This window comes from Pseudomonas gozinkensis, from assembly GCF_014863585.1.
Taxonomy (GTDB): domain Bacteria; phylum Pseudomonadota; class Gammaproteobacteria; order Pseudomonadales; family Pseudomonadaceae; genus Aquipseudomonas; species Aquipseudomonas gozinkensis.
Map to the genome: position 1 here is coordinate 6335201 of NZ_CP062253.1, position 56858 is coordinate 6392058.

The 56858-nt window shown below is 61.5% G+C and carries 52 protein-coding genes and 2 pseudogenes (1 of these 54 cut by a window edge); 26 read left to right on the plus strand and 28 right to left on the minus strand.

Features of this window, described 5'->3' with window-relative positions:
- The first annotated feature begins 527 nt into the window (after window positions 1–527).
- Window positions 528–1208, plus strand: coding sequence for an ATP-binding protein (locus tag IHQ43_RS28405; protein WP_341829668.1), 681 nt, complete (start codon window positions 528–530; stop codon window positions 1206–1208).
- Between the two features lie 105 nt (window positions 1209–1313).
- Here IHQ43_RS28405 and IHQ43_RS28410 read toward each other — a convergent pair whose 3' ends face one another.
- Together IHQ43_RS28410 and IHQ43_RS28415 are read right to left on the minus strand one after the other, a co-directional pair.
- Window positions 1314–3290: a methyl-accepting chemotaxis protein gene (locus IHQ43_RS28410; RefSeq protein ID WP_192562827.1), complete on the minus strand. Its 1977-nt coding sequence runs from the start codon at window positions 3288–3290 to the stop codon at window positions 1314–1316.
- Window positions 3291–3473: 183 nt separating this feature from the next.
- Window positions 3474–4394 (minus strand): LysR substrate-binding domain-containing protein, encoded by a 921-nt coding sequence (locus IHQ43_RS28415; protein WP_192562828.1) that lies wholly within the window; start codon window positions 4392–4394, stop codon window positions 3474–3476.
- Between the two features lie 157 nt (window positions 4395–4551).
- Here IHQ43_RS28415 and IHQ43_RS28420 point away from each other — a divergent pair, with 157 nt between their 5' ends.
- Window positions 4552–5946, plus strand: coding sequence for a NorM family multidrug efflux MATE transporter (locus tag IHQ43_RS28420; protein WP_192562829.1), 1395 nt, complete (start codon window positions 4552–4554; stop codon window positions 5944–5946).
- A 106-nt stretch (window positions 5947–6052) separates the two neighbouring features.
- Here the strand turns inward: IHQ43_RS28420 and IHQ43_RS28425 are convergent, their stop codons facing one another.
- The gene (locus IHQ43_RS28425; RefSeq protein WP_192562830.1) at window positions 6053–7723 is read right to left on the minus strand and encodes a putative bifunctional diguanylate cyclase/phosphodiesterase; all 1671 of its coding nucleotides are present in this window, start codon (window positions 7721–7723) and stop codon (window positions 6053–6055) included.
- Window positions 7724–7987: 264 nt separating this feature from the next.
- On the opposite strand from IHQ43_RS28425, the pseudogene rep reads away from it, so the two are divergent.
- A pseudogene (gene rep / locus IHQ43_RS28430) lies at window positions 7988–9998 on the plus strand (DNA helicase Rep).
- Window positions 9999–10056: 58 nt separating this feature from the next.
- Window positions 10057–10629, plus strand: a complete 573-nt coding sequence (locus tag IHQ43_RS28435) for a xanthine phosphoribosyltransferase (protein ID WP_007954497.1) — start codon at window positions 10057–10059, stop codon at window positions 10627–10629.
- Window positions 10630–10765: 136 nt separating this feature from the next.
- Here the strand turns inward: IHQ43_RS28435 and IHQ43_RS28440 are convergent, their stop codons facing one another.
- From IHQ43_RS28440 to dadA, 6 genes are all read right to left on the minus strand, one after another.
- Entirely contained in the window at window positions 10766–12688 is a 1923-nt protein-coding gene (locus tag IHQ43_RS28440) for an acetyl-CoA hydrolase/transferase family protein (RefSeq protein ID WP_192562831.1), read from the minus strand.
- Window positions 12689–12824: 136 nt separating this feature from the next.
- Entirely contained in the window at window positions 12825–13241 is a 417-nt protein-coding gene (locus IHQ43_RS28445; protein WP_064600380.1) for a c-type cytochrome, read from the minus strand.
- A 182-nt stretch (window positions 13242–13423) separates the two neighbouring features.
- On the minus strand, window positions 13424–13972 hold the full coding sequence (locus IHQ43_RS28450; protein WP_192562832.1) for a cupin domain-containing protein: 549 nt from the start codon (window positions 13970–13972) through the stop codon (window positions 13424–13426).
- Between the two features lie 89 nt (window positions 13973–14061).
- Window positions 14062–15135 carry an alanine racemase gene (gene alr / locus IHQ43_RS28455; RefSeq protein WP_192565071.1) on the minus strand — a complete coding sequence of 358 codons (1074 nt, stop codon included), beginning with the start codon at window positions 15133–15135 and terminating at the stop codon, window positions 14062–14064.
- Between the two features lie 95 nt (window positions 15136–15230).
- Window positions 15231–15584, minus strand: a complete 354-nt coding sequence (locus tag IHQ43_RS28460) for a RidA family protein (RefSeq protein ID WP_039765240.1) — start codon at window positions 15582–15584, stop codon at window positions 15231–15233.
- Window positions 15556–16860 carry a D-amino acid dehydrogenase gene (gene dadA / locus IHQ43_RS28465; protein WP_192562833.1) on the minus strand — a complete coding sequence of 435 codons (1305 nt, stop codon included), beginning with the start codon at window positions 16858–16860 and terminating at the stop codon, window positions 15556–15558. The genes IHQ43_RS28460 and dadA overlap by 29 nt, the downstream gene beginning before the upstream one ends.
- Window positions 16861–17015: 155 nt before the next feature.
- Between dadA and IHQ43_RS28470 the strand changes: the two genes are divergently transcribed.
- Window positions 17016–17504, plus strand: a complete 489-nt coding sequence (locus IHQ43_RS28470) for an Lrp/AsnC ligand binding domain-containing protein (RefSeq protein ID WP_003177284.1) — start codon at window positions 17016–17018, stop codon at window positions 17502–17504.
- Between the two features lie 153 nt (window positions 17505–17657).
- Here the strand turns inward: IHQ43_RS28470 and IHQ43_RS28475 are convergent, their stop codons facing one another.
- Window positions 17658–18011, minus strand: coding sequence for a YkgJ family cysteine cluster protein (locus IHQ43_RS28475; RefSeq protein ID WP_192562834.1), 354 nt, complete (start codon window positions 18009–18011; stop codon window positions 17658–17660).
- A 145-nt stretch (window positions 18012–18156) separates the two neighbouring features.
- Here IHQ43_RS28475 and IHQ43_RS28480 point away from each other — a divergent pair, with 145 nt between their 5' ends.
- Window positions 18157–19467 (plus strand): NAD(P)/FAD-dependent oxidoreductase, encoded by a 1311-nt coding sequence (locus IHQ43_RS28480; RefSeq protein WP_192562835.1) that lies wholly within the window; start codon window positions 18157–18159, stop codon window positions 19465–19467.
- Between the two features lie 141 nt (window positions 19468–19608).
- On the opposite strand, the gene IHQ43_RS28485 is transcribed toward IHQ43_RS28480, so the two are convergent.
- Entirely contained in the window at window positions 19609–19854 is a 246-nt protein-coding gene (locus IHQ43_RS28485; protein ID WP_192562836.1) for a DUF1127 domain-containing protein, read from the minus strand.
- A gap of 179 nt (window positions 19855–20033) precedes the next feature.
- On the opposite strand from IHQ43_RS28485, the gene IHQ43_RS28490 reads away from it, so the two are divergent.
- The gene (locus IHQ43_RS28490; protein ID WP_192562837.1) at window positions 20034–21455 is read left to right on the plus strand and encodes an aminotransferase-like domain-containing protein; all 1422 of its coding nucleotides are present in this window, start codon (window positions 20034–20036) and stop codon (window positions 21453–21455) included.
- On the opposite strand, the gene IHQ43_RS28495 is transcribed toward IHQ43_RS28490, so the two are convergent.
- From IHQ43_RS28495 to IHQ43_RS28530, 8 genes are all read right to left on the minus strand, one after another.
- The gene (locus tag IHQ43_RS28495; RefSeq protein WP_192562838.1) at window positions 21452–21979 is read right to left on the minus strand and encodes a DUF1120 domain-containing protein; all 528 of its coding nucleotides are present in this window, start codon (window positions 21977–21979) and stop codon (window positions 21452–21454) included. The genes IHQ43_RS28490 and IHQ43_RS28495 overlap by 4 nt on opposite strands.
- Before the next feature lie 13 nt (window positions 21980–21992).
- Entirely contained in the window at window positions 21993–24416 is a 2424-nt protein-coding gene (locus tag IHQ43_RS28500) for a fimbria/pilus outer membrane usher protein (RefSeq protein ID WP_192562839.1), read from the minus strand.
- Window positions 24416–25126, minus strand: a complete 711-nt coding sequence (locus IHQ43_RS28505; RefSeq protein ID WP_192562840.1) for a fimbria/pilus chaperone family protein — start codon at window positions 25124–25126, stop codon at window positions 24416–24418. Before IHQ43_RS28505 ends, IHQ43_RS28500 begins: the two co-directional genes overlap by 1 nt.
- Before the next feature lie 102 nt (window positions 25127–25228).
- Entirely contained in the window at window positions 25229–25879 is a 651-nt protein-coding gene (locus IHQ43_RS28510; protein WP_192562841.1) for a DUF1120 domain-containing protein, read from the minus strand.
- 191 nt (window positions 25880–26070) lie between these two features.
- The gene (locus tag IHQ43_RS28515; protein ID WP_192562842.1) at window positions 26071–26613 is read right to left on the minus strand and encodes a DUF1120 domain-containing protein; all 543 of its coding nucleotides are present in this window, start codon (window positions 26611–26613) and stop codon (window positions 26071–26073) included.
- A 13-nt stretch (window positions 26614–26626) separates the two neighbouring features.
- Entirely contained in the window at window positions 26627–29050 is a 2424-nt protein-coding gene (locus IHQ43_RS28520; protein ID WP_192562843.1) for a fimbria/pilus outer membrane usher protein, read from the minus strand.
- Window positions 29050–29757 (minus strand): fimbria/pilus chaperone family protein, encoded by a 708-nt coding sequence (locus tag IHQ43_RS28525; protein WP_192562844.1) that lies wholly within the window; start codon window positions 29755–29757, stop codon window positions 29050–29052. Before IHQ43_RS28525 ends, IHQ43_RS28520 begins: the two co-directional genes overlap by 1 nt.
- Before the next feature lie 147 nt (window positions 29758–29904).
- Window positions 29905–30567, minus strand: coding sequence for a DUF1120 domain-containing protein (locus IHQ43_RS28530; protein ID WP_192562845.1), 663 nt, complete (start codon window positions 30565–30567; stop codon window positions 29905–29907).
- A gap of 347 nt (window positions 30568–30914) precedes the next feature.
- Here IHQ43_RS28530 and IHQ43_RS28535 point away from each other — a divergent pair, with 347 nt between their 5' ends.
- The gene (locus IHQ43_RS28535) at window positions 30915–32483 is read left to right on the plus strand and encodes a phospholipase D family protein (protein WP_192562846.1); all 1569 of its coding nucleotides are present in this window, start codon (window positions 30915–30917) and stop codon (window positions 32481–32483) included.
- A gap of 21 nt (window positions 32484–32504) precedes the next feature.
- Here the strand turns inward: IHQ43_RS28535 and IHQ43_RS28540 are convergent, their stop codons facing one another.
- Together IHQ43_RS28540 and IHQ43_RS28545 are read right to left on the minus strand one after the other, a co-directional pair.
- Window positions 32505–33650 carry an MFS transporter gene (locus IHQ43_RS28540; RefSeq protein ID WP_192562847.1) on the minus strand — a complete coding sequence of 382 codons (1146 nt, stop codon included), beginning with the start codon at window positions 33648–33650 and terminating at the stop codon, window positions 32505–32507.
- A 184-nt stretch (window positions 33651–33834) separates the two neighbouring features.
- Window positions 33835–35328 carry an aldehyde dehydrogenase gene (locus IHQ43_RS28545; RefSeq protein ID WP_192562848.1) on the minus strand — a complete coding sequence of 498 codons (1494 nt, stop codon included), beginning with the start codon at window positions 35326–35328 and terminating at the stop codon, window positions 33835–33837.
- Window positions 35329–35563: 235 nt separating this feature from the next.
- Here IHQ43_RS28545 and IHQ43_RS28550 point away from each other — a divergent pair, with 235 nt between their 5' ends.
- The gene (locus IHQ43_RS28550) at window positions 35564–35926 is read left to right on the plus strand and encodes a cupin domain-containing protein (RefSeq protein ID WP_007954453.1); all 363 of its coding nucleotides are present in this window, start codon (window positions 35564–35566) and stop codon (window positions 35924–35926) included.
- A 205-nt stretch (window positions 35927–36131) separates the two neighbouring features.
- Here the strand turns inward: IHQ43_RS28550 and rpmG are convergent, their stop codons facing one another.
- Together rpmG and rpmB are read right to left on the minus strand one after the other, a co-directional pair.
- Window positions 36132–36287 carry a 50S ribosomal protein L33 gene (gene rpmG / locus IHQ43_RS28555; RefSeq protein WP_003177274.1) on the minus strand — a complete coding sequence of 52 codons (156 nt, stop codon included), beginning with the start codon at window positions 36285–36287 and terminating at the stop codon, window positions 36132–36134.
- Window positions 36288–36298: 11 nt separating this feature from the next.
- On the minus strand, window positions 36299–36532 hold the full coding sequence (rpmB, locus tag IHQ43_RS28560) for a 50S ribosomal protein L28 (RefSeq protein WP_003177273.1): 234 nt from the start codon (window positions 36530–36532) through the stop codon (window positions 36299–36301).
- A gap of 446 nt (window positions 36533–36978) precedes the next feature.
- Here rpmB and IHQ43_RS28565 point away from each other — a divergent pair, with 446 nt between their 5' ends.
- A complete protein-coding gene (locus IHQ43_RS28565) occupies window positions 36979–38565 on the plus strand; it encodes an ABC transporter substrate-binding protein (protein ID WP_192562849.1) in 1587 nt (528 codons plus the stop codon).
- Between the two features lie 126 nt (window positions 38566–38691).
- Here the strand turns inward: IHQ43_RS28565 and radC are convergent, their stop codons facing one another.
- Window positions 38692–39366 (minus strand): RadC family protein, encoded by a 675-nt coding sequence (gene radC, locus IHQ43_RS28570; RefSeq protein WP_127800635.1) that lies wholly within the window; start codon window positions 39364–39366, stop codon window positions 38692–38694.
- A 135-nt stretch (window positions 39367–39501) separates the two neighbouring features.
- On the opposite strand from radC, the gene coaBC reads away from it, so the two are divergent.
- The 4 genes and pseudogenes from coaBC (at window position 39502) to argB (ending at window position 43734) form a co-directional block, all read left to right on the plus strand.
- Entirely contained in the window at window positions 39502–40710 is a 1209-nt protein-coding gene (gene coaBC / locus IHQ43_RS28575) for a bifunctional phosphopantothenoylcysteine decarboxylase/phosphopantothenate--cysteine ligase CoaBC (RefSeq protein WP_085708873.1), read from the plus strand.
- A 5-nt stretch (window positions 40711–40715) separates the two neighbouring features.
- Window positions 40716–41171, plus strand: coding sequence for a dUTP diphosphatase (dut, locus tag IHQ43_RS28580; RefSeq protein WP_007954445.1), 456 nt, complete (start codon window positions 40716–40718; stop codon window positions 41169–41171).
- 256 nt (window positions 41172–41427) lie between these two features.
- Window positions 41428–42804, plus strand: a pseudogene (locus tag IHQ43_RS28585) (phosphomannomutase/phosphoglucomutase); the annotation flags it as partial.
- A 24-nt stretch (window positions 42805–42828) separates the two neighbouring features.
- Entirely contained in the window at window positions 42829–43734 is a 906-nt protein-coding gene (gene argB / locus IHQ43_RS28590) for an acetylglutamate kinase (protein WP_007954443.1), read from the plus strand.
- A gap of 70 nt (window positions 43735–43804) precedes the next feature.
- Here the strand turns inward: argB and pyrE are convergent, their stop codons facing one another.
- Window positions 43805–44449: an orotate phosphoribosyltransferase gene (pyrE, locus tag IHQ43_RS28595; RefSeq protein ID WP_007954442.1), complete on the minus strand. Its 645-nt coding sequence runs from the start codon at window positions 44447–44449 to the stop codon at window positions 43805–43807.
- A gap of 82 nt (window positions 44450–44531) precedes the next feature.
- Between pyrE and IHQ43_RS28600 the strand changes: the two genes are divergently transcribed.
- The gene (locus IHQ43_RS28600; RefSeq protein ID WP_007920349.1) at window positions 44532–45311 is read left to right on the plus strand and encodes an exodeoxyribonuclease III; all 780 of its coding nucleotides are present in this window, start codon (window positions 44532–44534) and stop codon (window positions 45309–45311) included.
- Window positions 45312–45408: 97 nt separating this feature from the next.
- On the opposite strand, the gene IHQ43_RS28605 is transcribed toward IHQ43_RS28600, so the two are convergent.
- Together IHQ43_RS28605 and rph are read right to left on the minus strand one after the other, a co-directional pair.
- Window positions 45409–45777, minus strand: coding sequence for a DUF4870 domain-containing protein (locus tag IHQ43_RS28605; protein WP_192562851.1), 369 nt, complete (start codon window positions 45775–45777; stop codon window positions 45409–45411).
- Window positions 45778–45806: 29 nt separating this feature from the next.
- Window positions 45807–46529 carry a ribonuclease PH gene (gene rph / locus IHQ43_RS28610; RefSeq protein WP_192562852.1) on the minus strand — a complete coding sequence of 241 codons (723 nt, stop codon included), beginning with the start codon at window positions 46527–46529 and terminating at the stop codon, window positions 45807–45809.
- Window positions 46530–46798: 269 nt separating this feature from the next.
- Here rph and IHQ43_RS28615 point away from each other — a divergent pair, with 269 nt between their 5' ends.
- The 6 genes from IHQ43_RS28615 to IHQ43_RS28640 all read left to right on the plus strand — a co-directional run bounded on the left by IHQ43_RS28615 (window position 46799) and on the right by IHQ43_RS28640 (window position 52108).
- Window positions 46799–47662, plus strand: coding sequence for a YicC/YloC family endoribonuclease (locus tag IHQ43_RS28615; protein ID WP_016770639.1), 864 nt, complete (start codon window positions 46799–46801; stop codon window positions 47660–47662).
- A gap of 12 nt (window positions 47663–47674) precedes the next feature.
- Window positions 47675–48295, plus strand: coding sequence for a guanylate kinase (gene gmk, locus IHQ43_RS28620; RefSeq protein ID WP_003229498.1), 621 nt, complete (start codon window positions 47675–47677; stop codon window positions 48293–48295).
- 168 nt (window positions 48296–48463) lie between these two features.
- On the plus strand, window positions 48464–48727 hold the full coding sequence (gene rpoZ, locus IHQ43_RS28625) for a DNA-directed RNA polymerase subunit omega (protein WP_003229503.1): 264 nt from the start codon (window positions 48464–48466) through the stop codon (window positions 48725–48727).
- A gap of 57 nt (window positions 48728–48784) precedes the next feature.
- Window positions 48785–50890 (plus strand): bifunctional GTP diphosphokinase/guanosine-3',5'-bis pyrophosphate 3'-pyrophosphohydrolase, encoded by a 2106-nt coding sequence (gene spoT, locus IHQ43_RS28630; RefSeq protein WP_007954439.1) that lies wholly within the window; start codon window positions 48785–48787, stop codon window positions 50888–50890.
- A 24-nt stretch (window positions 50891–50914) separates the two neighbouring features.
- Window positions 50915–51295 (plus strand): RidA family protein, encoded by a 381-nt coding sequence (locus IHQ43_RS28635; RefSeq protein WP_003229509.1) that lies wholly within the window; start codon window positions 50915–50917, stop codon window positions 51293–51295.
- Between the two features lie 72 nt (window positions 51296–51367).
- Window positions 51368–52108 carry a putative periplasmic lipoprotein gene (locus IHQ43_RS28640; protein ID WP_007954437.1) on the plus strand — a complete coding sequence of 247 codons (741 nt, stop codon included), beginning with the start codon at window positions 51368–51370 and terminating at the stop codon, window positions 52106–52108.
- Between the two features lie 139 nt (window positions 52109–52247).
- On the opposite strand, the gene IHQ43_RS28645 is transcribed toward IHQ43_RS28640, so the two are convergent.
- Window positions 52248–53105 (minus strand): SDR family oxidoreductase, encoded by an 858-nt coding sequence (locus IHQ43_RS28645; protein ID WP_192562853.1) that lies wholly within the window; start codon window positions 53103–53105, stop codon window positions 52248–52250.
- A 188-nt stretch (window positions 53106–53293) separates the two neighbouring features.
- Here IHQ43_RS28645 and exbB point away from each other — a divergent pair, with 188 nt between their 5' ends.
- The 5 genes from exbB to recG form a co-directional block, all read left to right on the plus strand.
- A complete protein-coding gene (exbB, locus tag IHQ43_RS28650; RefSeq protein WP_192562854.1) occupies window positions 53294–54247 on the plus strand; it encodes a tonB-system energizer ExbB in 954 nt (317 codons plus the stop codon).
- Window positions 54248–54253: 6 nt separating this feature from the next.
- Entirely contained in the window at window positions 54254–54682 is a 429-nt protein-coding gene (exbD, locus tag IHQ43_RS28655) for a TonB system transport protein ExbD (protein WP_007954431.1), read from the plus strand.
- Entirely contained in the window at window positions 54679–55425 is a 747-nt protein-coding gene (locus tag IHQ43_RS28660; RefSeq protein ID WP_192562855.1) for a TonB family protein, read from the plus strand. The genes exbD and IHQ43_RS28660 overlap by 4 nt, the downstream gene beginning before the upstream one ends.
- A 278-nt stretch (window positions 55426–55703) precedes the next feature.
- On the plus strand, window positions 55704–56633 hold the full coding sequence (locus IHQ43_RS28665) for a hydrogen peroxide-inducible genes activator (protein WP_007954418.1): 930 nt from the start codon (window positions 55704–55706) through the stop codon (window positions 56631–56633).
- A 9-nt stretch (window positions 56634–56642) separates the two neighbouring features.
- Window positions 56643–56858 carry the 5' end (the start) of an ATP-dependent DNA helicase RecG gene (gene recG / locus IHQ43_RS28670; protein ID WP_192562856.1) on the plus strand. 1860 nt of this gene lie beyond the right edge of the window, so the window shows 216 of its 2076 coding nt (coding positions 1–216); its start codon is at window positions 56643–56645; its stop codon lies off the right edge, out of view.

A 56858-nucleotide genomic window follows, 5' to 3' on the forward strand; every position in this document is an offset into this window, starting at 1 on the left:
GGACATAGGGCACCTATGGGCTATTTTGCCAACGATGCTACCCAGCGCTCTCTGACCTGAGGCTCGCTATTTGCCCCCATTTAAGGGCAACGGACCTGCGAAAGGTCAAGCATCACGTCCATTTGAGCGCTCCACAGAACTCTGGGTTGCTCTGACGCGAACCGAACACAATCACATTTAGAAAGAAGGGGTTTTGAGTGTAGAACAGAATGGCAAATCCACCGTTGCCCTTCATCGGCAATAAGGCTGTTGGGGTAGCATGGGGGCAGCTTGGCGAAGGTCGCTGGAGGAAGGCTTCAGTATTTGCAGTCAATGCTGAATGAGATGACGGAGGAGGGCCGGGCAAGTGTCGATCAGGACAATTATCGCTCCCAAGCATTCCGCACTGATGTGGCTGGCTCAGAAAAACTGGAATTAGGAAAGTCTCACCTATTTCCACCACTCTCGAGCTAAGTCTCACTTATTACCGCCTACTGCCTCATTTAATTCTTGGTGAAAACACGAAGGAATCAGGCCTGTAGCACTGCATATTCTCAACAAATACTTTTTGTCCCAGCAGTTCAAAACCGCAACCCGGCGAAATCACCCTCGCCCATCACGGCGTGCTGTTTCTCGATGAGCTGCCCGAGTTTGATCGCAAGGTGCTTGAGGTTCTGCGCGAACCGCTGGAATCCGGCTGCATCGTGATCGCCCGTGCCAAGGAACGCGTGCGGTTTCCCGCAAGATTCCAGCTAGTGGCAGCGATGAATCCCTGTCCCTGTGGATATCTTGGCGAACCGAGCGGCAAGTGCTCATGCACGCCGGACATGGTGCAGCGCTATCGCAACAAACTGTCGGGGCCGTTGCTGGACCGGATCGATTTGCACCTGACGGTGGCGCGAGAGGCGACAGCACTGAACCCTGCGGTAAAACCGGGAGAGGACAGCGCCAGCGCAGCCACGCGGGTCGCCGAAGCCCGCGAACGTCAGCAAAAACGCCAGGGCTGCGCCAATGCGTTTCTCGATTTGCCGGGACTGAAGAAGCACTGCAAGTTATCCACAGCTGATGAAACCTGGCTGGAAACGGCCTGCGAAAGACTGACCTTGTCGCTGCGCTCGGCGCATCGGCTGCTCAAGGTCGCGCGGACGTTGGCGGATCTGGAGAAGCGCGCGGATATCAGTCGCGAACATCTGGCTGAAGCGTTGCAGTATCGGCCGGCGACTCAATAAGTGCCGATATCAGGATTGTCCCCATCGCGAGCAGGCTCGCGCCCACAAAGTCAGCGAAACCTTTGTGAGAGCGAGCCTGCTCGCGATAGCTGTTTCAGAGAGACCTCAACGGAAGCGGTCGACCTCTTGGCGCAGGTCGGCCGCCAGGCCTTCCAGCTCCTTGGCTGTGATCGCCAGGTTCGACACCACTTCGCGCTGCTCGCTGTTGGCCATCGCGATACTCTGCAGGTTACTGCTCAACAGGGTCGCGGTGCTGCTCTGCTCCTGGGTCGCGGTGGTGATTGCGGCAAACTGCTGCCCCGCCGAACGGCTCTGCTCATCGATCCGCGCCAGCGCCGATGCCACGTTGGCGTTGCGCGACAGGCCTTCCTGCATCAGCACGTTGCCCTGCTCCATGGTGCTGATGGCGTTGCCGGTTTCCTGCTGGATGCTGTGGATCATGCCGGAGATTTCATCTGTCGCCTGACGAGTGCGCGACGCCAGATTGCGCACTTCATCGGCCACCACGGCAAAACCGCGACCTTGCTCACCCGCACGGGCCGCTTCGATGGCGGCGTTGAGCGCCAGCAGGTTGGTCTGTTCGGCAATCGAGGTGATCACACTGACGATGCCGCCGATTTCCTGGGAACGCTGACCCAAAGTGTTGATGACCGTGGCGGTGGTGTTCAAAGCGCCAGCAATTTGCTCCAGCGAGGAAGACGCCTCTTCCATCGAGGTGCGACCGATCTGGGTCTGCTGCGCGTTTTCCTGGGCCAGACGCTGGGTGTTGCCCATGTTGTCGGCAATGTTCAGCGAGGTGGCGGAGAATTCCTCTACCGCGCCGGCCATGCTGGTGATTTCCCCGGATTGTTGCTCCATGCCCTCGTAAGCGCCGCCGGACAGACCGGACAGCGCTTGAGCCCGACGGTTGACCTCTTCCGAAGCACGGCGGATATGCTCGACCATGGTCGACAGGGCCTGGCTCATCTGGTTGAACGCGCGGGCCAGTTGACCGATTTCGTCATTGCTCGACACGCTCAGACGCACGCTCAGATCACCGGCACCCAAGGCTTCGGCCTGACGAACCAGATCGCCCAGCGGCGCCAGTTTGCTACGCAGCAACCAGACCACGGAACCGACCGCCAGCAGCATCGCCAGCAGACTGCCGATGGCCAGTTGAGTGCCAACGCTCCAGGTCACCGCGCGGATCTCGGCTTTCGGCATGCTCGCCACCACCGACCACGGACCACCCTCGAACGGCACGGCGATGCTGTAGAAGTCTTCGGACTTGTCGCTCCAGAACCGGCCTTTACCCGGCGCTTTTGCCAGATCGTTGACCACAGGAACCGCCTGATCCAGTGCCTGCACGCCTGCCGGTGCGACCAGCCACTGGTTCTTTTCGTCCAGCAGCGCCAGCGAGCCGGTCTGGCCGATGCGGAAGCGCTTGAGATTGGCGAACTGGGCGTTCTGCGCGTCGGTGTAATCGAAACCGACGAACAACACCGCAATCACCTTGCCGCTGCTGTCACGCACCGGGGTGTACTGAGTCATGTAGGAGCGATCGAACAGCAAGGCGCGACCGACGTAACCCTGCCCCGCCATCAACTTCGCATAAGCCGGGTGGGCGTGGTCGAGCACGGTGCCGATGGCACGGGTGCCGTCCTGTTTGCTCAGGGAGGTGCTGACGCGAATGAAGTCTTCACCGCTGCGCACGAACAGCGTGGCGACACCCGCCGTCATCTGTTTGAACTCGTCGACTTCCTTGAAGTTGTTGTTCAACACTTCGCTACCCAGGTGCAGGCCCGGGGTCTGGGTGCCGGCGACGTTGACCGGCTCGCTCGGGTGAATGCTCAGGCCTGCGCTGAAGCGCTTCTCGAACAACCCGCTCAGGCGCTGGGTGCTTTCACGCAGCGTGCCGTGGAAAGTGCTCAACTGATCGGCGAGCAGGCGTGCCTCGCTGGCCAGGTGTTCTTCACGGGTAGCGAGGTTGGCGGTGTCCAGCGAACGCAGGGCGAACACCGTACTGCCACTGATGACAATCGCCAGTATCACGGCGAGCGCGAGGCCCAGCTGCGAGGCGATCCGAGCGCGAGGTTGAGACATGGACAGCTCCTGGCCGAGCCCCGGGATCCTCCTTGATCCTGACTCGGAAATTTTCTAATAGTGGGGGTGAATCGCGGAGACCGGCACGACGGTTCCACATGCACGTATTCGGCGGTAAAACCGAATACTTGAGCGATCAGCAGGGGTATAGCGAAAGGCCGGCATTGTGCAGGCTCGAACGTTTCAGCTCAAGCGCGTGACCGCCGGCAGCGCCATGGCGCGGACTTCGCCTTGCAGGAAGTCACTGAGACGGCGCAAACGTTCACCTCCCGGACGGTTTTTTGGCCACACCAGGTAATAATTCAGTCCACTGGCGACCGCCGTCGGCCATGGCAGGCTCAGCCGCCCTTGCGCGACATCCTCGGCCACCATCAACAAATCGCCCATGGAGACCCCGTAGCCCCGGGCCGCTGCAATCATGCCCAGTTCCAGGGTATCGAACACCTGCCCGCCCTTGAGCGACACCTGGTCCGAAAGCCCCATGTGCTCCAGCCAACTGCGCCAGTCCCGGCGATCCGGCGTCGGGTGCAGCAGTTCGGCACTGGCCAGTCGCGCAACATCCCAGGGCTGATCGTTGAGCAGGTTCGGCGCGCCGACCGGAATCAATTCCTCGGGAAACAGCAGGCTGGCTTCCCAGTCCGGCGGGAAATGCCCGTCACTGAGCAACACCGCGCAATCGAAGGGCTCGTTGTTGAAGTCCACCGAGTCCACATCCATCCACGCGCTGGTCAGTTGCACCTCGTTGCCCGGCTGCAAATGGCGGAAGCGACTGAGCCGCGCCAGCAGCCAGCGCATGGTCAGGGTCGACGGGGCCTTCATGCGCAGGATGTCATCTTCGGCGCGCAAGGTATTGCAGGCTCGCTCCAGAGCGGCAAAACCGTCGCGGATGCCCGGCAGCAGCAGGCGTGCCGACTCGGTCAGTTGCAAGTTGCGCCCGCTGCGGTGGAACAAGCGGCAGGCGAAGTGCTCTTCGAGCGTGCGGATGTGCCGGCTCACCGCACTCTGAGTGATCGACAACTCCTCCGCTGCCCGGGTGAACGAACTGTGGCGTGCCGCCGCTTCGAATGCGCGCAGGGCATACAAGGGTGGAAGACGACGGGACATGCACAGCGCTCCAATGGCGGGATTGCGCCAACTTAGCAGAATCGCGGCAGGATGAGTTTTAATCATGCCACCCATCCTTTTTATCCCTTTGTGCAACCCGCTCCAAACCCCGAGAATCAACGGTCTCTTGCTCCCTCTTTATATGGATGTGAACACCATGCAGCGTCCTGTGCGTACCGAACTCTGGGCCATCCTGCGGCTGGCGGGGCCGTTGATCGCCTCGCAGTTGGCGCACATGCTGATGGTGCTGACCGACACTCTGATGATGGCGCGCCTCAGCCCCGAAGCATTGGCCGGTGGCGGTCTGGGCGCGGCGAGCTATTCGTTCGTGTCGATTTTCTGCATTGGCGTGATTGCGGCGGTCGGCACCCTGGTGGCGATTCGTCAGGGCGCTGGCGACATCATTGGCGCCGCCAAGCTGACCCAGGCCGGATTGTGGCTGGCGTGGCTGATGGCGCTTGGTGCCGGGCTGCTGCTGTGGAATCTGAAACCGGTGCTGCTGCTGTTCGGCCAGACCGAAACCAACGTCAACGCCGCCGGGCAGTTTCTGATCGCCCTGCCCTTCGCCCTGCCCGGCTACCTGAGCTTCATGGCCCTGCGCGGTTTCACCAGCGCCATCGGCCGGGCAACGCCGGTGATGGTCATCAGCCTCGCCGGCACCGTGGCCAACTTCCTGCTCAATTACGCGTTGATCACCGGCATGTTCGGCCTGCCGAAACTCGGGCTGACAGGCATCGGTCTGGTCACGGCAATCGTCGCCAACTGCATGGCACTGGCGCTGGCCTGGCACATTCGCCGGCATCCAGCCTACGACGCCTACCCACTGCGTGAAGGCCTGTCGCGACCGAACCGCCAGCACCTGAAAGAACTCTGGCGCCTGGGCCTGCCGATAGGCGGCACCTACGCGGTGGAAGTCGGACTGTTCGCCTTCGCGGCGTTGTGCATGGGCACTATGGGCAGCACCCAACTGGCGGCGCACCAGATCGCGCTGCAAATCGTCTCGGTGGCGTTCATGGTGCCGGCGGGCATGTCATATGCGATCACCATGCGCGTCGGCCAGCATTACGGCGCCGGGCAATTGAACGATGCGCGGATGTCCGGGCGGGTCGGCATCGCGTTTGGCGCGGTGGCGATGCTGTGCTTCGCCATGGTGTTCTGGCTGCTGCCGAATCAACTGGTCGGTTTGTTCCTCGACCACAACGACCCGGCGTTTGCCGAAGTGATTCGTCTGGCGGTGAGCCTGTTGGCGGTCGCGGCATGGTTCGAACTGTTCGACGGCACGCAGACGATTGCCATGGGCTGCATCCGTGGACTCAAGGATGCCAAGACCACCTTTCTGGTCGGGCTCGGTTGCTATTGGCTGATCGGTGCGCCGGCGGCGTGGCTGATGGCGTTCCATCTGCACTGGGGGCCGACCGGCGTCTGGTGGGGCCTGGCGCTGGGGCTGGCCTGCGCGGCGGTGAGTCTGACGCTGGCGTTCGAATGGAAGATGAAGCGGATGATTCGGCTCGAACCGCAACCTCAAGGCTTCAAGATCGCTCAGGCCGAGTGATTCCCCTGTGGGAGCGAGCTTGCTCGCGATGAGGGTGTGTCAGTGACTAATAAGTCGACTGTTACTCCGCCATCGCGAGCAAGCTCGCTCCCACAGGGATTTGAGGCTAGACCACAACACCCAGCGGCGGCTGACTGGCATCAGCCACCAGGTAATCAACCAGCTCCGCCAACGGCAACGGCTTGCTGATCAGGTAACCCTGCACCTGATCGCAGCCGAATCCGCGCAACAGATCCAGTTGCTCCCGCGTTTCCACGCCTTCGGCCACCACTTCCAGGTGCAGGTTGTGCGCGAGGTTGATCATCGCGTGCACCAGTTTGCGGTTCTCTTCGCGCTGCTCCATGCCGCCGACGAAGCTCTTGTCGATCTTCAGCAAGGTGATCGGCAGGCTGTTGAGGTGCACGAACGACGAAAACCCGGTGCCGAAATCATCCAGCGAGAAACGCACGCCAAGGCGACCGAGGGCGTCCATGGTCTGCTTGACCAGATCGCTGCGGCGCATCACGGCGGTTTCGGTGAGTTCGAATTCCAGCCACTGCGCCTCGACCCCGCGCTCGACGATCAAACGGCTGAGCGTCGGCAGCAACTGGCTGTCCTGAAACTGGCGGAACGACAGGTTGATCGCCATGTGCAGCGCCGGCAGACCGCGCTCGCGCAATGCCTGCATGTCACGCAGGGCCCGGGAGATCACCCAGTAACCCAACGGCACGATCAGGCCACTCTGCTCGGCCAACGGCACGAATTCGCTCGGTGGCAGCAGGCCGCGCTCACTGTGGCGCCAGCGCACCAGCGCTTCGAGGCCGACGATCTGGCCGTCCTGCAGGTTCAGGCGCGGCTGGTAATGCAGCTCCAGCTCGTCACGACGCAATGCCCGGCGCAGCTCGCTTTCGAGGTCGGCCATGCTTCGCGCGTTGCGGTTGATTCGTTCGTTGAAGATGTGAAAGGTGCAGCCCTGAGTGCTCTTGGCCTGCTGCATGGCGATGTGCGCGTGCCACATCAGCGGATCGGCGCCGCCCTGTGCTCGGGCATGGGCGATGCCGAGGCTGGAGCCAATCAACAGGCTTTCGCCGTCGACCCAGTAAGGTTCAGCCAGAGCTTCGGTGATGCGTTCGGCCATCCATTCGGCCCGTTGCGGGGCGCGGCGGGTGTCGATCAGCAGAGCGAACTCGTCGCTGCCCAGGCGCGCCAGCTGATCGCCGACTTCCAGCTGACTTTTCAGCCGTGCGACCACTTGCAGGATCAGGCGATCGCCGGCCTGGTGGCCGAGGGCGTCGTTGGCGTGGCGGAAGTTGTCGAGATCCAGATGCCCGAGGGCCAGGCCGCGGCCGTCATTTTCGGCGAGGCGCGCCGTGAGCAGGGTCTGGAAACCCTGACGGTTGGCGATGCCGGTCAGCGGATCCTGTTCGGCCAGGCGTTGCAGGGTGTTTTCCAGCACGCCGCGTTCGCGTACATGCCGCAGGCAACGCCGGAGCATGCCGGCATCGAGGGCATCGAATACCAGCCAGTCGCTGACGCCGTCGGGCGCGGTCGCCGGTTCGTGTTCCAGAAGCAATACCGTCGGCAGGCTGCAACGGCCGGGCGCCGGCTGCAACGCGGGAACGGTCAACAACACCGCGTGGCGGTTGTCTTCGAACAGGCTGCTGACCGACTCCCAGCTGGGCGCGCTGATCAGCACCGCCGCACTCCCCAACGGAGCCAGACACTCGCGCAATAACGCTGTCCACGCTGGCTCTTCGGCCAGTAGCAGCAAACGCAAGGGTTCGACAGGCGTAGTCAAGCTGACTCCCTAGACTCTGCAATGATGTGGGCGGCGGGCATTATGCCGTTGCGGCTACCAATGACCAAACGACAACGGTTATCAAAACGTTATTTTGTGTCACGAATGAGAACATTAGCCGCAAAATCACCGCGCATCCTGCGTGAAAGTAACAAAACCGGCAAATTTGAATCGCGTGCTGCGTCACAAGTCGGAGAGAGCAGCACAAATCGCTGAGCCTGTTAAAATGCCGGCCCATTTCGTCAACGACTCCCGAATTTTCGTATGTCCCGACTCAATCCCCGGCAGCAAGAAGCCGTGAACTACGTCGGCGGCCCTCTATTGGTGCTCGCCGGCGCTGGCTCCGGCAAGACCAGCGTGATCACGCGCAAAATCGCGCACCTGATCCAGAACTGCGGCATCCGTGCCCAGTACATCGTCGCCATGACCTTCACCAACAAGGCCGCGCGCGAGATGAAGGAACGGGTCGGCACCCTGCTGCGGGCCGGCGAAGGTCGCGGCCTGACGGTCTGCACCTTCCACAACCTGGGCCTGAACATCATCCGCAAGGAACATGAACGGCTGGGCTACAAACCCGGTTTCTCGATTTTCGACGAAACCGACGTCAAGTCGCTGATGACTGACATCATGCAGAAGGAATACGCAGGCGACGACGGCGTCGACGAGATCAAGAACATGATCGGCGCCTGGAAAAAACGATCTGATCCTGCCGGCCCAGGCCCTGGAAAACGCCCGCAACCCCAAGGAGCAGACCGCCGCCATCGTCTACACCCACTACCAGCGCACGCTCAAGGCGTTCAACGCGGTGGACTTCGACGACCTGATCCTGCTGCCGGTAAAGCTCTTCGAAGAGCACGCCGACATCCTCGAAAAGTGGCAGAACAAGGTGCGTTACCTGCTGGTCGACGAATACCAGGACACCAACGCCAGCCAGTACCTGCTGGTGAAAATGCTCATCGGCAAGCGTAACCAGTTCACCGTGGTGGGCGACGACGATCAGTCGATCTACGCCTGGCGCGGTGCGCGGCCGGAAAACCTGATGCTGCTCAAGGACGACTATCCGTCCCTGAAAGTGGTGATGCTGGAGCAGAACTACCGCTCCACCAGCCGCATCCTGCGCTGCGCCAACGTGCTGATCTCGAACAATCCTCACGAATTCGAAAAGCAGCTGTGGAGTGAAATGGGCCACGGCGACGAGATCCGCGTGATCCGCTGCCGCAACGAGGACGCCGAAGCCGAGCGCGTGGCGATGGAAATCCTCAGCCTGCACTTGCGCACCGACCGTCCGTACAGCGATTTCGCGATCCTCTATCGCGGCAACTACCAGGCCAAGCTGATCGAGCTGAAACTGCAGCACCATCAGGTGCCGTACCGTCTGAGCGGCGGCAACAGTTTCTTCGGCCGCCAGGAAGTGAAAGACCTGATGGCCTACTTCCGCCTGATCGTGAACCCGGACGACGACAATGCCTTCCTGCGGGTGATCAACGTGCCGCGCCGGGAAATCGGCTCGACGACCCTGGAAAAACTTGGCAACTACGCCACCGAACGCAAGATCTCGATGTACGCCGCCACCGACGAACTCGGCCTGGGCGAGCATCTGGACAGCCGCTTCACCGATCGCCTGTCGCGCTTCAAGCGCTTCATGGACAAGGTCCGCGAGCAGTGCGCCGGCGAAGACCCGATCTCCGCCCTGCGCAGCATGGTCATGGACATCGACTACGAGAACTGGCTGCGCACCAACAGTTCCAGCGACAAGGCTGCCGATTACCGGATGAGCAACGTCTGGTTCCTGATCGAAGCCTTGAAGAACACCCTGGAAAAAGACGAAGACGGCGAAATGACCGTCGAGGACGCCATCGGCAAACTCGTTCTGCGTGACATGCTGGAACGTCAGCAGGAAGAAGAGGACGGCGCCGAAGGCGTGCAGATGATGACCCTGCATGCGTCCAAGGGCCTGGAATTCCCCTACGTGTTCATCATGGGCATGGAAGAAGAAATCCTCCCGCACCGTTCCAGCATCGAAGCCGACACCATCGAAGAAGAACGCCGCCTGGCCTACGTGGGCATCACCCGCGCGCGCCAGACCCTCGCGTTTACCTTCGCTGCCAAGCGCAAACAGTACGGCGAGATCATCGACTGCGCGCCAAGCCGCTTCCTCGATGAGCTGCCGCCGGACGACCTGGCCTGGGAAGGCAACGACGACACACCGACCGAAGTCAAAGCCGTGCGGGGCAACAGCGCATTGGCTGATATACGCGCGATGTTAAAGCGCTAGAATTGACCACTTTTTTTAAAACCTTAGGGCGCACAAGGCGCCAACAGAGGACAGCTTCATGGAAGCCCTGCACCAGAAAATCCGCGAACTAGGCATTGTGCTTTCCGACCAGGTCCTGAAGGTCGACGCCTTCCTGAACCACCAGATCGACCCGGCCCTGATGAAGCTGATCGGCGACGAATTCGCCACGCTGTTCAAGGATTCGGGCATCACCAAGATCGTCACCATCGAAGCCTCGGGCATCGCCCCGGCGATCATGACCGGTCTGAACCTCGGCGTGCCGGTGATCTTCGCCCGCAAGCAACAGTCCCTGACCCTGACTGAAAACCTGCTGTCGGCGACCGTTTACTCGTTCACCAAGAAGACCGAAAGCACCGTGGCCATCTCCCCGCGTCACCTGACCAGCAGCGACCGCGTGCTGATCATCGACGACTTCCTGGCCAACGGTAAGGCGTCCCAGGCGCTGATCTCGATCATCAAGCAGGCCGGCGCCACCGTCGCGGGCCTGGGCATCGTGATCGAGAAATCGTTCCAGGGCGGCCGCGCGGAGCTGGATTCGCAGGGTTACCGCGTCGAGTCGCTGGCTCGCGTGAAGTCGCTGAAGGATGGCGTGGTTACTTTCATCGAGTAATCACTGAAGATTTCAAACACACCGCAATACCTGTGGGAGCGAGCTTGCTCGCGATGAGGCCACTACATTCAACATCGTGTTGGCTGTCAGGCCGCCATCGCGAGCAAGCTCGCTCCCACAGTGTTTTATGTGGCTGTTACTGCGCGGTGGCCTTCAGGCCAGTTAGCAGCAACCGCTGATACAAATCCTCCTTCAGGCCTTCCGGGTTCGTAAGTTGCATCCGCTCAAGATGCTCGGGAAAAGTCGAAGCCTCTGGCGCGTCCAGCGCCGCCTTGCCCAGATCCAGAATCTCCGTCAGCTTGAATTTGCTCTTGAGCCAGTTCAGCGCCCGCAACAGATCCTTCTCGACCTCAGTGAAATCGCAGCCCAGCGGATACTCCGGAAACAGGTTTGGATGCCGTGTGGCAATCGCCTGCAAGCGTTGCGGAGTGTTGTCGGCAAAGCGCGGATCGAGACGGAAATCCTTCGGCAGTTTGCCGACCTTCTGCGCCTGTTCGATCAGGCCCTGCTGGAAGCGTGAGTCGCTGATATTGAGCAGCGCTTCGATCACCACCGCATCCGGCTTGCCGCGTAGATCGGCGATGCCGTACTCCGTTACCACGATGTCGCGCAGATGCCGTGGAATCGTGCAATGGCCGTACTCCCAGACAATGTTCGAACTGACATCTCCGCCGGATTCACGCCAGCTGCGCAGCAGCAGAATCGACCGCGCATCGTGCAGCGCATGGCCCTGGGCAACGAAGTTGTATTGCCCGCCGACGCCGCTGAGCACCCGCCCGTCTTCCAGCTGATCCGCCACCCCCGCACCCAGCAGGGTCATGGTGAACACGGTGTTGATGAACCGCGCATCGAGACGTTGCAGGCGCTTGAGCTCTTCCTGACCGTACAGCTCGTTGATGTAGCTGATGCGGGTCATGTTGAACTCAAGGCGTTTACTTAGCGGTAACTCACGCAAGCGCTCATAGAAACTGCGCGGCCCAAGGAAGAAACCACCGTGGATCGACAGACCGTCGGTTTGCGCCGCCTCGTCGAGCGTCCCGGCGTTGGCCTGCTCCTGGGTCTGTACATCCGGGTAGACCTTGCGCCGGATGATCCCGGCTTCGGCCAGCACCAGCAGGCCGTTGACGAACATTTCGCTGCAACCGTACAGGCCCTTGGCGAACGGCTCGATGCCGCCCTCGCGTTCGATCAATTGCGCCCACTGGCTGAGGTTCACATCGGCCAGCAAGTCCTGATATCCGGCGTTGTCAGCCTGACGCGCCAGCAACGCAGCGGTCAGCGCATCGCCCATCGAACCGATGCCGATCTGCAAGGTGCCGCCATCGCGCACCAGCGTACTGGCGTGCAAACCGATGAAGTGATCCTGAAACCCGACGGGCATGTTCGGCGTGGAAAACAGCGTGCTGCTGTCCTTCTCGTCAATCAGCAGGTCGAAGGTGTCGATGTCGACTTCGGCGTCGCCGGGCATATACGGCAATTCGGTGTGCACCTGACCGACCAGCAGAATGGTCTCCCCCGCCGCCCGGCGTTTGGCGATCATCGGGAACAGGTCGAGGGTGATGTCCGGGTTGCAGCTCAGGCTCAGGCGATCCGGGTGTTCGCTGCTGCTGGCGAGCAACTGCGCCACCAGGTTCAGGCCGGCGGCATTGATGTCACGGGCGGCGTGGCTGTAGTTGCTGCTGACGTAATCCTGCTGGGCCGGCGCACTGTTGAGCAGGCTGCCGGGCTGCATGAAGAATTGCTCGATACGGATATTGATGGGCAGGCTGTCGCGGTGCAGGTCGGCGAGAAATTCCAGCTCCGGGTAATCACCGAACACCCGCTCGACAAAGGGTTCGATGAAGCGCTTCTGCAAACCATCGCCCAGGGCCGGACGGCCGAGGCACAGGGCGGTGTAGATCGTCAGTTGCCGTTCGGGCAATCCGGCAACCCGCCGGTACAGCGCGTTGACGAAGGGATTGGGTTTGCCCAGCCCCAGCGGCAGGCCCATGTGGATGTGCGCCGGCAACCGCGCCAGCACGTCGTCCACTGCCTGTTCGATCGAACACAACTGCACCATCTGAAGCCTCCTGCCCGTTCCGTGAATAGAGGTACGACCGAGATTGCCGGTTGTTTGCTGCAAAGAACAGCCTCAGGCCTGGATTGCGGGCACAAAAAAACCGTCCGGAGACGGTTTTTTTCGTCAGAAGCGCGGCTTACTTCAGGCCGGACATCTTCTGAATGGCGCCCTTGAGCTCTTCATCGGAGCAATCGGCGCAGGTGCCTTTCGGCGGCATCGAGTTGATGCCGGTGATGGCCTTGGCCAGGATGCCGTCGAGGCCGCCCTGGTGATCGGCGCGCTCTTTCCAGGCTGCGGCGTCACCGATTTTCGGTGCGCCCAACAGGCCGGAGCCGTGGCAAGCGTTGCAATGTTTGGCAATCACTTCGTCCGGTGTCTTGGCGCCGCCACCGCCGCCTGCCGAAGCAGCGACTTCCATCCCCTTGCACTCTTGCCCTTGAACACACACCTGGCCGACTGGCTCGAGGCGCTTGGCAATGTCGTCATTCGTCGCAGCTTGAGCGCTGACAGCCCAGAGGGCCAGTACGGTTGCTGGTGCAGCCAGCATTTTCATAATTAGATTCACGCGTTCACCCTCAATGGTGGCTATTCACGCCTGCGGCCACGGTTCGCAGGCGGGCGCAAGTATAGCGGTTAGCCCGCCACACTGAAACAACCCCAAAGTTAAAGGGGTCTTATTGCGCATCGGTCAAACAGTTCGGACACCTTTGCCACACTGGCCTGGCGTCTCTCGGTTTAAAAATTCGCCGGCGTGGCTGCGCTGATTAGTCGCGCCGGTGCATCGAACGGATTACGGAAACGATGCGGCTTGGTACTTTCAAAATAGTAGCTGTCGCCGGCTTCGAGGATAAAAGTTTCAAGGCCCACTACCAGCTCCAGGCGGCCTTCCACCAGAATCCCGGTTTCCTCGCCGTCGTGGGTGAGCATTTCTTCGCCGGTGTCGGCGCCCGGCGGGTAGATTTCATTGAGGAACGCGATGGCCCGGCTCGGGTGCGCGCGGCCGACCAGTTTCATGGTCACGGCGCCATCGGAAATGTCGATCAGCTCGTTGGCCTTGTAGACGATCTGGGTCGGTTTTTCCTGCAGGATCTCTTCGGAAAAGAACTCGACCATGGACATGGGAATTCCGCCCAGCACCTTCCTCAGCGAACTGATCGAAGGGCTGACGCTGTTCTTTTCGATCATCGAAATAGTGCTGTTGGTGACGCCCGCACGCTTGGCGAGTTCACGCTGGGAAAGCCCTTTGAGCTTGCGGATCGATTGCAGTCGTTCACCGACGTCCAAGGCTGGAGCCTCCAGAGTGTTGTAGAAATATTGAGCGTTATCATGGCGACAGCGTTCAGTATTTACAACACTCGAGCTCCGTAGCGCCCTCAAGCCTCGGAATAGAGCCTTGGCACTCGACGCAGGTTGCAGAAGATCTGGTACGGAATGGTGTCCGCCCACTTCGCCACGTCGCTGGCGAGGATGTTCTTGCCCCACAACTCGACGGTCGAACCGAGGCCGGCTTGCGGCACGTCGGTCAGGTCGATGCACAGCATGTCCATCGACACCCGGCCAAGAATACGGCTGCGCTGGCCGGCAACCAGCACCGGAGTGCCGGTCGGCGCCTGACGCGGATAACCGTCGGCGTAACCCATGGCAACCACGCCGATGCGCATCGGTTTGTCGGTGATGAATCTGGCGCCGTAGCCCACCGGTTCGCCGGCCGGCAGTTCGCGCACGCTGATGACTTTCGACTCCAGCGTCATCACCGGTTGCAGCCGCTCGGCCACGGCGTTGGCTTCTTCGAACGGGGTAGCGCCGTAAAGCATGATGCCCGGGCGCACCCAGTCGCTGTGAATCTGCGGCCAGCCCAGCACAGCCGGCGAGTTGCGCAGGCTGACTTCGGCCGCCAGGCCCTGACGCGCGGCTTCGAACACCGCAACCTGATCGGCGCTGCTCTGCTCATGCAGCTCATCGGCCCGGGCGAAGTGGCTCATCAGCACGACTTTCGCCACTTTGCCGCTGGCCAGCAGACGCTGGTAAGCCGCCGGGTAATCCTTCGGGTGCAGGCCCACCCGGTGCATGCCCGAATCGAGCTTCAGCCACACGGTGATCGGTTTGCTCAACGCCGCCTGCTCGATCGCTTCGAGCTGCCACAGCGAATGCACCACGCACCAGAAATCGTGCTCGACGATCAGCGCCAGCTCATCAGCCTCGAAAAAGCCTTCGAGCAGCAGCACCGGCGCGCGAATCCCGGCGGCACGCAGCTCCAGGGCTTCTTCGATGCACGCCACCGCGAAGCCGTCCGCTTCAGCCTCCAGCGCCTGGGCGCAACGCACTGCGCCATGGCCGTAGGCATCGGCCTTGATCACCGCCAGTGCCTTGGCACCGGTGACTTCACGGGCGATACGGTAGTTGTGACGCAGGGCTTGAAGGTCGATCAGGGCACGGGCAGGACGCATGGCAGCAGACTTCTTGGCGGTCATGGGAATAAAAACCGGTGCTGGCTGACGGCGTGAACCACCAACAGCACCGGGAGAGGGATCTTTACAACGGGTTACGGCAACGCGGCGACGATGGAGATCTCGACCAGGATGCTCGGCTTGGCCATCTTCGCTTCGACGGTGGCACGGGCCGGCGCGGCGCCTTTGGGCAGCCACTGGTCCCACACCGAATTCATCCCGGCAAAGTGCGCCTCGATGTCGTTCAGGTAGATCGTCGCCGACAGCAGATGCTGTTTGTCGGTGCCGGCCAGATCGAGCAGGCGCTCGATATTGGCGAGTACGTCGCGGGTCTGCTGTTCGACACCGGCGTTGAAGTCATCGCCGACCTGCCCGGACAGATACACCGTACCGTTGTGGCTGACGATCTGACTCATGCGCTCATTGGTGAGCTGGCGCTGGATTGCCATGCTTTGCGGACTCCTGGGTGGTGTTGCCATAACGGGAAATATCGAGGCCTTCGGCGCTGATCTGCGGCTTTTTCTTCGCCATCAGGTCAGCCAGCAAGCGACCGGAGCCGCACGCCATGGTCCAGCCGAGGGTGCCGTGACCGGTGTTCAGGAACAGGTTCTTGAACGGCGTGGCGCCGACAATCGGCGTGCCATCCGGGGTGGTTGGACGCAGGCCGGTCCAGAAGCTCGCCTCGGCAAGATTGCCGCCCTGAGGATAAAGGTCGTTGACGATCATCTCCAGGGTTTCGCGCCGACGCGGGTTCAGCGAAAGGTCAAAACCGGCGATCTCCGCCATGCCGCCGACGCGGATGCGGTTGTCGAAACGGGTGATCGCGACCTTGTAGGTCTCGTCGAGGATGGTCGAAGTCGGAGCCATGGCCGGGTTGGTGATCGGCACGGTCAGCGAGTAGCCCTTCAACGGGTATACCGGGGCCTTGATGCCCAGCGGCTTGAGCAGTTGCGGCGAGTAGCTGCCGAGAGCCAATACGTAGCGGTCGGCGGTTTCCAGCTTGCCGTCGATCCACACGCCGTTGATGCGGTCACCGGCGAAGTCGAGACGCTGGATGTCCTGGCCGAAGCGGAATTCCACACCCAGGTTCACGGCCATTTCGGCAAGGCGGGTGGTGAAGATCTGGCAGTCGCCGGTCTGGTCGTTCGGCAGGCGCAAGGCACCAGCGAGGATGTCGGTAACGCTGGCCAGGGCCGGCTCGACGCGGGCAATGCCGGCGCGGTCGAGGACTTCGAACGGCACACCGGACTCTTTCAGGACGGCGATGTCCTTGGCGGCGCCATCAAGCTGAGCCTGAGTGCGGAACAGCTGGGTGGTGCCCAGGCTGCGGCCTTCGTAGGCGATGCCGGTTTCGGCGCGCAATTCGTCGAGACAGTCGCGGCTGTACTCGGACAGCCGGACCATGCGCTCCTTGTTCACCGCGTAACGGTTGGCGGTGCAGTTGCGCAGCATCTGCGCCATCCACAGGTACTGGTCGATGTCGGCGGTGGCCTTGATCGCCAGCGGCGCGTGGCGTTGCAGCAACCACTTGATGGCTTTGAGGGGTACGCCCGGCGCGGCCCACGGCGAGGCGTAGCCCGGCGAGACCTGGCCGGCGTTGGCGAAACTGGTCTCCATGGCCGCGGCGGGCTGCCGGTCGACCACCACCACTTCAAACCCGGCACGGGCCAGATAGTAAGCACTGGCGGTACCGATGACGCCGCTACCCAAGACCATAACGCGCATTTTTGTATCCCTCATCGCGGCGTGCCGCGCATGTGTGTTGTCAGAGCAATGATGCGCGCAGTGTAAAAAAGATTTGCCAGTGCTTTTCACTGTATAAGCGCCTATATTTGGCGACAATTCTCGGCAAAAACCCTTTTCACGGAGGCGCATCCCCTATGCGTACCAACACTCAGACCAAACGTGAGCTGGACAAGATCGACCGCAACATCTTGCGGATCCTGCAGGCGGACGGGCGGATTTCATTCACCGAACTGGGCGAGAAGGTCGGGCTCTCCACCACGCCGTGCACAGAGCGGGTGCGGCGTCTGGAGCGCGAGGGGATCATCATGGGCTACAACGCCCGCCTGAATCCGCAGCACTTGAAGGGTAGTCTGCTGGTGTTCGTCGAGATCAGTCTCGACTACAAATCCGGCGATACTTTCGAGGAGTTCCGACGTGCGGTGCTGAAACTGCCCCACGTGCTCGAATGCCACCTGGTGTCGGGGGACTTCGACTATCTGGTGAAGGCGCGGATTTCCGAGATGGCTTCGTACCGCAAGCTACTGGGCGACATCCTGCTCAAGCTGCCGCACGTGCGCGAATCCAAAAGCTACATCGTGATGGAAGAAGTGAAAGAGAGTCTGAGCCTGCCGATTCCGGACTGATCGTTCAGGCCAGCACCTGCCCACTGGATCGTTCCCACGTCGAGGCGTCGAACCGTCCGCGTGGGAATGCAGCAAGGGACGCTCTGCGTCCCAACAGCCGAACGCGGAGCGTCCGTTGAGACATTCCCACGCAGAGCGTGGGAACGATCGGGGTTAGACCAGCACCTGGCGGTTCTCGGCCATGTACTCGAATATCTGCTTCTCCACTCGCGGATGAATCAACTCTACCGGCCGCCGACCGTTGGGGCATGGCAAGGTTTGCGTCGTTCCGAACAACCGGCAGATCAGTGGCCGCTCGTCATACACCGTGCAGCCGTTCGGTCCCAGGTGCACACAGTTGAGTTCTTCCAGGGCCGCGTCCTGCTCGGCGCGGGTCTTGCGCGGCAGGCGGGACATTTCCTCGGGCGAGGTGGTCACCGGCCCGCAGCAGTCATGGCAGCCCGGCACGCACTCGAACGTGGGAATCTGCTGGCGCAGGGTGCGGATTTTCTGACTGTTGCAGCTCATTGCAGGGGTAACCGGAGCGAAATAGGCGGCAATTGTGCCGCAAAAGCCGTGATCCAGACACCACGGGCCGACCAATGTTGCCCGCCCTCGGGCCTGCGGCTTATGCTCCGTCAAATTTTCTCGACACCCGCTCAGGATGACGCCCATGAATGCCCGCGCCCAAGCCACCGCGAGCCAACCCCACGTTGCCTCTTATTACGCCGCCAGCCGCCTGCCGCAACCCGACCATCCGGTGCTGCAAGGTGAACTGATCGCGGACGTGTGCGTGGTCGGTGGCGGTTTCTCCGGGCTGAACACGGCGCTGGAATTGGCTGAACGGGGTTTGAGTGTCGTGCTGCTGGAGGCGCACCGGATCGGTTGGGGTGCCAGCGGCCGCAACGGCGGACAACTGATTCGCGGGGTCGGTCACGGCCTCGATCAGTTCGCCAACGTGATCGGCACCGACGGCGTACGTCAGATGAAACTCATGGGCCTGGAAGCGGTGGAAATCGTCCGCCAGCGCGTCGAAAAATTTCAGATCCCCTGCGACCTGACCTGGGGTTACTGCGACCTCGCCAACAAGCCTTCCGATCTTGAAGGTTTTGCCGAAGACGCCGAAGAACTGCGCGGCCTCGGTTACCGCTACGAAACCCGCCTGCTGCAAGCGAACGAGATGCACACCGTGGTCGGTTCCAAACGCTACGTCGGCGGGCTGATCGACATGGGTTCCGGTCATTTGCACCCGTTGAACCTGGCATTGGGCGAAGCCGCAGCGGCACAGCAACTGGGGGTGAAGCTGTTCGAGCAATCAGCGGTCACCCGCATCGATTACGGCCCCGAAGTCCGGGTGCACACGGCGCAAGGCTCGGTGCGGGCGAAAACCCTGGTGCTCGGCTGCAATGCCTATCTCAACGATCTGAATCCGCAACTCAGCGGCAAGGTGCTGCCGGCCGGCAGCTACATCATCGCCACCGAACCGCTGAGCGAAGAGCAGGCCCACAACCTGTTGCCACAGAACATGGCGGTCTGCGACCAGCGGGTGGCACTGGATTACTACCGGCTCTCGGCGGACCGTCGCCTGTTGTTCGGCGGCGCCTGCCATTACTCGGGGCGTGATCCGAAGGACATAGGAAAGTACATGCGGCCGAAGATGCTGGAGGTGTTCCCGCAACTGGCCTCGGTGAAGATCGATTATCAGTGGGGCGGGATGATCGGCATCGGTGCCAACCGCCTGCCGCAGATTGGCCGACTCGCCGAGCAGCCGAACGTGTATTACGCCCAGGCTTATTCTGGCCATGGCGTGAATGCCACGCACCTGGCGGGCAAATTGCTGGCCGAGGCCATCAGCGGTCAGCACAGCGGCGGCTTCGATCTGTTCGCCAAAGTGCCTCACATCACCTTCCCCGGCGGCAAGCATTTGCGCTCGCCGCTGCTGGCGTTGGGGATGTTGTGGCATCGGCTTAAAGAATTGGTTTGATGATTTTGTAGCGTCCTTGAGGCCGCCATCGCTGGCAAGCCAGCTCCCACAAGGTCGGTGGTGGACACTGACTTTGTGAACACCACCACTACTGTGGGAGCTGGCTTGCCAGCGATGAGGCCAGCAAAGACAACGAAGATTTCAGATCCGCCAGAACGGCTTCAACCCCTCCTCCAGCGCCTGCTCGCGGGTCAGCCCGATGTCCCTGAGCTGCTCGGGCGTCAGGCGCAGCAACGCCTTGCGCGTGTGCAGACGATGCCAGAACAGGCCCCAGCGACTCAGGCCGGACGGCGCGTTGCGCAGGGTCTCGTTGCGCGCGTTGTCCTGTTGCCCTGCCTCCAGTTCCTGACTGTGTAACGTCAGCCGCACATCGCTCAAACCGTTCATTTTCATTGCTCCTGTTTACTTGGGTAGCCAGAGATTCCATGATGCGCGGGCGAGCAAAAGCATTACAGATTCAACATATCTGTATTATTTCCATACAGATTTGCTGTCTCTGAGACTGAATTGTCGATTTACGCCGCATCTGTACTGGTTTAACGAATCATCTGCATCGAGGCAGTGCCATGACGCTCTATGTGAATCTCGCCGAATTGCTCGGCACCCGCATCGAACAAGGCTTCTACCGTCCTGGTGATCGCCTGCCGTCGGTGCGCGCCTTGAGCGTAGAACACGGAGTCAGCCTGAGCACGGTGCAGCAGGCCTATCGCATGCTGGAAGACAGCGGCCTGGCCACGCCGAAACCCAAGTCCGGGTATTTCGTACCGGTCGGGCGTGAGTTGCCGGAGCTACCGGCGGTCGGGCGTCCGGCGCAACGGCCGGTGGAGATTTCCCAGTGGGATCAGGTGCTGGAACTGATTCGCGCCGTGCCGCGCAAGGACGTGGTGCAACTCGGTCGCGGCATGCCGGACATCTCGTCACCCACGATGAAACCGCTGCTGCGCGGCCTGGCCCGTATCAGCCGCCGTCAGGACATGCCCGGTCTGTATTACGACAACATCCATGGCACCTTCGAACTGCGCGAACAGATCGCCCGGCTGATGCTCGATTCCGGCTGCCAGTTGAGCGCCAGCGATCTGGTGATCACCACCGGCTGCCACGAAGCGCTGTCCACCAGCGTCCACGCAATCTGCGAGCCCGGCGACATCGTTGCGGTGGACTCGCCAAGCTTTCACGGCGCCATGCAGACCCTCAAGGGGCTGGGCATGAAAGCCCTGGAAATCCCCACCGACCCGCTCACCGGCATCAGCCTCGAAGCCCTGGAACTGGCACTGGAGCAATGGCCGATCAAGGTCATCCAGCTCACGCCCAACTGCAACAACCCGCTCGGCTACATCATGCCGGAGTCGCGCAAACGCGCCCTGCTGAACCTGGCCCAGCGCTTCGACGTGGCGATCATCGAGGACGATGTGTATGGCGAACTGGCCTACACCTACCCTCGTCCGCGCACGATCAAATCCTTCGACGAAGATGGCCGCGTGCTGCTCTGCAGTTCGTTTTCCAAGACTCTCGCGCCGGGGCTGCGCATCGGCTGGGTCGCGCCGGGTCGCTATCTCGAACGCGTGCTGCACATGAAATACATCAGCACCGGTTCCACCGCACCGCAACCGCAGATCGCCATCGCCGAATTTATCAAGGCCGGACACTTCGAGCCGCATTTGCGGCGGATGCGCACGCAATACCAGCGTAATCGCGACGTGATGATCGACTGGGTGACGCGTTATTTCCCGGCCGGCACCCGCGCCAGCCGCCCGCAGGGAAGCTTCATGCTGTGGGTCGAGCTGCCGGAAGGGTTCGATACGCTGAAACTGAATCGTGCGCTGCACGATCAGGGCGTACAGATTGCCGTCGGCAGCATCTTTTCCGCCTCGGGCAAGTACCGCAATTGCCTGCGCATGAACTACGCGGCCAAACCGACAGCACTGATCGAAGAGGCGGTGCGCAAGGTCGGCGCGGCCGCGATCAAGCTGTTGGCCGAGGCCGATTAATCCACCCTAAATGCACCCTGACCTTCAAACCGCTCCGGATCGACGGGGCGGCTTGAGGCGTCATCGACCCGCGCATCGAGCTCCATCTCCACTTCCAGCAGACTGCCCCGGGCACCGGCATCCGCCCGCCATGGGACGACGTGGATGCCCGGTCGCAGCAAATCGCCTTCCACCGACTGGCCGCTGTCCAGGCGCCAGTGCACCGCCACACCGTCCAGACGCACTGCCACAATACGCAGTTGCAACGTTCCCGCCGCCCAGCGGAAACGCTGCGGATCGGCGAGGGGCGCGACAAATGCCCAGCGCATCAAGCGCACGTCGGGACACTGCACCCGCAAGTACACGCTACGCAGGTCAAAGCCCGGCCCCCGGCCATCAAGCGCCATACGTTGCAGCAGGTCGGCCCGTGTCGCCGCACCAAAATTCACGCTCGCGGGCGACAGACTCGACTGACAGGCATCGGCACCCGACACCGGTTGAAAGGCAAGGCACGATAACGCTGCCGCAATCACTGGAATTTTCATCAGATGCACTCGTTCAGGACAGCTCGCCCGGAGCGCAGGTGGCATCGACTCGCTCGATGAGCGCGCTGTCTTCGGGGGATTCGGAAAGTGGGAAACGCAGAACGCACCGAGTGTTGTCAGGGAGCTGCACATGCAGGCGCTGACCCGCTTTTGCGTCAGGCAGAAAAATCGTCCCGGCGTCCTGGACGGTTGTCAGGTAGCGACCCTGTTCGTCGTGAACACTCAGTCCCTTGGCCAGCCATTGCCGGTCGACAGTCATGGCATTGAGCAGTAACCGCCGGACCGTGACGATGGAGAAATCCAGATGTTGCACCGATCCCCGGGCCGGCTGCACTTCCTTCACCCCGTCGAGCACTTCGACGTTGCGCGACAGACTGAGCGGGTCGACTTCCAGCCGTGCCGTCGACCAGGCCGGCAGGCTCGCCGCGACTGCGTGGCCAGATCCATCAGTCCAGACCGGTCCTTGAGGCGTGTTCAGTTTCACGCCCGATCGTTCACCGGCCTTGAGTACGCCGAAGGTGTCGCGCAGGGGATAAGGCGACAACGTTGCGCCATCGCGATGCAGCGCCACGCCACCACGCAGTCCTACATCGAAATCAGTCGCGCCGGATCGCTGGGCGACGCCAACGTCCAGGCTGGTGTAGCGCGGCAGTGCATTGAGGCGCACGCCGTAACTTGCCGCTGCCTCATCCCGGTATTCGGCGTTGGCGTTATAAGCCAGGTTTTCATTCAGCACATCGCTGACCGCAACGCCCCGGCGCAGGCCGGATCGATCATCACGGCGCAAATAGCCACGCAGCCTTCGTTGGCCACCCAGCGCCATTCCCAGCGTCAGATAAGCGGAGTTGCCCAGGCGATCGGGCGCCGTGTCGCCGATAGCCCGCTCCAGGTTCAATGACAGGCTGATGCGCTCAGGCAACGTGCGAGACCACGACAGGCCAAAGCGCGACTGCGACGGTTCACCCTGGGTCGAATAGCGCGACCAGGTCGCCCCGAATGCGCCCCAATGATCCGTCGAGCCGTTGAGCGAAAACACCAGATGATCGCGACCGGGGGATTCGGCCCGGTGAAGCTCCTGGTTCCAGCCGGTGTCTGACAGCGTGCGAAAATTCCGGCTCTGGCGCACCGCGACCAGGCTCGTCGACAGGTGCTCGGACAGCGGCGCACTGAGCGTCAGTTGCGTCTGGCTGCCCCCCACGCCCCGGGAGCGTTCGTCGGACAGCACCTGTTTCACGCCCAGTGCGTAGCCGCCGGACCACTGCCGTTGCAGGCCCCAGCCTGTCGACAGGTATTCGCTGGCCGCGAGCACACCGGCAGTCAATCGGGTGGCTTGCCCCCAATCCCAGTCCTTGCTGAACGCGGTGAAAGAAGGCGTCTGTCGGTCGTCCGATCCCAGCCGTCGCACGGTGCCCAGCGCAAAGTTGAACCCGCTCGGCCCTGCCCATTGCGCTTCATGGAGACTGGCCGCCGGCACCCGCAAGCGCCGCGCCTGCCCATCCTGTTCGTGGACGGTCACCTCCAGATCAATCTGATTGCTCAGCAGCGGCAGCGCTCGCAGCGTGAACGGCCCACTGGGCACCATGGTGGTATAGATCATGACGCCGTTCTGCCGGACTTCGATGCGGGCCGGCGAATACGCGACGCCCTCCACCTGCCCGCGCGCGCCGTCCTGAGCCATTCGTAATTGCGTGAACGCCCCTTCCGGCAGGATCTGCACACCGGTGAATGGCTCACCGGCAAACAAGGTCGACGCGAGATTCAATTGTCCGACCTGCAGGCTGGCCTCGGCGTCCTCCAGAGTTCGCGCACCGTAGGCATACAGGTGCTCGAACCGCGAGTTATCGGAAGTCGACGTATAGGACTGCCGGCTGCGCAGCACCCACTCCCCGGCATTCAGACCGACTTCCGAGCCCAGGCTTTGAAACCTGTCGTGCCGGCCTTCATGCTGACTGCCAACCATCAGCGCGTCGTAGTTGAAAACGCCGGCCGTACCGCCATGAACGAAGTTATTGGGCGCACGCTCCGGCAACATCAGACTGTCGGTCGGTACCAGCAGGTCAATCAGTTCGCGCCCCGGATCCAGTTGCACGACGGCTTCGGGAAATCCCTCCACCAGCGTCATGCATTGCTCCGGTCGCAGCCTGGCCATCGAGAGTGGCGCACGCACGCCGGCGGCGCTCAGCCATTGGGGGTGCAGGCACAATTCGCCGCGCTCGTTGAACGACACCCGCACACGGCCTCTGGCCTGTCCGTTGACCTCCAGCGCCACGGAGTGCTCGCCTTGGGTGAAGCGCGGCGCCTCACGAAAGTACGCCGCCAAAGCAGGATCGATGCCGCGGTCTCTCAACACGTGGGCGTCGAACTCCAGTGACTCGGTCGCCAGCGCAGTGCCGTTGACCGCGAGCAGTAACGCGCCCCAACGAACGCACAGATTCATCAGCGAGTAACCGGCGCGTCGTAATGGTCGACCGCAAAGCCGTAGGTCGTGGCCGGGAAGATCCTGACCGCCATCGTCTGTGCGGAGTTGTGCAAGGGCAGCTCAGCGTGCAGGCGCTCGCCGGGCAAGATATAGGTCTTTGGCAGATTTACCGAACGGGTGCCCGGCAGAGGCACAATGGTTTTCGCCAGCCGAACCACATAGGGGCTTGGATTGACGACCTGCACACCTGCGGCACCCATTGACCAGGTCAGCCGTTTCCACGGCTCGCGTTCGACCGGCAATCCGGCAGGACGCAATATCACCGGCAGATTCTGGCGTACACCGAGAGTGACCCGCGCTCCGGCGGCATCACTGACCGGGCTGATTCCCTCGAAAATCACCCGCTTCAGGCGCTCGGTCTTCAACGGTTGCCGGTTTTGCAGAATGAATCGCACTTGCTGAATCCCGCCCGGCTCGACACGGGCAATGGGCGGAGTCAAGACCAGCAGCACATCGTCGCTGTCCTCGACGTTCTCAATGGTGGTGTGCAGCAATGAGGGACGCGTATCGGTATTGCGCACGTTCATCACTGCTTCACCCATGCCCTCCTCCACCAACAATACCGGTGTCTGCGGAACCATTCCGGCGGCGTGGGCCAGTGGTATTGAAAACCATGCGAACAGGCACAGCGGTGCCGTCTTGAGAGCAGACTTGAAAGATATGAGCATCGGGATAATCCGTGAAATCCTGGATGCGATCCGGCAGGGGCCAGACCGCGCTCGCATGCGCCAGCCAGTCCCGGTGCCAGAAGAGGCACCGGGCAGCAGCGGTCAGAGGTAGAACATGTCGAACGTCACGGAGCCATCCAGCGGGATGTCGTTGGCAATCGGCAGAGCGTTGCTTGGGCCGATGATCGGCAGCAGGTGCATCGGGAAACCGTGGTGGCGGGCGGCAACCGGGCCGGTCGCGGCGCTGGTGCCCCACGAGTACAACTGCGGCGCATTGCTGACCAGCGTGCTGGTCGGCACACGCCATGCCGGGGCTGCCAGCGTCCGGGTCAGCAGCGTCTGGGCATTGCCGTCGGTCTCCGGGATACCATGACGCAGGGCGAAACCACCAATACGCGTTCCACCGATTTCGCCCAGCCCGTAAAACAGTGCCGGATCACTTTGCCCGGCACCATCACTGATACCGGGCAGCTTGGTGCTGGCGCGGTTGTCGCGCACCGACACCTCGACGGGAGCCGGTGCGTCGCAATTGATGTGCAGCGACACATCGCGACCGGCCAACAGTGTCTGGGTGGTTGGGTTCAGCGTCGCTGCCGAAATCTTGCGCAGATCCACCGTGCTGCCACCGGCAAAGGCCGGAATGCAGGAGGTCGGAATGATGGTGCCGATGACATTCAGGTCAACGCTTTCTGCCATCGCCAATGTTGGCAGCAACGCTGCCGCCAGTACCGCAAGACGGGATGTCTTTTTCATAAGCCGTAATCTTCCATTTGATTGACAGTTCAGTCCCTACAAACCTGGTATGTAAGTAAGCGGGCTGATGATTGCGGCTTATGAGAGATAAATCTGTAGGAAACGGGGGCGCTTAAACAGCGAAATCACGACTGGATTAATAGGTAATTTGTGCGCGGTGGTGGGGTCCTACGCTGCCGTAGCCGAATGTTTCAGTACGCTTGAAAGCGCGCATCGATCTCGAACCGGGTCAGATCGGCAACCCGGGTCTGCACTGACCCGACCCGTCCTTCAAGCTCTAACTCGACGTCCATGCGCTGTCCCTCCAGAGCAACACCCGCCCGCGCTGGAATCAGGCTTTGCCCGGCGGGCCAGACAGCCACACCGGATGCGGCAACCGGTTCAAATCCAAGCCACTGCACAGCCTTGCCATCCACCCGGACAGCCACCACCTGAACCCTCAACGCCCCGGCGCCAAACCGATAGTCCACGGCATCCGCTGCAGGCGCCGCCAAGCCCAGTCGCAGCGGCCCTGTCCGGTCACACTGAACGGTGATCTGCACCCGCCGGCGCCCGAAACTCAACTGGTCATTTTCCAGTGGCTGTTGCAGCAACTGACCGCGCGTCATCGCTCCAAAATCGACGGTAGGCTGCCCCAGCCTGACAGCACAGTCCGATTGCGCCTGCGACTGATCGGCGATAAGCACGGTACCGAGCAATGCCAGACCGATCGTGCCGGTATTCAAACGATGCATGGTGACTGACTCCTTAAACCGCGTGACAGGTGGCTTGCGCCGTTTCGTACAGCGATTGCGTGTCGGGTTGCTCGCCGATGTCGTAGGACAGCCGGCAGCGACTGCCATCGGGCAGCACCGCATGCAAAATCGTGTCCGGCCGGACATCGGGCAAAAAGATCGTGCCGGCTTCCAGTACGTTGGTGATGTACTGCCCCTGCGCGTCGAAAACCGCTCCACCCTTGCGCAGAAGAACGTTGTCGGGGGTACGCGCCTGTAACAGCAGGCGCCGCGTGGTGACCATGTCGAATGCAAGTTTCGCTACCGCACCACGCCCGGCTTCGACTTCCTGGTAAGCGTTGTGCACATCGACATTGCGCCCCAGGCTGGCCGTGTCGAGTTCGACCCGGCCTTTGCTGTACGCCGGCAGACTCGCCGCCACGGCGTGCCCGGAATAATCGGTCCAGACAGGACCACGCGGAGTGTTCAGCTTGACGCCGGCAGCGTCGCCGGCCTTGAGCAAGGCGAAGGTTTCACGCAGGGGATAGGGCGACAGGGTCACGCCCTCACCGTGGATCAGCGCACCGCCGCGCAGGCCGATGTCATAGTTCTGGTTACCGGCCCCGCTGCGGGAATAGCCCATGTCCATCTGACTGTAGCGGGGCAACAGATTGACCCGCCCGTTGAACCCGGCACTACCGTTTTCCGGCCGTTCGGCGCCGATGCTATAGGCCAGGGTATCGCTGAGCTGTTCATTGAAACGCAGGCCGCTGCGGGTGCCGCCCACGTCGTCGTTGCGCGCATAGCCACGCAACGTCTGCCGCGCACCCAATGGCAGACTCACACTCAGATAAGCCGCTGTGCCGCGCGCATCGTCCGGCGTGCCGGCAACATCGCGCTCAACCGACAATGTCACATTGGCCCGTCGAAGGCCCTGCGACCAGGCCAGAGCGACTCTTGAAGTGGCCGTCCCGTCAAACAGGGAGAACCGTGAATAGCTGCCGGAGAGGCCGCCGTACATCGGACTGCTGGTGCTGAGGTTGGCCGTCAGTTGATTGCGTACCCGTTGAAACGGCTGATCCTTGTGCGAGTCCCAGGTGGTATCCGACAGCGTGCGGAAACCCTGGGTCTGTTGGGTCAGCGCAACACTTGCCGACAGTCGTTCATTCAAATGACCGCTGGCCGTCCACTGCAACTGAGTGCCGGATACGCCCTGATCCTGCGCCCGGGAAATCACCTGTCGGCCACCAAGTACCAGCCGATCGCCGACGCTGCCTTGCATCGCCCAACCCACCGACTCATAGCCTGTACCGAGCATGGTGCCGGCCGTGACCTGCCCGCGCGCGCCCAGCCGCCAGTCCTTGCTGGCAGCGGCGAAGGACGGCGCATCACGATCGTCACCGGCGTAGCGTCGCACCTGGCCGACCGCCAGCCCATAACCGGCCGCCCGCCCCGTCATCCCGCCACGCAGTTGCGTCGCCGGCACAATGAAGCGCCGCTGCTGCCCGTCCTCTTCATGCACCGTCACTTCCAGATCCACGCTCTGACTGAGCAACGGCAAACCGACCAGAGTGAACGGGCCACCGGGCACCACCGTGGTGTAGATCAGCGCACCGTTCTGTGTCACTTCGATCCGCGCGGCGGAATAGGCAATGCCTTCAACCCGCGCACCGGAGCTGTCATCATCCAGCGCCATCAAGGCAAGTTCCGGCTGCACCTGAAAGCCGTTGAAGGCCTCGCCGGAAAACAACGGGGAAATCATGTTCAACTGACCCAGTTGCAGGTTGGCCTGATAGCGCTCCGAGGTGTGCGAGGCATAGGCATACAGGTGCTCGAGGCGATCCTGACCGGCGAACTCGCTGTACACCTGACGACTGCGAAACGACCAGTCCGCCGCATTCAGGCCCAGCTCAGCGTTCAAGTTCCGGTACTGCGATGACTGGCCGGCGAAACGGCTGCCAAGCAACAAGGCATCGTAGTTGAACAGGCCTGCCGTACCACCGTTCAGGAAAGTGCGACGGGCCGGGCGATCGGGCAACAGCACAGCGGAGGGCAACAGCAGGGCAATGTGTTCCTGCGACGGATCGGCTTGCACCACAGCGTCAGGAAAGTACCGGGCGAACAGTTCGCATCCCGATCCACCCGCCGACTCAACATGATCCACTGCCCTGATATCGCCCCGCTCCAGCAGTGACGGCGTGAAACACAATTCGCCTTCGGCATCGAACGTGACCTGCACCCGTCCCTTGGGAACTCCGTTGACCGACAGGGTGACGGCCTGCACGCCCTCGCGAAAGCGCGGCGCCTGGCTGAAGTACTCGGCCAGGCGCGGATCCAGCCCGCGAGATTTCAGTACATCCTGATTGAACTGCACGGACACACGCTCGGCACTATTGACGACAGGAGCGGCGCCAAAAACGACGATCAGCGCCGCGCCGACCAGATAACGTCGATGCATCAATCCGTTACCAGCGGAGCGTCGAAATGCGCAATGGCGAAACCGTAAGTGGTCACTGGAAACAGTCGCACCTGGAGCGGCAAATGACTCGGCTCGGCCATCCCGCTCAAGGTCAGCTGTTCGCCGGGCAACACATAGGTGCGCCCCAGATCCATCTCCTTGCCACCCGGCAACAACATCACCGAATGGCCCAGTCGCACAACATACGGGCTGGGATTGCGCACCTTTACCTCAGTGCCCTGACGTGACCAGACCAGATGTTTCCAGGGCTCACGGTCGACCGGCAGCCTTGCCGGGCGCAGAATCGCCGGGATGTTCTGGCGCACACTCAGGCTGACCTGCGCCTTGCCTGTCGAGTCCTGCGGCGCGATCCCTTCGAACACCAAACGCTTGAGACGCTCGGTCTTCAGCGGTTCAGCGCTGCGCAAAATGAATCGCACACGCTGGGTGGCTCCGGGCTCGACCCGGGCGACCGGCGGCGTCAGAAGCAGCAAGGGTTCGGTGTCTTGCGGCACATCCTCGACAGAGGTATGCAGCAGCGCCGGATGAGGCTCGCTGTTGAACACATTGATCCCCGCCTCGCCCAGCCCTTCATCGAGCACCAGCACCGGCGTTTCGGGAACCATCCCCGCCGCCCGGATCGACCCGGGCCACAATAAGAACACCAGCAGTACACGGGTGATGGCGTTGCGTGTGAACGCGTTCATGTCGTTGTCCACAGGCGAGCGCGCAGCCGGCAGCAACGCCGGGCCACGAGCCAGCCGATCAGGTTGATTGGAAATGACAGGCCACGCCTGTCGAGAGTCACTGCAAAGCCTTGTTGTGCCTCAAGCCCGGCACAATCGCGCGCCCCTTCAGAGGTAAAGCAACTCGAACGTAGCCGACCCGTTCAGTGCGAACTCGGATGTGATGGGCAGGCTTGCCGAGGGGCCGATCACGGGGACCAGAGTCATGGGAAACGTATGCACGGTGCCCGGTGTCGGGCCGGCAGCCAGCGACCTCCCCCACGAGTACCGAAGATTGCCGCCTTCGGTGTTTTTCCCGACCAGCGTTGCCGTTTCAGGAGTGTCCCAGTTGGCCATTTCTCCTTGCTTATACAGGATCATCGACGGCTGCCCGTCGACGGTCGGTGTGCCGAATCGCAGACCGTAGCCACCGATCTTCGCCCCGGCGACTTCACCGATTCCGTAGATGTACATGGCCCAGTCGGAGCCATCGACGACAATTCCGGGCAGCCGGGTATGGGTCTGGTTATCATGCACCTTGATCGCCATGGGGGCGGCTGCGGAGCAACTGACATTCAACGTTATGTTGCGGTTTTGAAGTTCGGTCTGCCGATCCCGGTTCAGAGAACCGGCGGGGATGTCTCCCAGATCAACCGTATTGCCGCCAGTGAAGGCCGGTGTACACGAGGTCGGAATAATGGTGCCCGTGATCGTCAGATCCGCGCTATCGGCCATGACCCCTGCCGGTAGCAGGGCACTTGCGACAGCAATTGCACGAAAGGTCTTGCGCATGAAAATTCTCACTCCATAAGAATCGAAAGATGACAGCCAGCTACGCGTCTTCTACTGAAAGAAAGGAAAATTCCTGTTTCAAAATCAGCGTTGTCATTATTCCAATTGCCTCCCGGCAGTGATGTAAGGCGAGAGCGCGATTCGCACTGGAAAAATCGCTGCCGGGCGTAGCTGATGTGAGCCGGAAAAATCGCCGATCTGTTTAAAAACGCTCCCCCTGCCGACAGCACCAGGCTACACGCGGCTCTGCGCCGTGAGTCGGATTGACCGGACGCGCACGCGCGGGCAACACCCGGCGCCTGTCGTGCCATACTCCTGACCTCGCCACCCATCCGGAACGATCCGACTTGAGCTCCAGACACACTCTGCCGTTTGCCCTGTTGTTCGTCCTGTTGCTCGGCGGTTGCGCTTCGCTGGATGTTCCCCGGGAACCGAGTCAGGCCTTGCCAGCGAACGAATCGGCATTCGGCCGTTCAATTCAGGCGCAGGCAGCGCCCTACAAGGGCCAGTCCGGCTTCCGTCTGCTGTCCAACAGCACCGAAGCCTTCACCGCCCGCGCCGAGCTGATCCGCAACGCACAAAGCAGCCTCGACTTGCAGTACTACATCGTCCATGACGGCATCAGCACGCGAATGCTGGTGGAAGAAGTATTGAAGGCTGCCGATCGTGGCGTGCGGGTGCGTATCTTGCTGGACGACACCACCAGCGACGGTCTCGACCTGATCATCGCGACCCTGGCAGCGCACCCGCAGATCCAGATCCGTCTGTTCAATCCGCTGCATCTGGGGCGCAGCACCGGCGTGACCCGGGCGGCCGGGCGGCTGTTCAACCTGTCGCTGCAACATCGGCGGATGCACAACAAGTTGTGGCTGGCAGACAACAGCGCGGCTATCGTCGGCGGGCGCAATCTGGGCGATGAATACTTCGATGCCGAACCCAACCTGAATTTCACCGACATCGACATGCTCAGTGTCGGGCCGGTCGCCGAGCAGCTCGGGCACAGCTTCGACCAGTACTGGAACAGCGCCCTGAGCAAGCCGATCGACGAATTCCTCTCCAGCAAACCCACGTCAAAAGACCTGCAGAACACCCGAACGCGCCTGGAAGAATCCCTGGAAGAAACCCGCAAACAGAATCACGCGCTGTATCAGCAGTTGATGACCTACCGCACCGATCCGCGCATGGACATCTGGCGCAAAGAGCTGATCTGGGCCTGGAACCAGGCGTTGTGGGATGCGCCGAGCAAGGTGTTGGCCAAGGGTGAACCCGATTCGCAGCTGCTGCTGACGACCCAACTGGCACCGGAGCTGACCGGCGTCAGCCAGGAACTGGTGATGATTTCTGCCTATTTCGTGCCAGGGCAGCCGGGGCTGGTCTACCTGACCGGACGCGCTGATGCGGGCGTGTCAGTGAGCCTGCTGACCAACTCGCTGGAAGCCACAGACGTGCCGGCGGTACACGGCGGTTATGCGCCGTATCGCAAGGCGCTTCTGGAACATGGCGTGAAGCTCTACGAACTGCGGCGCCAGCCTGGGGACAACTACGGTAGCGGCCCGCACTTGTTTTACAGCAAGTCCTATCGCGGTTCGGACTCGAGCCTGCACAGCAAGGCGATGATCTTCGACGGAAAAAAATCGTTCGTCGGCTCGTTCAATTTCGACCCGCGCTCGGTGCTGTGGAACACCGAGGTCGGAGTGCTGGTGGACAGTCCCGAACTGGCAGCCCATGTGCGCGAACTGGCTTTGCAGGGCATGGCGCCGGCGCTGAGCTACGAAGCGAAACTGCAGGACGGAAAAGTGGTGTGGGTCACCGAGGACAACGGCCAGATGCATACGCTGACCAAAGAACCCGGGAGTTGGTGGCGGCGCTTCAATGCGTGGTTCAGCACCACGGTGGGACTGGAGCGGATGCTGTAGCAGCCCGCTCCAGGCAGATCATCAGGCGGGCTCCGGCACCTTGCCGAACGCCCCTTGCCGCGACAGCAGAATCACCAGCCCGAACGCCCCGGCCGCCATCAGCCACGGCAACGCGTGCCCGCTGATCCACTGACTGCCCGCCCCCGCCAACAACGGGCCGATCAGACAACCGACGCCCCACAGCTGCGCCACATGCGCGTTGGCTCGCACCAGCGCGTCGTCGCGGTAACGCTCGCCGATCAGGATCAACGACAGGGTGAACAGCCCCCCGGCGCTGGCGCCGAACAGCACCCACAGCGGCCAGATCAGCAAGGTGTCGAGCAGCATCGGGATCGCCAGACTCGACAGCATCAGCACCACGGCGCAGCCGGTGAATAAAGTCCGGCGCGACAGGTAGTCGGCCAATGCGCCGATGGGCAATTGCAGCAGCGCATCGCCCACCACCACGGTGCTGACCATCGCCAGGGCGATTTCGGCGGTAAAGCCCTGTTGCAGGCAATACACCGGCAACAGCGTCAGGATCATCGCTTCGAACGCGGCAAACAGTGACACCGCCCAGGCGATTGCCGGCAGTTCGCGCGCGAACCCCCACAGATCGCCGAAGGTCACGCTGCTGGCCTCGCTGCTCGGCGCGCCGCTGCGACCCAGCAGCAGAAACGGCGAAGCGATCAGCAGACCGACACCCACCCAGAAACCATAATCGTGATCGGTGCCGAGCGCGCCCAGCAGCAATGGACCGGACAGCTGGCTCAACGCATAACTGCTGCCATACAGGGCCACCAATCGGCCGCGCCAGTGCTCGACAACCAGCTGATTGATCCAGCTCTCACCGAGGATAAACACGATGGTCAGGACCACGCCGATCATCAGGCGCAGCACCAGCCAGATCGGGTAGCTCGGCAGCAGCGCCAGCAGGCCGATGGACAATGCCCCGCCCCACAGGCAAAGACGCATCAGGTTCGCCGTGCCGAAGCGCGCGGCCAGATGGCTGGAAATCTTCGCCCCCAGCAACACGCCAATGGCCGGCATCGCCGCCATCACGCCGATGGCGAACGAGCCGTAACCCCAGCCCTCCAGGCGCAACGACACCAGCGGCATGCTGACCCCCAGGGCCAGGCCAACACTCAAGACAGACGCCAACACGGCGAAATACGTCGCCCAACGCATGGTCCACGCTCCTGTGGATAATTTTTATATGCACCACAAAACACTGTGGGAGCGAGCTTGCTCGCGATAACGGTTTCACATTCAGCCGATGTGCTGACTGATACACCGTTTTCGCGAGCAAGCTCGCTCCCACAGGGATCTTTGTACCGTTCGGGAGCCCGCGTCGGCAGGCTCCCTCAACGGTTTACAGCTTGATCCAGGTCGCCTTCAGCTCGGTGTATTTGTCGAACGCGTGCAGCGACTTGTCGCGACCGTTGCCCGACTGCTTGAAGCCGCCGAACGGTGCGGTCATATCGCCGCCATCGTATTGGTTGACCCACACGCTGCCGGCACGCAGGGCCTTGGCGGTCAGGTGTGCCTTGGAAATGTCCTGAGTCCACACCGCTGCCGCCAGGCCGTAAGGTGTGTCGTTGGCGATGTTGATCGCCTCCTCGGCCGTGTCGAAGGCGATGACCGACAACACCGGGCCGAAGATTTCTTCCTGGGCAATCTTCATTGCGTTGCTCACGCCGTCGAAAATCGTCGGCTCGACGTAGGTGCCGCCGGTTTCCTGAAGAATGCGCTTGCCGCCGGCCACCAGTTTGGCGCCATCGGTGTGGCCCGACTCGATGTAGGACAGCACGGTGTTCATCTGCTGGGTGTCGACCAGCGCGCCAACGTTGGTGGCCGGATCCAGCGGGTTGCCCGGTTTCCAGGTTTTCAGCGCTTCGATGACCATCGGCAGGAATTTGTCCTTGATCGAACGCTCGACCAGCAGACGCGAACCGGCGGTGCAGACTTCGCCCTGGTTGAAGGCGATGGCGCTGGCGGCGGATTCGGCGGCGGCTTGCAGGTCCGGTGCATCGGCAAACACGATGTTCGGGCTCTTGCCACCGGCTTCCAGCCAGACGCGTTTCATGTTCGATTCGCCGGAATAGATCATCAATTGCTTGGCGATCTTGGTCGAACCGGTGAACACCAGGGTGTCGACATCATTGTGCAGCGCGAGCGCCTTGCCGACGGTGTGGCCGTAGCCCGGCAGCACGTTCAGCACGCCTTTCGGAATACCGGCCTCGACCGCCAGTTTGGCGATGCGGATGGCGGTCAGCGGGGATTTTTCCGACGGCTTGAGGATCACCGAATTACCGGTCGACAGGGCCGGACCGAGTTTCCAGCAGGCCATCATCAGCGGGAAGTTCCACGGCACGATGGCGCCAACCACGCCGACTGGCTCACGGGTCACCAGACCCAGTTGATCGTGCGGCGTAGCGGCGACTTCGTCGTAGATCTTGTCGATCGCTTCACCGCTCCAGCTCAACGCTTGCGCGGCGCCCGGCACGTCGATGTACAGCGAATCGCTGATCGGCTTGCCCATGTCGAGGGTTTCGAGCAGGGCCAGTTCTTCGGCGTGCTGCTTGAGCAGGCCGGCGAAACGGATCATGGTGGCTTTGCGTTTGGTCGGCGCCAGGCGCGACCAGACACCGGAATTGAACGTGGCGCGGGCGTTTTCCACGGCGCGCTGGGCGTCGGCGGCGTCACAGCTGGCGATCTTGCCCAGCAGACGGCCATCGACCGGGCTGATGCACTCGAAGGTCTCGCCGGAGACGGCATCGGTGTACTCGCCATTGAGGTAGGCGCGGCCTTCGATTTTCAGGTCGCGGGCGCGTTGTTCCCAGTCGGCACGAGTCAGGGTGGTCATTCGAGTGTCCTCCTCTTGTTCAATACGAGCGCCGCGATCGTCGCGGTCGTCCTCAGGAATACTGCCCGGCCAGCCTGCTTTTCGGCCCAAGGCATCCGCCACCCTAAACCAGCGGCCGGGGTTGTTTCAATATATTTGACATAAGCTCGCCATACGGCCTTGCGGCGTTCAATTTAATCAACATAGACTTTGGCCCTTTCACGCCATCGCGCCGTCATCACGGGAGAAAACAACAATGAACATCCAGAACGTCGTCGACATCAGCCTGACCACAACCGAAGCCGAACGCTATCGCCCGGACCCGGCCAAAGTACTCAAGGGCGATCCCGAGCAGGCGGTGTTCAATCAATACGACAGCCCTTGCGGGCAAATGGGCGTCGGCGTGTGGGAAGGTGCGGTCGGTCAGTGGACGGTGAACTACACCGAACACGAATACTGCGAAATCCTGCAGGGCGTTTCGGTGCTGCGTGACGGCGAAGGCAATGCCAAGACCCTGCGTGTCGGTGATCGCTTCGTGATTCCGGCCGGTTTCCGTGGCACCTGGGAAGTGCTGGAAGCTTGCCGCAAGGTCTATGTGATCTTCGAACAGAAGGCCTGAAATTTTCGTCGGCTGCCCCGGCCCTATCGCTGGCAAGCCAGCTCCCACAGGGGTAATTGGCGTTCACAAGATTTGTGCACACCGCTGAAATTGTGGGAGCTGGCTTGCCAGCGATGAGGCCCGCACAGGCACCCCGGAATCCGGGGCAACAAAAAAGGCCCGTATCGTGAGATACGGGCCTTTTTTGTAAGTCGGGAAAAATCAATTACTTGATTTTGCCTTCCTTGTAGATCACGTGCTTGCGAACAACCGGATCATATTTCTTGATCTCGATTTTGTCCGGGGTAGTACGCTTGTTCTTGTCGGTAGTGTAGAAGTGACCAGTACCGGCGCTCGAGATCAAACGAATCAATTCACGCATGATTAGCTCCCTTAAACCTTGCCGTCGCGACGCAGCTCGGCCAGCACAACGCTGATGCCACGCTTGTCGATGATACGCATGCCTTTGGCGGAAACGCGCAGGCGTACGAAACGTTTCTCTTCTTCAACCCAGAAGCGGTGATGCTGCAGGTTCGGCAGGAAACGACGACGGGTTTTGTTGTTTGCGTGGGAAATGTTGTTCCCAGTCACCGGACCCTTACCGGTAACTTGACATACTCTAGACATGCCTCAGCCCTCTAAAACCACATGCCCAACCCGGCATGGGTTGGCCGCTTAATCTCTAGTCATTGTGGCGCCAGGCGCCGCGATTCTTTAGAGGTCTTACCGGCTACACCTACAAGCGAAGGAACCGGGCCCCTAGAAAAGAGCGCTGCTTTATACCAGAAAGACCACGGAGCAACAACTTTCCGTGTGCAAAGAATGGCTAAAAAGCCGCTTTTCCCGGCCGCAAGCGCCTTGGACAAAGGCTGCCGGCAATTTTTACCATTCGTCGAAGAAAACCGATCATGCCCGCTATCGAGACTTTTCCCGCCGCCTCTTCCGACAAATCCTCAGCCGCGCAGCCCCGAAAATGCAAAAAGGGGATAGTCATTTGCAATCGCGACCACTAGGGTAGGCCTTTTCCAGACTGCACTTGCAGATGGGCCTTCGATCTGTAAAGGAAGCCGACCATGCGCCTCGCTGCCCTCCCCCTGCTCTTCGCCCCGCTGTTACTGAGTCCACTGGCCCAGGCCGCCGCCCTGAGCGTCTGCACCGAGGCCAGCCCCGAAGGCTTCGACGTGGTGCAGTACAACTCGCTGACCACCACCAACGCCTCGGCGGACGTGCTGATGAACCGTCTGGTGGACTTCGACACCGCCAGCGGCAAGGTGGTCCCGAGCCTGGCCGACAGCTGGGAAGTCAGCACCGATGGCCTGAGCTATGTTTTCAAATTGCACCCGCAGGTGAAATTTCACACGACCGACTACTTCAAACCGACCCGTGAGTTGACCGCCGAAGACGTCAAATTCAGCTTCGACCGCATGCTCGATCCGGCCAACCCGTGGCACAAGGTCGCCCAGAGCGGCTTCCCCCACGCTCAGTCGATGCAGTTGCCGAGCCTGATCAAGAAGATCGATGCACTGGATCCGCTGACCGTGCGCTTCACCCTCGATCACCCGGACTCGACGTTCCTGGCGACCCTGAGCATGGGTTTCGCCTCCATTTATTCTGCTGAATACGCCGACAAGCTGCTGAAGGCCGATGCCACCGACAAGCTCAACAGCCAGCCGGTCGGCACCGGCCCGTTCGTGTTCAACCGATTCCAGAAAGATGCGTCGATCCGCTACAAGGCCAACCCGGATTACTTCCGTGGCAAGCCTGCGGTGGACCCGCTGATCTTCGCCATCACCCCGGACGCCAACGTGCGTCTGCAAAAGCTGCGGCGTAACGAGTGCCAGATTGCCCTGTCGCCAAAACCACTGGACGTACAGGCCGCGAAGCAGGAGCCGACGCTGAAAGTCGAAAAGACCGACGCGTTCATGACCGCATTCGTCGGCATCAACAGCCAGCATCCGCCACTGGACAAGCCGGAAGTGCGCCAAGCGATCAACCTCGCCTTCGACAAGGCCAACTACCTGAAAGCTGTGTTCGAAGACACCGCCGAAGCCGCCAACGGCCCTTACCCGCCAAACACCTGGAGCTACGCGAAGAATCTGCCCGGATATGCCCACGACGTGGACAAGGCCAAGGCTTTGCTGGCCAAGGCCGGGCTGAAGGACGGTTTCCAGACCACCATCTGGACGCGCCCGTCCGGCAGCCTGCTGAATCCAAACCCGAGCCTCGGCGCTCAATTGCTGCAATCGGACCTGGCGGAGATCGGCATTCAGGCGGAAATCCGTGTGATCGAATGGGGCGAGCTGATCCGTCGCGCCAAGGCTGGCGAGCATGATCTGCTGTTCATGGGCTGGGCCGGCGACAACGGCGACCCGGACAACTTCCTCACCCCGCAGTTTTCCTGCGCGGCGGTGAAGTCCGGCACCAACTTCGCCCGCTACTGCAACGCCGATCTGGACAAGCTGATCAGCGCCGGCAAGACCACCAGCGAACAAGGTGTGCGCACCAAGCTGTACGAGCAGGCGCAGGCGCAGATTCAGCAGCAGGCGCTGTGGCTGCCGCTGGCGCATCCGACGGCGTATGCGCTGACGCGCAAGGACGTGCAGGGTTACTCCGTCTCCCCGTTCGGACGGCAGGACTACTCCAGGGTCACCCTGAAGTAGCCCGCAACAACCCAAAACCTGTGGGAGCGAGCTTGCTCGCGAATGCAGTCTGTCAGTTACCGGATGAGGCGGCTGACACAACGCTATCGCGAGCAAGCTCGCTCCCACAGGGATATGGCATCACCCTCACATCCAGCCACACTCCGCCATCGACAGCGGTTCGCCGTCACCGACGATGAAGTGATCGAGCACCCGCACATCGATCAACTCCAAAGCCTTCTGCAAGCGCTTGGTCAATAATCGATCAGCCTGACTGGGATCGGAGTTTCCCGACGGATGGTTGTGGCACAGGATGACCGCCGCCGCGTTGTTGGCCAGGGATCGCTTCACCACTTCCCGGGGATGGACGGCGGTGTTGTCGATCGAGCCGCGAAATAACGCTTCGAAGGTCAGCACCTGATGTTTGGAATCCAGAAACAGGCAACCGAAAACCTCGTGCGGCTCGTGGCGCAGCATGGCTTTGAGGTAATCACGAACCACTTGTGGGTTTTCCAGCGCCGTTTTTTGCCGCATGCGCTCGGCCAGATGTCGCCGCCCCATCTCCAGCACAGCTTGCAGCTGGGCAAACTTCGCCGGCCCGAGGCCCAACTGCTCGCTGAACGCTCCGAGATCAGCTTCAAGCAACGCACGCAGACTGCCGAACTGACTCAACAAGTGTCGCGCCAGATCCACCGCGCTTTTACCGGATACGCCGGTTCGTAGAAAAATCGCCAGCAATTCGGCATCGGAAAGACTCCCCGAGCCCTGTTCCAACAGCTTCTCCCGCGGCCTTTCCGCCGCCGGCCAATCGCGAATACTCATACACCTTCCTTGTCTGTGGGCGCCGCTGTTCCGTAGCGGTCGCTGTGATATCGTAGCCCATCTTTTTTGCGGGCGAATTCACCCTGGGGAGGGGGTTTCGCCACGTATGTCACCAACGAAATGAAAGGCAGACCTATGCAGCGGCTGTATCGGAAACGCATCGTTCTGGGCGTCGGCGGCGGCATTGCTGCCTACAAGAGCGCCGACCTTGTGCGCCGCCTGATCGATCAGGGCGCCGAAGTGCGCGTGGTCATGACCCGTGGCGGCAGCGAATTCATCACCCCGCTGACCATGCAGGCGCTGTCCGGCCACCCGGTTCACCTGGATTTGCTCGACCCGGCTGCCGAAGCGGCGATGGGCCACATCGAACTGGCCAAATGGGCCGATCTGGTGCTGATTGCCCCGGCCACCGCCGACCTGCTCGCCCGTCTGGCCCAAGGCATTGCCAACGACCTGCTGACCACATTGGTGCTGGCCACCGACGCCATCGTCGCTGTCGCCCCGGCCATGAACCAGGCCATGTGGCGCGATCCGGCGACCCAGGCCAACCTGCAACTCCTTGAAAGCCGTGGCCTGAAGACCTTCGGCCCGGCCTCTGGCAGCCAGGCCTGCGGCGACGTCGGCATGGGCCGCATGATGGAAGCCACCGACCTGGCCCAGCTCGCGGCGGACTGCTTCCAGCGTCAGGCGCTGACCGGCAAGCATGTGGTCATCACCGCCGGCCCGACCCAGGAAAACATCGACCCGGTGCGCTACATCACCAACCACAGCTCCGGCAAAATGGGCTTCGCCCTGGCGGAAGCGGCGGTGGAGGCCGGCGCCCGCGTGACCCTGATCAGCGGCCCGGTGCACCTGCCGACGCCGGATCGCGTCACCCGGATCGACGTGGTCAGCGCCCGCGACATGCTCGCCGCGTGCGAAGCCGCGATCCCTTGCGACATCTTCATCGCCTCGGCAGCGGTTGCGGACTACCGTCCGGAAGTCGTCGCCCCGCAAAAATTGAAGAAAGACCCTACGAGCGGCGACGGCTTCGTCCTGCAAATGGTGCGCAACCCGGACATCCTGGCCACCATCGCAACCCGCCCCGACCGTCCGTTCAGTGTCGGCTTCGCCGCCGAGACCGAACATCTGCTCGACTACGCTGCACGCAAGCTGAAGGACAAGAATCTCGACCTGATCGTCGCCAACGACGTCGCCAACCCGAGCATTGGTTTCAACAGCGAAGAAAACGCCTGCAGCGTCATCGACCGTGGGCTGCACGCCACGGTTTTCGCCCAGACCAGCAAGAGCAAGATCGCTCGCCAACTGGTCACTTTTATCGCCGAACGTCTGAACCAGGTTTAATTTACATGCACGCTTTGCAAGCCAAGATCCTCGACCCACGCATCGGTACCGAATTCCCGCTGCCGCAATACGCCACACCGGGCTCCGCCGGCCTCGACCTGCGCGCCATGCTGCAAGAGGACATCGTGATCAAGCCGGGTGAAACCGTGCTGATCCCGACCGGGCTGTCGGTCTACATCGGCGACCCGAACCTCGCCGCACTGATCCTGCCGCGCTCGGGCATGGGCCATAAGCACGGCATCGTGCTGGGCAACCTCGTCGGCCTGATCGACTCCGACTACCAGGGCCCGCTGATGGTGTCCTGCTGGAACCGTGGCCAGACCGAATTCACCATGCCGGTCGGCGAGCGTCTGGCGCAGCTGGTGCTGGTGCCGGTGGTGCAGGCGCATTTTGAAATGGTCGAAGAGTTCGTCGAGACCGAACGCGGCGCTGGCGGTTTCGGCCATTCCGGCACCAAGTGATTGGTTTGTGGCGAGGGAGCCTGCTCTCTCGCCATAAAAATACGCAGATTCATCTGGAAGCTTTACCGCTGAAAATCAAGGCATTGACTGGCCAAAGCCACGCCGCACAAGGCGTCATGGCCCTTTCACACCACGAACTCTCTGTGAAAACCGCCGTCATACCCTTCAGTTTGAGCTTGCCGTCGAATGAGTCGTCGGTGTGTCCAGCCACTTTCGAGATGGAGCATTTTCGCAGATGAGCACCCCCGCCCAAGTCGCCCCGAAGCTTCCCGACAGCATCTTCCGCGCCTACGACATTCGCGGCACCGTGCCGGAATTCCTCAATGCCGAAACCGCCTACTGGATCGGCCGCGCCATCGGCTCCCAAAGCCTGGCCCAGGGCGAACCGAACGTGTCCGTCGGCCGTGACGGCCGTCTGTCCGGCCCGGAACTGGTTGCCGAACTGATCCGTGGCATCGCCGAAAGCGGCTGCCACGTCAGCGACGTCGGCCTGGTGCCGACGCCTGCGCTGTATTACGCCGCCAACGTGCTGGCCGGCAAATCCGGCGTGATGCTCACCGGCAGCCACAACCCGTCGAACTACAACGGTTTCAAGATCGTGATCGCCGGCGACACCCTCGCCAACGAACAGATCCAGGCCCTGCACGAGCGCCTCAAGACCGGCAACCTGAGCAGCGGCACGGGCAGCGTGACCCAGGTCGAGATCCTAGACCGCTACACCACCGAAATCGTCCAGGACATCAAACTGGCCCGGCGCCTGAAAGTCGTGGTCGACTGCGGTAACGGTGCGGCCGGCGTGATCGCCCCGCAACTGATCGAAGCGCTGAACTGCGAAGTCATCCCGCTATTCTGCGAAGTCGACGGCAACTTCCCGAACCATCACCCGGATCCGGGCAAGCCTGAAAACCTCGTCGACCTGATCGCCAAGGTCAAGGAAACCAACGCAGACATCGGCCTGGCCTTCGACGGCGACGGTGACCGCGTCGGTGTGGTGACCAACACCGGCACCATCGTCTTCCCGGATCGCCTGCTGATGCTGTTCGCCCGTGACGTGGTGGCGCGCAACCCGGACGCGGAGATCATCTTCGACGTCAAATGCACCCGTCGCCTGATCCCGCTGATCAAGGAATATGGCGGTCGGCCGCTAATGTGGAAGACCGGTCACTCGTTGATCAAAAAGAAAATGAAACAGTCCGGCGCACTGTTGGCCGGCGAAATGAGCGGGCACATTTTCTTCAAGGAACGCTGGTTCGGTTTCGACGACGGCATTTACAGCGCCGCACGGCTGCTGGAAATCCTCAGCAAGGAAAAATCTTCGGCCGAGGAGCTGTTCGCCACCTTCCCGAACGATATTTCCACGCCGGAAATCAATATCCATGTGACCGAAGAGAGCAAATTCAGCATCATTGATGCACTGCACGATGCGCAGTGGGGCCCAGGCGCCGACCTGACCACCATTGACGGCGTGCGGGTCGATTACGCCAAAGGCTGGGGCCTGGTGCGCGCGTCCAACACCACACCGGTGCTGGTGTTGCGCTTCGAGGCCGATGACGAGGCTGAATTGCAGCGCATCAAGGCTGTGTTCCATGCCCAACTGAAACGCGTTGCACCTGATCTCCAACTACCGTTCTGATTGCTGATTCACCCGGAGCCCTGAATGACCCTCGAACGCGATGCCGCCGCCAACACTGCCAAGGTCCTGTCCGAAGCGCTGCCTTACATCCGCCGATACGTCGGCAAGACCCTGGTGATCAAATACGGCGGCAACGCGATGGAAAGCGAGGAGCTGAAGACCGGCTTCGCCCGCGACATCGTCTTGATGAAAGCCGTGGGTATCAACCCGGTCGTGGTTCACGGCGGCGGCCCGCAGATCGGTGATCTGCTCAAGCGCCTGTCGATCGAGAGCCATTTCGTCGACGGCATGCGCGTCACCGACGCCGCGACCATGGACGTGGTGGAAATGGTCCTCGGCGGCCAGGTCAACAAAAGCATCGTCAACCTGATCAACCGTCACGGTGGCAGCGCAATCGGCCTGACCGGTAAAGACGCCGGGCTGATTCGCGCGAAGAAGCTCACCGTCACCCGCCAGACCCCGGAAATGACCCAGCCGGAAATCATCGACATCGGCCATGTGGGCGAAGTGGTCGGAATCAACACCGAACTGCTGAACCTGCTGGTCAAAGGCAACTTCATCCCGGTGATCGCGCCGATCGGCGTGGGTGAAAACGGCGAGTCGTACAACATCAACGCTGACCTGGTGGCTGGCAAGGTTGCCGAAGCGCTGAAAGCCGAGAAGCTGATGCTGCTGACCAACATCGCCGGTCTGATGGACAAGTCGGGCACCGTGCTGACCGGACTGAGCACCCAGCAGGTCGACGACCTGATCGCCGACGGCACCATCTACGGCGGCATGCTGCCGAAGATCCGCTGCGCGCTGGAAGCGGTTCAGGGCGGCGTGGGCAGCTCGCTGATCATCGACGGCCGTGTACCGAACGCGATCCTGCTGGAAATCTTCACCGACACCGGTGTGGGTACGCTGATCAGCAATCGCAAGCGCCCATAAGCGATCGCGTAAACAAAAAGACCCCGCTCAGCCTGACTGAGCGGGGTCTTTTTTTGCCCTGAAGAAACGATCAGACGCCGAACTGGGCGCGATAGGCTTCAACGGCTGGCAGGTGCTGCTTGAGCTGCGGGTCGTCAGCCAGGAATTCCAGCACCTGGTTCAGCGACACGATGCTGATGACCGGGATGCCGAAATCACGCTCGACTTCCTGAATCGCCGACAGCTCACCGTTGCCGCGCTCCTGGCGGTTCAGGGCGATCAGCACGCCGGCAGCCTTGGCGCCGTCCTGGGAAGCGATGATCTGCATCACTTCACGGATCGCGGTGCCGGCGGTGATCACGTCGTCGATGATCAGCACTTCACCAGTCAGCGGCGCGCCGACCAGGCTGCCGCCCTCGCCGTGAGCCTTGGCTTCCTTGCGGTTGAAGCACCATGGCAGGTCACGGTTATGGTGCTCGGCCAGCGCCACGGCCGTGGTCGCTGCCAGCGGGATGCCTTTGTAGGCCGGGCCGAACAGCACGTCGAACGGAATACCGCTCTCGGCGATGGCTGCGGCGTAGAAACGACCCAGCTGCGCCAGGGCCGAACCCGAGTTGAACAGGCCGGCATTGAAGAAGTAAGGACTGGTGCGCCCGGACTTCAGGGTGAACTCACCGAAGCGCAAAACGCCGCGATCGATGGCAAAACGAATGAAATCGCGCTGATACGCTTGCATGAAAAAAACCCCAAATACCACGGATTTAGCTAATTAGCTTGACGCCGTGTATCATACACGCACGCGATTTTTGGGGCCATTTATGCGGATCATCAGTGTGAACGTCAATGGTATTCAGGCTGCAGTCGAGCGTGGTTTGCTCAGTTGGCTGCAGGCACAGAATGCCGACGTCATCTGCCTGCAGGACACCCGTGCCTCCGCCTTTGAACTGGACGACCCAGCCTTCCAACTGGATGGCTACTTCCTTTATGCCTGCGATGCTGAAGTCCCTGCCCAAGGTGGCGTGGCTTTGTATTCGCGGTTGCAACCGAAGGCTGTCATCAGCGGTCTCGGATTCGAGACGGCCGACCGCTACGGGCGCTACCTGCAAGCAGATTTCGACAAAGTCAGTATTGCCACCTTGCTGCTTCCTTCGGGGATGAACGGCGATGAGGACTTGAACCAGAAGTTCAAGCTCATGGACGACTTCGGCAAGTACCTGGACAAACAGCGGCGCAAACGTCGCGAGTACATTTATTGTGGCTCGCTGTACGTCGCGCAGCAGAAGCTCGACATCAAGAACTGGCGCGACAGCCAGCAATCCCCGGGTTTCCTGGCGCCGGAACGCGCCTGGATGGACGAGATTGTCGGCAACATGGGTTATGTCGATGCCCTGCGCGAAGTCAGCCGCGAAGGCGACCAGTACAGTTGGTGGCCGGACAACGAACAGGCCGAGATGCTGAATCTGGGCTGGCGCTTCGACTACCAGATCCTGACCCCGGGCTTGCGGCGCTTCGTGCGCAGTGCACGCCTGCCGCGTCAGCCACGGTTCTCGCAGCACGCGCCGCTGATCGTCGACTACGACTGGACGCTGACCATCTAAGCGTCCTATCGCAGACACAAAAAAACCGACATCACTGTCGGTTTTTTTGTGGGCGCTGATTTCTTTGCTTTTTTCTGCAGGAACTTCGAGCTGATCGTTATTTGATCAATCGCCAAGTGAACGGATAGCGGTAAGGGAACCCGTTATTCGCCTTCACCCCAGCAATAATCGGCAGCACAAACGAGCAAATGATCACCGGGATAATCAGGAGATACCCAATAAGCACCACCATCAGCCCCAGGCTGATGAGCGAAGCAATGGTGATCGTGATCTGAAAATTCAGTGCTTCCTTACCCTGCGCATCAATAAACGAGTCTTTCTCACGCTTCATCTGCCAGAGGATCAGGGGCCCGATCAAACTGCCAAATGGAAACCAGATCCCCAGCAAGCCGGACAAGTGACAAAACATCGCCCATTGACGAACCTCCTGGCTCGGCTGGGGCAGTAACTCTTGCTCATCACTCATCGCGCCCTCCTTGCGGGTTAAGAATCTGCTCAGTCGGCCAACGCCGCCGTTTGCAGTTCGAAGATCTCGCTCATGCCTTTCTTGGCCAGTTCCAGCATCGCGTTCAGCTCTTCAGGCTGGAACGGCGCGCCTTCGGCGGTGCCCTGCACTTCGATGAAACCACCAGTGCTGGTCATTACCACGTTGAGGTCGGTCTCGGCGGCGGAATCTTCAAGATAGTCCAGATCCAGCACCGGTTCGCCCTGGTACATGCCCACGGAGACAGCGCCGATCATTTGCTTGAGCGGGTCGCCGCCTTTCAGGCCGCCGCGCTTCTTGATCACTTTCAGTGCATCGACCAGCGCAACCATGGCGCCGGTGATCGACGCGGTGCGGGTACCGCCGTCGGCCTGGATCACGTCGCAGTCGACGTACAGGGTGACGTCGCCCAGCTTGGACATGTCCAGCGCGGCGCGCAGGGAACGGCCGATCAGGCGCTGGATTTCCAGGGTACGACCACCCTGCTTGCCACGGCTCGCTTCACGCTGGTTACGCTCGCCGGTGGCGCGCGGCAACATGCCGTATTCGGCGGTCAGCCAACCCTGGCCCTGACCTTTCAGGAAACGTGGCACGCCGTTTTCGACGCTGACGGTGCAGATGACCTTGGTATCACCGAATTCGACCAGTACCGATCCCTCGGCGTGTTTGGTGTAGTTGCGGGTAATGCGGATCGAGCGGAGCTGATCGGCAGCGCGACCACTTGGACGTTTCATAGGAGATACCTGTACTGGGGACGGAAAACTGCGGAGCATTATAGAGCCGCGCACCGCGCCTGGGCACTCGTTAAAAAATCCGGCCGACGACCGAAGGCCCTGAAACGCGCTTTGCCGACGGCCTGCAGCCCTTTGTCACACCGTGTGTTTGGGCGCATCCACCGCACTGCGCTACAATCCTGCGCCTTTGCTGCCAGTCGGCTTATATTCATTGAGATCGTCCGCGCGGAACGTCGTTTCCGCGCCGATCTGCATTGCGAGGTACCACCATGGTGCACAGCATGACCGCCTTCGCCCGCGTCGAAAAAGCCGGCGTCCAGGGCACCCTGAGCTGGGAACTGCGCTCGGTCAACAGCCGCTACCTGGAACCCCACCTGCGTCTGCCGGAGTCGTTTCGCGACCTCGAGGGCGCCGTCCGCGAAGCCCTGCGCCAGGGACTGTCACGCGGCAAACTGGAATGCACCCTGCGCTTCACCGAGGAAAGTACCGGCAAACCGCTGCAGGTGGATCGCGAGCGCGCTGCGCAACTGGTCGCCGCGGCCGAAACCGTCGCCGGTCTGATCAAGAACCCGGCGGCGCTGAACCCGCTGGAAGTGCTGGCCTGGCCGGGCGTGCTGGTTGCCGACGCCACCGACCCGCAGGCGCTGAACGCCGAAGCGCTGGCCCTGTTCAATCAGGGCCTGAAAGACCTCAAGGCCGGCCGCGAGCGCGAAGGCGCGGAGCTGGCCCGCCTGATCAACGATCGCCTGACCTCCATCGAGGAAGACGTGGTGACCCTGCGCGAACTGGTTCCGCAGATGCTCGCCACCCAGCGCCAGAAAGTCCTCGACCGCTTCGCTGACATGAAGGCCGAACTGGACCCGCAGCGCCTGGAACAGGAAATGGTCATCCTCGCGCAAAAGAGCGATGTGGCCGAAGAACTCGACCGTCTGAGCACCCACATCATCGAAGTTCGCCGGGTGCTGAAATCCGGCGGTGCCGCCGGCCGGCGGCTGGACTTCCTGATGCAGGAACTCAACCGCGAAGCCAACACACTGGGCTCCAAGGCCTTCGACCCGCGCAGCACCCAGGCGGCGGTCAACCTCAAGGTGTTGATCGAGCAGATGCGCGAACAAGTGCAGAATATTGAGTAAGGCTACCCCGACATGACCCACAGCACCGGCACCCTGTACATCATTTCCGCCCCTTCGGGCGCGGGCAAGAGCAGTCTGGTCAAGGCCCTGACCGACGCCAACCCGGAAATCCGCGTTTCGATTTCCCACACCACCCGCGCCATGCGCCCGGGGGAAGTGGACGGCGTGAACTATCACTTCGTGACCCGCGAAGAGTTCGTGAAGATGGGCGAGCACGGTGACTTCCTGGAGCGCGCCGAAGTCTTCGGCAACTTTTACGGCACCTCGCAAAGCCGCCTGCAGCAGACCCTGGACGAAGGTCACGACCTGATTCTGGAAATCGACTGGCAGGGCGCCGAGCAGGTACGCAAGCTGATGCCGCAGGCCCGTTCGATCTTCATTCTGCCGCCATCGCTGCAAGCCCTGCACCAGCGCCTGACCAACCGTGGCCAGGACAGCGACGAGATCATCGACGGCCGGATGCGCGAAGCCGTCAGCGAGATGAGCCACTATGTCGAGTACGACTACCTGATCATCAACGACGATTTCGCCCATGCGCTGGATGATCTGAAAGCGATTTTCCGCGCCAATCAGCTGCAACAGAAACGCCAACAAGTGCGTTTCGGCAAATTGCTGGCTGAATTGCTGGGCTGAAACAGCACTTCCCAAAACCGCTGCAAGGGCTTTACATTGGCACTTGCAGCGCGTTGAAGAGTCTGGTCAAAAAATCAGCGCTTCCCTAATCGCTGGTGATTTTTTAAACTGTTGAGTCCGCTCGCCCAACCGGGCAGCGCGCATATTGCATTCGCTCCGAGGAATACCATGGCCCGCGTAACCGTTGAAGACTGCCTAGAACACGTGGAAAACCGCTTTGAGCTGGTCATGCTCTCTACCAAGCGTGCCCGTCAACTGGCCACCGGTGGCAAAGAGCCCCTGGTTCAGTGGGAAAACGACAAACCGACCGTAGTTGCGCTGCGTGAAATCGCTGAAGGCCTGATGAGCTACGAGTTCATCGCCGAGCAGGAAATCGTCCACGAAGACCCTGTCTTCGCTGCGTTCGAGGACGAGTCCAACGAGGCCGTCTAAGCTTATGCCTGGTCGACGTAGCACGGCGCGGGATCACAGCCTACGGCAGGAGACATCATGCCGAGCATAGACGCCCTCGCCGATCGCTTATCGACCTACCTCGGCAATGACCAGGTCAACCTGGTCCGCCGAGCGTATTTCTACGCCGAACAAGCCCACGACGGTCAACGCCGCCGCAGCGGCGAGGCGTACGTCACGCATCCTCTTGCGGTGGCGAATATTCTTGCCGACATGCACATGGACCATCAGAGCCTGATGGCCGCGATGCTGCATGACGTGATCGAAGACACCGGTATCGCCAAGGAAGCGCTGCAAGCGCAGTTCGGTGAAACCGTGGCCGAACTGGTCGACGGGGTCAGCAAACTGACCCAGATGAACTTCGAGACCAAGGCCGAAGCCCAGGCAGAAAACTTCCAGAAAATGGCCATGGCCATGGCGCGCGACATTCGCGTGATCCTGGTCAAACTTGCCGACCGCCTGCACAACATGCGCACGCTGGAAGTGCTGTCCGGCGAAAAACGCCGGCGCATCGCCAAGGAAACCCTCGAGATCTACGCACCCATCGCCAACCGACTGGGCATGCACGCGATCCGCATCGAATTCGAAGACCTCGGCTTCAAGGCGATGCATCCGATGCGTTCCGCGCGGATCTACCAGGCCGTCAAACGCGCCCGGGGCAACCGCAAGGAAATCGTCAACAAGATCGAAGAATCCCTTGGCCACTGCCTCGCCATCGACGGCATCCAGGGTGAAGTCAGCGGTCGCCAGAAACACCTCTACGGTATCTACAAGAAAATGCGCGGCAAGCGTCGGGCCTTCAACGAGATCATGGACGTCTACGCGTTCCGGATCATCGTCGACAAGGTCGATACCTGCTACCGCGTGCTGGGTGCTGTGCATAACTTGTACAAACCGCTGCCGGGACGCTTCAAGGATTACATCGCGATCCCCAAGGCCAACGGCTATCAGTCGCTGCACACCACGCTGTTCGGCATGCACGGTGTACCGATCGAGATCCAGATCCGCACCCGCGAAATGGAAGAGATGGCCAACAACGGCATCGCCGCCCATTGGCTGTACAAATCCAGCGGTGACGAGCAGCCGAAAGGCACTCACGCTCGCGCCCGTCAGTGGGTCAAAGGCGTGCTGGAGATGCAGCAACGCGCCGGCAACTCGCTGGAATTCATCGAGAGTGTGAAGATCGACCTGTTCCCGGACGAGGTCTATGTGTTCACGCCCAAAGGCCGGATCATGGAGCTGCCCAAAGGCTCCACGGCGGTCGACTTTGCCTACGCGGTGCACACCGACGTCGGCAACAGCTGCATCGCCTGCCGGATCAACCGTCGTCTCGCACCGCTGTCCGAACCGCTGCAAAGCGGTTCCACGGTCGAGATCGTCAGCGCCCCCGGCGCGCGGCCGAACCCGGCATGGCTCAACTTCGTGGTCACCGGCAAGGCGCGGACCCACATCCGTCATGCGCTGAAACTGCAACGCCGCTCCGAATCCATCAGCCTCGGCGAACGCCTGCTGAACAAGGTGCTCAACGGCTTCGACAGCGCGCTGGAACAGATTCCGGCCGAACGCGTTAAGGCGATGCTCACCGAGTACCGCCTCGAACTGATCGAAGACCTGCTGGAAGACATCGGCCTGGGCAACCGCATGGCCTATGTCGTGGCGCGCCGCCTGCTCGGCGAAGGCGAGCAATTGCCAAGCCCGGAAGGCCCGCTGGCGATTCGCGGCACCGAAGGCCTGGTCCTCAGCTACGCCAAATGTTGCACGCCGATCCCGGGCGACCCGATTGTCGGTCACCTGTCGGCAGGCAAAGGCATGGTCGTGCACCTGGACAACTGCCGCAACATCAGCGAAATCCGCCACAACCCGGAAAAATGCATCCAGCTCTCGTGGGCCAAGGATGTCACCGGCGAATTCAACGTCGAGCTGCGCGTCGAGCTGGAACACCAGCGCGGCCTGATCGCCCTGCTGGCCAGCAGCGTCAACGCAGCCGACGGCAATATCGAGAAAATCAGCATGGACGAACGCGATGGCCGCATCAGCGTCGTCCAACTGGTGGTCAGCGTCCACGACCGTGTGCACCTGGCCCGCGTGATCAAGAAACTGCGCGCCCTGACCGGGGTGATCCGCATCACCCGCATGCGTGCATAACCACCCCATTACAAGGAGTCATTCATGACCAAAACCGTTATCACCAGCGACAAGGCCCCGGCCGCCATCGGTACTTACTCTCAGGCGATCAAGGCCGGTAACACCGTTTACATGTCGGGTCAGATTCCCCTCGATCCAAAAACCATGGAACTGGTCGAAGGCTTCGAAGCCCAGACCGTCCAGGTATTCGAAAACCTGAAAGCCGTGGCCGAAGCCGCCGGCGGTTCGTTCAAGGACATCGTCAAGCTGAACATCTTCCTCACCGACCTGAGCCACTTCGCCAAGGTCAACGAGATCATGGGCAAGTACTTCGACCAGCCGTACCCGGCTCGCGCCGCCATCGGCGTGGCTGCCCTGCCAAAGGGTTCGCAGGTTGAAATGGATGCCATCCTGGTCATCGAGTAATGCGCACGGCGCGGCCTCAGATGCCGCGCCGACTGCTCTGCGGTAAAGAAAAGGTTTTGAAAGGATTCCACCATGCGCAAAGCGCTTGCTCTCTCGCTGCTCGCCATTTTCCTCGGCGGTTGCGCCAGCAACCCTGCCGACCGTGACATCAGCGGCACCTGGATCAACCAGGTGGCCATCGATGCCGCTGCCAAGGGCGGCCCCCTGCGCGAAGCGCTTCAGGCCTACGGCCCGAACCTGGAGTGGGACGTCAATACCAAGGCCGGCCAGGCCCGCTATACCAACGGTTTCGAAAACGTGGAAGGTCGCTTGCTGGGCGAACAGTCCGGTGCCTGGAAAGTCGACTTCTACGGCAGCTCCGCCAGCGAGCTGAAACGTGACGGCGGCCAACTGCAACAAGCTGCCAATGAAAACGAACCGGAACAGGTCTTCGACCGCGCGCAGATTCCGGTGCCGGAAGGCGCACCGATCGGTGCCAGCTTCGAACGTGCACTGTATTCGGCCTATCTGGGCGGCAACTGGACGATCACCAGCGGCCAGGGCGAAGGCGCCACCGTGCAGTTTCAGGCGGACGGACAAGTCTCCGGCCTGCCGGGGGCCGACCGCTATGCCCTGTGCCTCGCAGGCGATTGCGCGTCGATGAGCAGCGGCAACGACAGCATGTGGTTGCAGCAGAACGGTCAGGGCAATAACTGGATCTTTGTGCGCAAGGGCAAAGAACTGGAAATCCTGCAGGCCGTGAACACGGCACTGGCGGACGAACAACCGCAGTTCACCCCGGGTGAGCGCAAGTGGTTGCTCGAGAAGCAGTAACCCACCTCTGATGCTACAGAGATACCATGTGGGAGCGAGCTTGCTCGCGATGAGGCCATAGCATTCAACATTTGTGCTGACTGTTATGCCGCCATCGCGAGCAAGCTCGCTCCCACAGTTGTTTTGTAGCGTCTGGAAATCAGCATTTACCCTCAAGAATCGCGGCGTAACCCTCGCGATAACTCGGATACTTCGGCACCCAACCCAGCGCCTTCGCCCGGGCATTGCTGCAACGCTTGCTGCCAGTGCGGCGCACGCTCTCGTCTTCCGACCACTCGGTGACGCCCAGATACTCACGCAACCACGCCACCACCTCGGCCAGCGGCGCCGGCGCGTCGTCCACGCCGATATAGATGTCATCCAGCGCCACGCCCTTGCGATCCGCTTCCAGCAGAAACGCCATCAACCCCGCCGCGTCATCGGCATGGATGCGATTGCCATACAGCGGCGGATCCACTGCCACGCGATAACCACGGCGCACCTGAGTCAGCAGCCACTCACGGCCGGGGCCATAAATGCCGGTCAGGCGCACGATGCTAGCGGGAATGCCGCTGTTTAGCGCAACCTGCTCGGCCTCCAGCATCAACCGACCGGAATAACCTGCAGCGACGGTTTCGGATTTTTCATCGACCCATTCGCCGTTCTGCTGCCCGTAAACACTGCTGCTGGAAACGAACAGCAGCCGCTCAGGCTCCTGACCGTAATCGTTCAGCCAACCCAACACATGCTGCAGACCCTGCACATAAGCCGCGCGATAACCGGCCTCATCGTGATCGGTGGCCGCCGCGCTATACACCAGGTAATCGATAGCGCCCACCGGCCAGGTCGCCGGGCAATCCTCATTGAACAAGTCACCGGCCACACCGATAACGCCGTCCGGCAAACGTGAAATATCACGGCGCAGGCCATACACCTGGAAGCCGGCAGCCAGCAATTGCGTGGCCAGACGGCTGCCGACATCACCGCAACCGGCGATCAAAACAGAAGGCGCGGACATCAAAAATCTCCCATCGGAAAGCGACAGACTAGCCTCGGCAAGGGACGAGCGGCTAGCAATGAAGGAAAAAAAGCAACTCTATTACTTCTGTTAACAAGAATTACTTGCAATAATGCACGCCACTTTTGTTCTCGGCCTCACGAGGCCTGGAAGAGCATTACCGTTTTTCTATCTCAGGTCCGGCCAGCATGACACGCATTCAAAACTCCGCTTCGCCAACCAACCGACCTCGCGCCTGGAGCGCCGTCGCCGCTCTGCTGCTCAGCCTGATGCTGGCGCCAGTCGCCGCATTCGCTGACGCCCAGGCACCCGCCGCGCCAGCCGCCACCGAGCAAAGCGCTCCGGTCGCCGCACCTGCCGCGACCGACCCGGTGCAGGCCGTAGAGGCCAGCGCCGCCGACGCGCCGGAAGTCCTCGAAGCCGACAACACCCTGGGCATGGCCCACGACCTGTCGCCATGGGGCATGTACCAGAACGCCGACGTGATCGTTAAAGCCGTGATGATCGGCCTGGCCATCGCCTCGATCATCACCTGGACCATCTGGATCGCCAAGGGCTTCGAGCTGATGGGTGCCAAACGCCGCCTGCGTGGCGAGATCGCCGCCCTGAAAAAAGCCGCCACGCTTAAAGAGGCCAGCGCCACCGCTGCGAAGGAAGGCACCCTCGCCAACCTGCTGGTTCACGACGCGCTGGAAGAAATGCGCCTGTCGACCAACGCCCGCGAGAAAGAAGGCATCAAGGAACGCGTCAGCTTCCGCCTCGAACGTCTGGTTGCCGCCTGTGGCCGCAACATGAGCAGCGGCACCGGCGTCCTCGCCACCATCGGTTCCACCGCGCCGTTCGTCGGCCTGTTCGGTACCGTGTGGGGCATCATGAACAGCTTCATCGGCATCGCCAAAACCCAGACCACCAACCTTGCCGTCGTAGCACCGGGTATCGCTGAAGCGCTGCTGGCTACCGCACTGGGTCTGGTTGCCGCGATTCCTGCCGTGGTCATCTACAACGTCTTCGCCCGCTCCATCGCCGGTTACAAGGCTCAGGTGTCCGATGCGTCGGCTCAGGTGCTGCTGCTGGTCAGCCGCGACCTCGACCACCAGCCTGAGCGCAACAGCTCGCAACCGCACATGGTGAAAGTGGGGTAATCGGCCATGGGCCTGCATTTGAAAGAAGGCGCAGACGACGATCTGGCCGAGAACCACGAAATCAACGTCACGCCGTTCATCGACGTGATGCTGGTGCTGTTGATCATCTTCATGGTGGCCGCTCCATTGGCCACCGTGGACATCAAGGTTGACCTGCCTGCCTCGACTGCCAAACCGGCGCCGCGGCCGGAGAAACCGGTGTTCCTCAGCGTGAAGGCTGACCAGCGCCTGTTCCTGGGCGAAGACGAAGTGAAAGCCGAAACCCTCGGCGCCGCACTCGACGCCAAGACCCAGGGCAAGAAAGACACGACGATCTTCTTCCAGGCCGACAAAGGCGTGGATTACGGCGACCTGATGAGCGTGATGGATAATCTGCGCGCCGCCGGTTACCTGAAGGTCGGTCTGGTCGGACTCGAGAGCGCAGTCAAGAAATGATCACGACGCGCCATAAGCTGACGCGTTACAGCGGTAGCCTGGCCGTGGTGCTGGGTGTTCACGCGCTGGCCATCGCGCTGGCGCTGAACTGGACCGCCCGCCCGCCCATCGAATTGCCGCCGCAGGCAATGATGGTCGAGCTGGCACCGGTTCCGGCCCCGCCACCGCCCGCACCGCCGAAAGTCGTCACGCCACCGCAGCCACCGGCTCCGGTTGAAGAACTGCCGATCCCGAAACTGGCCGACGCGCCAAAAGCCGAGATCGCGGTACAGAAACCGAAGCCCAAGCCGAAACCAAAACCGCCGAAGCCGATCGAGAAGAAACTGCCCGATCCGCCGAAGGAGAAACCGTCCGAAGAGAAGCCGGCCGATACCCAGCCGACTCAGGCGCCGACGGAGAAATCCGCTCAGCCTGCACCGGGCCCCTCGCCTGCACAAATGGCCGCCAAGGCCAGCTGGCAAGGCACCCTGCTCGCGCACTTGGCCAAGTACAAAAAGTACCCGGCCAGCGCTCAGGCACGGGGCAAGGAAGGCTTGAACCGGCTGCGTTTCGTGGTCGATGGCGAAGGCAACGTGCTGTCGTTCGAACTGGTGGGCCGCTCCGGCAACGCCGATCTGGACCGGGCCACCCTGGAAATGATCCGCCGCGCCCAACCGCTGCCCAAGCCACCGGCCGACATGCTGACCAATGGCGCGATCGAAATCGTTGCGCCGTTTGTGTACTCGCTGGAACGCCGCCGCTAAGAAACACCGCAAAACCTGTGGGAGCGAGCTTGCTCGCGAAGGGGCCTTGTCAGGCAGGGCTGCTTCGACTGATACGCCGCTTTCGCGAGCAAGCTCGCTCCCACAGGGTTCAGCGCCAGCCGGAAGAATCCAGCCAAAAAGGCACCGAAAGGTGCCTTTTGCTTATCCATCCACGGCAAACCGGCATTGCCCGGTGTCGCATTCATCACTCAGTCTGATAACGTGCGTCTATCGATTGCAGCCGGTATGCTTGGCCCGCATCTTCATGGACGCTTGCTATGACCCTCACAGAATTACGCTACATCGTTACCCTCGCCCAAGAGCAGCATTTCGGCCACGCGGCCGAGCGTTGCCACGTCAGCCAGCCGACCCTGTCGGTGGGCGTGAAAAAGCTTGAAGACGAACTCGGTGTGCTGATTTTCGAGCGCAGCAAAAGCGCCGTGCGCCTGACCCCGGTCGGCGAAGGCATCGTCGCCCAGGCACAGAAAGTGCTGGAGCAGGCCCAGGGCATCCGCGAACTGGCCCAGGCTGGCAAGAACCAGCTGACCGCCCCGCTGAAAGTCGGCGCGATCTACACCGTCGGCCCGTACCTGTTCCCGCACCTGATTCCGCAACTGCACCGGGTCGCCCCGCAGATGCCGTTGTACATCGAAGAAAACTTCACCCACGTGCTGCGCGACAAACTGCGCAACGGCGAGCTGGACGCGATCATCATCGCCCTGCCGTTCAACGAAGCCGACGTGCTGACCCTGCAACTCTACGACGAGCCGTTCTACGTCCTGATGCCGGCCCAGCACCCGTGGACCCAGAAAGAATCCATCGACGCAGCCCTGCTCAACGACAAGAGCCTGCTGCTGCTCGGCGAGGGTCACTGCTTCCGCGATCAGGTGCTGGAAGCCTGCCCGACCCTGACCAAGGGCAACGACGGCGCCAAGCACACCACGGTCGAATCCAGCTCGCTGGAAACCATCCGCCACATGGTCGCGTCCGGCCTGGGCATCTCGATCCTGCCGCTGTCGGCGGTGGACAGCCATCACTACGCCCCGGGCGTCATCGAAGTGCGCCCGCTGTCGGCACCAGTGCCGTTCCGCACAGTGGCCATTGCCTGGCGCGCCAGTTTCCCTCGGCCGAAAGCCATCGAGATCCTCGCCGACTCCATTCGCCTGTGCTCGGTCGCCAAACCTGCCGCGCCGGTCACGGCCGGTTAAGCCAGCGTCATGACTGAGCTGTCGCAGGTCTCGGTCACCGCACTCAAGGGTGTCGGTGAAGCCATGGCCGAGAAACTGGCCAAGGTCGGCCTGGAAAACCTCCAGGACGTGCTGTTCCACCTGCCGCTGCGCTATCAGGATCGCACCCGCGTGGTGCCGATCGGCGCGTTGCGGCCGGGGCAGGACGCCGTGGTCGAAGGCACCGTCAGCGGCGCCGACGTGGTC

Coding starts and splice junctions, on each gene's coding strand:
- IHQ43_RS28410 (WP_192562827.1), bottom strand. CDS start 3,290: ATGTCTCAACCTCGCGCTCGGATCGCCTCGCAGCTGGGCCTCGCGCTC.
- IHQ43_RS28415 (WP_192562828.1), bottom strand. CDS start 4,394: ATGTCCCGTCGTCTTCCACCCTTGTATGCCCTGCGCGCATTCGAAGCG.
- IHQ43_RS28420 (WP_192562829.1), top strand. CDS start 4,552: ATGCAGCGTCCTGTGCGTACCGAACTCTGGGCCATCCTGCGGCTGGCG.
- IHQ43_RS28435 (WP_007954497.1), top strand. CDS start 10,057: ATGGAAGCCCTGCACCAGAAAATCCGCGAACTAGGCATTGTGCTTTCC.
- IHQ43_RS28440 (WP_192562831.1), bottom strand. CDS start 12,688: ATGGTGCAGTTGTGTTCGATCGAACAGGCAGTGGACGACGTGCTGGCG.
- IHQ43_RS28445 (WP_064600380.1), bottom strand. CDS start 13,241: ATGAAAATGCTGGCTGCACCAGCAACCGTACTGGCCCTCTGGGCTGTC.
- alr (WP_192565071.1), bottom strand. CDS start 15,135: ATGCGTCCTGCCCGTGCCCTGATCGACCTTCAAGCCCTGCGTCACAAC.
- IHQ43_RS28460 (WP_039765240.1), bottom strand. CDS start 15,584: ATGGCAATCCAGCGCCAGCTCACCAATGAGCGCATGAGTCAGATCGTC.
- dadA (WP_192562833.1), bottom strand. CDS start 16,860: ATGCGCGTTATGGTCTTGGGTAGCGGCGTCATCGGTACCGCCAGTGCT.
- IHQ43_RS28470 (WP_003177284.1), top strand. CDS start 17,016: ATGCGTACCAACACTCAGACCAAACGTGAGCTGGACAAGATCGACCGC.
- IHQ43_RS28475 (WP_192562834.1), bottom strand. CDS start 18,011: ATGAGCTGCAACAGTCAGAAAATCCGCACCCTGCGCCAGCAGATTCCC.
- IHQ43_RS28480 (WP_192562835.1), top strand. CDS start 18,157: ATGAATGCCCGCGCCCAAGCCACCGCGAGCCAACCCCACGTTGCCTCT.
- IHQ43_RS28485 (WP_192562836.1), bottom strand. CDS start 19,854: ATGAACGGTTTGAGCGATGTGCGGCTGACGTTACACAGTCAGGAACTG.
- IHQ43_RS28490 (WP_192562837.1), top strand. CDS start 20,034: ATGACGCTCTATGTGAATCTCGCCGAATTGCTCGGCACCCGCATCGAA.
- IHQ43_RS28495 (WP_192562838.1), bottom strand. CDS start 21,979: ATGAAAATTCCAGTGATTGCGGCAGCGTTATCGTGCCTTGCCTTTCAA.
- IHQ43_RS28500 (WP_192562839.1), bottom strand. CDS start 24,416: ATGAATCTGTGCGTTCGTTGGGGCGCGTTACTGCTCGCGGTCAACGGC.
- IHQ43_RS28505 (WP_192562840.1), bottom strand. CDS start 25,126: ATGCTCATATCTTTCAAGTCTGCTCTCAAGACGGCACCGCTGTGCCTG.
- IHQ43_RS28510 (WP_192562841.1), bottom strand. CDS start 25,879: ATGAAAAAGACATCCCGTCTTGCGGTACTGGCGGCAGCGTTGCTGCCA.
- IHQ43_RS28515 (WP_192562842.1), bottom strand. CDS start 26,613: ATGCATCGTTTGAATACCGGCACGATCGGTCTGGCATTGCTCGGTACC.
- IHQ43_RS28520 (WP_192562843.1), bottom strand. CDS start 29,050: ATGCATCGACGTTATCTGGTCGGCGCGGCGCTGATCGTCGTTTTTGGC.
- IHQ43_RS28525 (WP_192562844.1), bottom strand. CDS start 29,757: ATGAACGCGTTCACACGCAACGCCATCACCCGTGTACTGCTGGTGTTC.
- IHQ43_RS28530 (WP_192562845.1), bottom strand. CDS start 30,567: ATGCGCAAGACCTTTCGTGCAATTGCTGTCGCAAGTGCCCTGCTACCG.
- IHQ43_RS28540 (WP_192562847.1), bottom strand. CDS start 33,650: ATGCGTTGGGCGACGTATTTCGCCGTGTTGGCGTCTGTCTTGAGTGTT.
- IHQ43_RS28545 (WP_192562848.1), bottom strand. CDS start 35,328: ATGACCACCCTGACTCGTGCCGACTGGGAACAACGCGCCCGCGACCTG.
- IHQ43_RS28550 (WP_007954453.1), top strand. CDS start 35,564: ATGAACATCCAGAACGTCGTCGACATCAGCCTGACCACAACCGAAGCC.
- rpmG (WP_003177274.1), bottom strand. CDS start 36,287: ATGCGTGAATTGATTCGTTTGATCTCGAGCGCCGGTACTGGTCACTTC.
- rpmB (WP_003177273.1), bottom strand. CDS start 36,532: ATGTCTAGAGTATGTCAAGTTACCGGTAAGGGTCCGGTGACTGGGAAC.
- IHQ43_RS28565 (WP_192562849.1), top strand. CDS start 36,979: ATGCGCCTCGCTGCCCTCCCCCTGCTCTTCGCCCCGCTGTTACTGAGT.
- radC (WP_127800635.1), bottom strand. CDS start 39,366: ATGAGTATTCGCGATTGGCCGGCGGCGGAAAGGCCGCGGGAGAAGCTG.
- coaBC (WP_085708873.1), top strand. CDS start 39,502: ATGCAGCGGCTGTATCGGAAACGCATCGTTCTGGGCGTCGGCGGCGGC.
- dut (WP_007954445.1), top strand. CDS start 40,716: ATGCACGCTTTGCAAGCCAAGATCCTCGACCCACGCATCGGTACCGAA.
- argB (WP_007954443.1), top strand. CDS start 42,829: ATGACCCTCGAACGCGATGCCGCCGCCAACACTGCCAAGGTCCTGTCC.
- pyrE (WP_007954442.1), bottom strand. CDS start 44,449: ATGCAAGCGTATCAGCGCGATTTCATTCGTTTTGCCATCGATCGCGGC.
- IHQ43_RS28600 (WP_007920349.1), top strand. CDS start 44,532: ATGCGGATCATCAGTGTGAACGTCAATGGTATTCAGGCTGCAGTCGAG.
- IHQ43_RS28605 (WP_192562851.1), bottom strand. CDS start 45,777: ATGAGTGATGAGCAAGAGTTACTGCCCCAGCCGAGCCAGGAGGTTCGT.
- rph (WP_192562852.1), bottom strand. CDS start 46,529: ATGAAACGTCCAAGTGGTCGCGCTGCCGATCAGCTCCGCTCGATCCGC.
- IHQ43_RS28615 (WP_016770639.1), top strand. CDS start 46,799: ATGGTGCACAGCATGACCGCCTTCGCCCGCGTCGAAAAAGCCGGCGTC.
- gmk (WP_003229498.1), top strand. CDS start 47,675: ATGACCCACAGCACCGGCACCCTGTACATCATTTCCGCCCCTTCGGGC.
- rpoZ (WP_003229503.1), top strand. CDS start 48,464: ATGGCCCGCGTAACCGTTGAAGACTGCCTAGAACACGTGGAAAACCGC.
- spoT (WP_007954439.1), top strand. CDS start 48,785: ATGCCGAGCATAGACGCCCTCGCCGATCGCTTATCGACCTACCTCGGC.
- IHQ43_RS28635 (WP_003229509.1), top strand. CDS start 50,915: ATGACCAAAACCGTTATCACCAGCGACAAGGCCCCGGCCGCCATCGGT.
- IHQ43_RS28640 (WP_007954437.1), top strand. CDS start 51,368: ATGCGCAAAGCGCTTGCTCTCTCGCTGCTCGCCATTTTCCTCGGCGGT.
- IHQ43_RS28645 (WP_192562853.1), bottom strand. CDS start 53,105: ATGTCCGCGCCTTCTGTTTTGATCGCCGGTTGCGGTGATGTCGGCAGC.
- exbB (WP_192562854.1), top strand. CDS start 53,294: ATGACACGCATTCAAAACTCCGCTTCGCCAACCAACCGACCTCGCGCC.
- exbD (WP_007954431.1), top strand. CDS start 54,254: ATGGGCCTGCATTTGAAAGAAGGCGCAGACGACGATCTGGCCGAGAAC.
- IHQ43_RS28660 (WP_192562855.1), top strand. CDS start 54,679: ATGATCACGACGCGCCATAAGCTGACGCGTTACAGCGGTAGCCTGGCC.
- IHQ43_RS28665 (WP_007954418.1), top strand. CDS start 55,704: ATGACCCTCACAGAATTACGCTACATCGTTACCCTCGCCCAAGAGCAG.